Origin of the sequence: Natronocella acetinitrilica (assembly GCF_024170285.1) — a bacterium.
Lineage (GTDB): Bacteria > Pseudomonadota > Gammaproteobacteria > Nitrococcales > Aquisalimonadaceae > Natronocella > Natronocella acetinitrilica.
Map to the genome: position 1 here is coordinate 1 of NZ_JALJXV010000010.1, position 54,939 is coordinate 54,939.

At 63.1% G+C, this 54,939-nt stretch carries 61 protein-coding genes (1 of these 61 only partly in view); 50 read left to right on the forward strand and 11 right to left on the reverse strand.

What is annotated here, in order from left to right; translation table 11 throughout:
• From J2T57_RS18320 to J2T57_RS18475, 32 genes are all read left to right on the forward strand, one after another.
• A partial coding sequence (locus J2T57_RS18320) for an EF-Tu C-terminal domain-related protein (protein WP_366519128.1) occupies positions 1-444 on the forward strand: 444 nt, incomplete at its 5' end.
• Positions 445-449: 5 nt separating this feature from the next.
• Complete coding sequence (gene rpsJ, locus J2T57_RS18325) at positions 450-761, forward strand: 30S ribosomal protein S10 (protein ID WP_253483055.1); 312 nt, start codon at positions 450-452, stop codon at positions 759-761.
• A gap of 78 nt (positions 762-839) precedes the next feature.
• Positions 840-1,496: a 50S ribosomal protein L3 gene (gene rplC, locus J2T57_RS18330; protein ID WP_253483058.1), complete on the forward strand. Its 657-nt coding sequence runs from the start codon at positions 840-842 to the stop codon at positions 1,494-1,496.
• Positions 1,496-2,113 (forward strand): 50S ribosomal protein L4, encoded by a 618-nt coding sequence (rplD, locus tag J2T57_RS18335; protein ID WP_253483069.1) that lies wholly within the window; start codon positions 1,496-1,498, stop codon positions 2,111-2,113. Before rplC ends, rplD begins: the two co-directional genes overlap by 1 nt.
• On the forward strand, positions 2,110-2,406 hold the full coding sequence (gene rplW, locus J2T57_RS18340; protein ID WP_253483072.1) for a 50S ribosomal protein L23: 297 nt from the start codon (positions 2,110-2,112) through the stop codon (positions 2,404-2,406). The genes rplD and rplW overlap by 4 nt, the downstream gene beginning before the upstream one ends.
• A 28-nt stretch (positions 2,407-2,434) precedes the next feature.
• Positions 2,435-3,271 carry a 50S ribosomal protein L2 gene (gene rplB, locus J2T57_RS18345; RefSeq protein WP_253483080.1) on the forward strand — a complete coding sequence of 279 codons (837 nt, stop codon included), beginning with the start codon at positions 2,435-2,437 and terminating at the stop codon, positions 3,269-3,271.
• A 12-nt stretch (positions 3,272-3,283) separates the two neighbouring features.
• Positions 3,284-3,559: a 30S ribosomal protein S19 gene (rpsS, locus tag J2T57_RS18350; protein WP_253483083.1), complete on the forward strand. Its 276-nt coding sequence runs from the start codon at positions 3,284-3,286 to the stop codon at positions 3,557-3,559.
• Positions 3,560-3,567: 8 nt separating this feature from the next.
• Positions 3,568-3,900 carry a 50S ribosomal protein L22 gene (rplV, locus tag J2T57_RS18355; RefSeq protein ID WP_253483086.1) on the forward strand — a complete coding sequence of 111 codons (333 nt, stop codon included), beginning with the start codon at positions 3,568-3,570 and terminating at the stop codon, positions 3,898-3,900.
• Between the two features lie 13 nt (positions 3,901-3,913).
• Complete coding sequence (gene rpsC / locus J2T57_RS18360; RefSeq protein WP_253483089.1) at positions 3,914-4,597, forward strand: 30S ribosomal protein S3; 684 nt, start codon at positions 3,914-3,916, stop codon at positions 4,595-4,597.
• Positions 4,598-4,609: 12 nt separating this feature from the next.
• The gene (gene rplP, locus J2T57_RS18365) at positions 4,610-5,023 is read left to right on the forward strand and encodes a 50S ribosomal protein L16 (RefSeq protein ID WP_253483092.1); all 414 of its coding nucleotides are present in this window, start codon (positions 4,610-4,612) and stop codon (positions 5,021-5,023) included.
• Positions 5,023-5,226 (forward strand): 50S ribosomal protein L29, encoded by a 204-nt coding sequence (rpmC, locus tag J2T57_RS18370; RefSeq protein WP_253483094.1) that lies wholly within the window; start codon positions 5,023-5,025, stop codon positions 5,224-5,226. Before rplP ends, rpmC begins: the two co-directional genes overlap by 1 nt.
• A complete protein-coding gene (rpsQ, locus tag J2T57_RS18375) occupies positions 5,223-5,486 on the forward strand; it encodes a 30S ribosomal protein S17 (protein ID WP_253483096.1) in 264 nt (87 codons plus the stop codon). Before rpmC ends, rpsQ begins: the two co-directional genes overlap by 4 nt.
• Positions 5,487-5,534: 48 nt before the next feature.
• Positions 5,535-5,903: a 50S ribosomal protein L14 gene (gene rplN / locus J2T57_RS18380; RefSeq protein WP_253483098.1), complete on the forward strand. Its 369-nt coding sequence runs from the start codon at positions 5,535-5,537 to the stop codon at positions 5,901-5,903.
• A gap of 14 nt (positions 5,904-5,917) precedes the next feature.
• Positions 5,918-6,235, forward strand: a complete 318-nt coding sequence (gene rplX, locus J2T57_RS18385; RefSeq protein WP_253483100.1) for a 50S ribosomal protein L24 — start codon at positions 5,918-5,920, stop codon at positions 6,233-6,235.
• Between the two features lie 9 nt (positions 6,236-6,244).
• Entirely contained in the window at positions 6,245-6,784 is a 540-nt protein-coding gene (gene rplE, locus J2T57_RS18390) for a 50S ribosomal protein L5 (RefSeq protein ID WP_253483102.1), read from the forward strand.
• A 12-nt stretch (positions 6,785-6,796) separates the two neighbouring features.
• Positions 6,797-7,102 (forward strand): 30S ribosomal protein S14, encoded by a 306-nt coding sequence (gene rpsN / locus J2T57_RS18395; protein ID WP_253483104.1) that lies wholly within the window; start codon positions 6,797-6,799, stop codon positions 7,100-7,102.
• Between the two features lie 23 nt (positions 7,103-7,125).
• Positions 7,126-7,521: a 30S ribosomal protein S8 gene (gene rpsH / locus J2T57_RS18400; RefSeq protein ID WP_253483108.1), complete on the forward strand. Its 396-nt coding sequence runs from the start codon at positions 7,126-7,128 to the stop codon at positions 7,519-7,521.
• A gap of 13 nt (positions 7,522-7,534) precedes the next feature.
• Positions 7,535-8,068 carry a 50S ribosomal protein L6 gene (rplF, locus tag J2T57_RS18405; protein ID WP_253483110.1) on the forward strand — a complete coding sequence of 178 codons (534 nt, stop codon included), beginning with the start codon at positions 7,535-7,537 and terminating at the stop codon, positions 8,066-8,068.
• A gap of 13 nt (positions 8,069-8,081) precedes the next feature.
• A complete protein-coding gene (gene rplR / locus J2T57_RS18410; RefSeq protein WP_253483113.1) occupies positions 8,082-8,435 on the forward strand; it encodes a 50S ribosomal protein L18 in 354 nt (117 codons plus the stop codon).
• A gap of 18 nt (positions 8,436-8,453) precedes the next feature.
• Complete coding sequence (rpsE, locus tag J2T57_RS18415) at positions 8,454-8,954, forward strand: 30S ribosomal protein S5 (protein ID WP_253483123.1); 501 nt, start codon at positions 8,454-8,456, stop codon at positions 8,952-8,954.
• 3 nt (positions 8,955-8,957) lie between these two features.
• The gene (gene rpmD, locus J2T57_RS18420) at positions 8,958-9,146 is read left to right on the forward strand and encodes a 50S ribosomal protein L30 (RefSeq protein WP_253483125.1); all 189 of its coding nucleotides are present in this window, start codon (positions 8,958-8,960) and stop codon (positions 9,144-9,146) included.
• Between the two features lie 4 nt (positions 9,147-9,150).
• Entirely contained in the window at positions 9,151-9,588 is a 438-nt protein-coding gene (gene rplO, locus J2T57_RS18425; RefSeq protein WP_253483127.1) for a 50S ribosomal protein L15, read from the forward strand.
• Between the two features lie 22 nt (positions 9,589-9,610).
• Positions 9,611-10,936 carry a preprotein translocase subunit SecY gene (secY, locus tag J2T57_RS18430; protein ID WP_253483129.1) on the forward strand — a complete coding sequence of 442 codons (1,326 nt, stop codon included), beginning with the start codon at positions 9,611-9,613 and terminating at the stop codon, positions 10,934-10,936.
• A 139-nt stretch (positions 10,937-11,075) separates the two neighbouring features.
• Positions 11,076-11,189, forward strand: a complete 114-nt coding sequence (rpmJ, locus tag J2T57_RS18435) for a 50S ribosomal protein L36 (RefSeq protein WP_253483138.1) — start codon at positions 11,076-11,078, stop codon at positions 11,187-11,189.
• A 93-nt stretch (positions 11,190-11,282) separates the two neighbouring features.
• Positions 11,283-11,639 carry a 30S ribosomal protein S13 gene (gene rpsM / locus J2T57_RS18440; RefSeq protein ID WP_253483140.1) on the forward strand — a complete coding sequence of 119 codons (357 nt, stop codon included), beginning with the start codon at positions 11,283-11,285 and terminating at the stop codon, positions 11,637-11,639.
• Positions 11,640-11,703: 64 nt separating this feature from the next.
• Positions 11,704-12,093 (forward strand): 30S ribosomal protein S11, encoded by a 390-nt coding sequence (rpsK, locus tag J2T57_RS18445; RefSeq protein ID WP_253483142.1) that lies wholly within the window; start codon positions 11,704-11,706, stop codon positions 12,091-12,093.
• 17 nt (positions 12,094-12,110) lie between these two features.
• Positions 12,111-12,731, forward strand: a complete 621-nt coding sequence (gene rpsD, locus J2T57_RS18450) for a 30S ribosomal protein S4 (protein ID WP_253483157.1) — start codon at positions 12,111-12,113, stop codon at positions 12,729-12,731.
• 34 nt (positions 12,732-12,765) lie between these two features.
• On the forward strand, positions 12,766-13,764 hold the full coding sequence (locus tag J2T57_RS18455) for a DNA-directed RNA polymerase subunit alpha (protein ID WP_253483160.1): 999 nt from the start codon (positions 12,766-12,768) through the stop codon (positions 13,762-13,764).
• A gap of 42 nt (positions 13,765-13,806) precedes the next feature.
• Positions 13,807-14,280 carry a 50S ribosomal protein L17 gene (rplQ, locus tag J2T57_RS18460; protein ID WP_253483163.1) on the forward strand — a complete coding sequence of 158 codons (474 nt, stop codon included), beginning with the start codon at positions 13,807-13,809 and terminating at the stop codon, positions 14,278-14,280.
• 442 nt (positions 14,281-14,722) lie between these two features.
• On the forward strand, positions 14,723-15,457 hold the full coding sequence (locus J2T57_RS18465; protein WP_253483167.1) for an SAM hydrolase/SAM-dependent halogenase family protein: 735 nt from the start codon (positions 14,723-14,725) through the stop codon (positions 15,455-15,457).
• 13 nt (positions 15,458-15,470) lie between these two features.
• Entirely contained in the window at positions 15,471-15,746 is a 276-nt protein-coding gene (locus tag J2T57_RS18470) for a DUF6489 family protein (RefSeq protein WP_253483170.1), read from the forward strand.
• A 175-nt stretch (positions 15,747-15,921) separates the two neighbouring features.
• Complete coding sequence (locus J2T57_RS18475; RefSeq protein ID WP_253483173.1) at positions 15,922-16,902, forward strand: malate dehydrogenase; 981 nt, start codon at positions 15,922-15,924, stop codon at positions 16,900-16,902.
• A gap of 178 nt (positions 16,903-17,080) precedes the next feature.
• Here J2T57_RS18475 and upp read toward each other — a convergent pair whose 3' ends face one another.
• Positions 17,081-17,713, reverse strand: coding sequence for a uracil phosphoribosyltransferase (upp, locus tag J2T57_RS18480; RefSeq protein WP_253483176.1), 633 nt, complete (start codon positions 17,711-17,713; stop codon positions 17,081-17,083).
• A gap of 37 nt (positions 17,714-17,750) precedes the next feature.
• Positions 17,751-20,600, reverse strand: coding sequence for an excinuclease ABC subunit UvrA (gene uvrA, locus J2T57_RS18485; RefSeq protein WP_253483179.1), 2,850 nt, complete (start codon positions 20,598-20,600; stop codon positions 17,751-17,753).
• 158 nt (positions 20,601-20,758) lie between these two features.
• Here uvrA and J2T57_RS18490 point away from each other — a divergent pair, with 158 nt between their 5' ends.
• The 9 genes from J2T57_RS18490 to cysQ all read left to right on the forward strand — a co-directional run bounded on the left by J2T57_RS18490 (position 20,759) and on the right by cysQ (position 32,390).
• Complete coding sequence (locus J2T57_RS18490) at positions 20,759-21,958, forward strand: MFS transporter (protein ID WP_253483182.1); 1,200 nt, start codon at positions 20,759-20,761, stop codon at positions 21,956-21,958.
• Between the two features lie 141 nt (positions 21,959-22,099).
• Complete coding sequence (gene ssb / locus J2T57_RS18495) at positions 22,100-22,555, forward strand: single-stranded DNA-binding protein (protein WP_301289548.1); 456 nt, start codon at positions 22,100-22,102, stop codon at positions 22,553-22,555.
• A 177-nt stretch (positions 22,556-22,732) separates the two neighbouring features.
• Positions 22,733-23,740 carry an NAD-dependent epimerase gene (locus J2T57_RS18500; protein WP_253483185.1) on the forward strand — a complete coding sequence of 336 codons (1,008 nt, stop codon included), beginning with the start codon at positions 22,733-22,735 and terminating at the stop codon, positions 23,738-23,740.
• Positions 23,741-23,814: 74 nt separating this feature from the next.
• Positions 23,815-25,164 carry a UDP-glucose dehydrogenase family protein gene (locus J2T57_RS18505; RefSeq protein ID WP_253483188.1) on the forward strand — a complete coding sequence of 450 codons (1,350 nt, stop codon included), beginning with the start codon at positions 23,815-23,817 and terminating at the stop codon, positions 25,162-25,164.
• Positions 25,165-25,242: 78 nt separating this feature from the next.
• A complete protein-coding gene (gene pgi / locus J2T57_RS18510) occupies positions 25,243-26,871 on the forward strand; it encodes a glucose-6-phosphate isomerase (protein WP_253483191.1) in 1,629 nt (542 codons plus the stop codon).
• Positions 26,872-26,955: 84 nt separating this feature from the next.
• A complete protein-coding gene (gene galU / locus J2T57_RS18515) occupies positions 26,956-27,834 on the forward strand; it encodes a UTP--glucose-1-phosphate uridylyltransferase GalU (protein WP_253483194.1) in 879 nt (292 codons plus the stop codon).
• 236 nt (positions 27,835-28,070) lie between these two features.
• The gene (locus J2T57_RS18520; protein ID WP_253483197.1) at positions 28,071-29,840 is read left to right on the forward strand and encodes an SLC13 family permease; all 1,770 of its coding nucleotides are present in this window, start codon (positions 28,071-28,073) and stop codon (positions 29,838-29,840) included.
• A 23-nt stretch (positions 29,841-29,863) separates the two neighbouring features.
• Complete coding sequence (locus tag J2T57_RS18525) at positions 29,864-31,588, forward strand: bifunctional sulfate adenylyltransferase/adenylylsulfate kinase (RefSeq protein ID WP_253483200.1); 1,725 nt, start codon at positions 29,864-29,866, stop codon at positions 31,586-31,588.
• A gap of 34 nt (positions 31,589-31,622) precedes the next feature.
• On the forward strand, positions 31,623-32,390 hold the full coding sequence (gene cysQ, locus J2T57_RS18530; protein ID WP_253483203.1) for a 3'(2'),5'-bisphosphate nucleotidase CysQ: 768 nt from the start codon (positions 31,623-31,625) through the stop codon (positions 32,388-32,390).
• Positions 32,391-32,748: 358 nt separating this feature from the next.
• Here cysQ and J2T57_RS18535 read toward each other — a convergent pair whose 3' ends face one another.
• Positions 32,749-33,537 (reverse strand): gamma-glutamyl-gamma-aminobutyrate hydrolase family protein, encoded by a 789-nt coding sequence (locus J2T57_RS18535; RefSeq protein WP_366519129.1) that lies wholly within the window; start codon positions 33,535-33,537, stop codon positions 32,749-32,751.
• Positions 33,534-34,565 (reverse strand): amidoligase family protein, encoded by a 1,032-nt coding sequence (locus tag J2T57_RS18540; RefSeq protein WP_253483210.1) that lies wholly within the window; start codon positions 34,563-34,565, stop codon positions 33,534-33,536. Before J2T57_RS18540 ends, J2T57_RS18535 begins: the two co-directional genes overlap by 4 nt.
• 76 nt (positions 34,566-34,641) lie before the next feature.
• Between J2T57_RS18540 and J2T57_RS18545 the strand changes: the two genes are divergently transcribed.
• From J2T57_RS18545 to J2T57_RS18560, 4 genes are all read left to right on the forward strand, one after another.
• A complete protein-coding gene (locus tag J2T57_RS18545; protein WP_253483213.1) occupies positions 34,642-35,916 on the forward strand; it encodes an O-acetylhomoserine aminocarboxypropyltransferase/cysteine synthase family protein in 1,275 nt (424 codons plus the stop codon).
• 143 nt (positions 35,917-36,059) lie between these two features.
• A complete protein-coding gene (locus tag J2T57_RS18550; RefSeq protein ID WP_253483216.1) occupies positions 36,060-36,797 on the forward strand; it encodes a proteasome-type protease in 738 nt (245 codons plus the stop codon).
• Between the two features lie 91 nt (positions 36,798-36,888).
• A complete protein-coding gene (locus J2T57_RS18555) occupies positions 36,889-37,437 on the forward strand; it encodes a DUF411 domain-containing protein (protein ID WP_253483219.1) in 549 nt (182 codons plus the stop codon).
• Positions 37,438-37,543: 106 nt separating this feature from the next.
• Entirely contained in the window at positions 37,544-37,906 is a 363-nt protein-coding gene (locus J2T57_RS18560) for a PilZ domain-containing protein (RefSeq protein ID WP_253483222.1), read from the forward strand.
• 26 nt (positions 37,907-37,932) lie between these two features.
• Here the strand turns inward: J2T57_RS18560 and J2T57_RS18565 are convergent, their stop codons facing one another.
• Positions 37,933-39,378 carry a glyceraldehyde-3-phosphate dehydrogenase gene (locus tag J2T57_RS18565; protein WP_253483225.1) on the reverse strand — a complete coding sequence of 482 codons (1,446 nt, stop codon included), beginning with the start codon at positions 39,376-39,378 and terminating at the stop codon, positions 37,933-37,935.
• A 125-nt stretch (positions 39,379-39,503) separates the two neighbouring features.
• Here J2T57_RS18565 and J2T57_RS18570 point away from each other — a divergent pair, with 125 nt between their 5' ends.
• The gene (locus J2T57_RS18570; protein ID WP_253483228.1) at positions 39,504-39,935 is read left to right on the forward strand and encodes an SRPBCC family protein; all 432 of its coding nucleotides are present in this window, start codon (positions 39,504-39,506) and stop codon (positions 39,933-39,935) included.
• A gap of 349 nt (positions 39,936-40,284) precedes the next feature.
• On the opposite strand, the gene ettA is transcribed toward J2T57_RS18570, so the two are convergent.
• From ettA to J2T57_RS18585, 3 genes are all read right to left on the reverse strand, one after another.
• Complete coding sequence (gene ettA / locus J2T57_RS18575) at positions 40,285-41,952, reverse strand: energy-dependent translational throttle protein EttA (protein ID WP_253483231.1); 1,668 nt, start codon at positions 41,950-41,952, stop codon at positions 40,285-40,287.
• 77 nt (positions 41,953-42,029) lie between these two features.
• A complete protein-coding gene (locus J2T57_RS18580; protein ID WP_253483234.1) occupies positions 42,030-43,157 on the reverse strand; it encodes a hypothetical protein in 1,128 nt (375 codons plus the stop codon).
• 53 nt (positions 43,158-43,210) lie between these two features.
• Positions 43,211-47,473 carry a contractile injection system protein, VgrG/Pvc8 family gene (locus tag J2T57_RS18585; protein ID WP_253483237.1) on the reverse strand — a complete coding sequence of 1,421 codons (4,263 nt, stop codon included), beginning with the start codon at positions 47,471-47,473 and terminating at the stop codon, positions 43,211-43,213.
• Positions 47,474-47,693: 220 nt separating this feature from the next.
• Here J2T57_RS18585 and J2T57_RS18590 point away from each other — a divergent pair, with 220 nt between their 5' ends.
• Positions 47,694-48,968, forward strand: a complete 1,275-nt coding sequence (locus tag J2T57_RS18590; RefSeq protein ID WP_253483240.1) for a tetratricopeptide repeat protein — start codon at positions 47,694-47,696, stop codon at positions 48,966-48,968.
• Here J2T57_RS18590 and J2T57_RS18595 read toward each other — a convergent pair.
• Genes J2T57_RS18595 through J2T57_RS18605 form a run of 3 tightly spaced genes read right to left on the reverse strand, consistent with a single transcriptional unit; the run spans position 48,965 to position 51,910 of the window.
• Positions 48,965-50,542, reverse strand: coding sequence for a rhomboid family intramembrane serine protease (locus tag J2T57_RS18595; protein ID WP_253483244.1), 1,578 nt, complete (start codon positions 50,540-50,542; stop codon positions 48,965-48,967). The two genes, J2T57_RS18590 and J2T57_RS18595, sit on opposite strands and share 4 nt — an antisense overlap.
• Positions 50,502-51,419 carry a 30S ribosomal protein S6--L-glutamate ligase gene (rimK, locus tag J2T57_RS18600; RefSeq protein WP_253483247.1) on the reverse strand — a complete coding sequence of 306 codons (918 nt, stop codon included), beginning with the start codon at positions 51,417-51,419 and terminating at the stop codon, positions 50,502-50,504. The genes J2T57_RS18595 and rimK overlap by 41 nt, the downstream gene beginning before the upstream one ends.
• A gap of 41 nt (positions 51,420-51,460) precedes the next feature.
• Entirely contained in the window at positions 51,461-51,910 is a 450-nt protein-coding gene (locus tag J2T57_RS18605) for an ATP-dependent zinc protease family protein (RefSeq protein WP_253483250.1), read from the reverse strand.
• Positions 51,911-52,142: 232 nt separating this feature from the next.
• On the opposite strand from J2T57_RS18605, the gene glyA reads away from it, so the two are divergent.
• The 3 genes in view from glyA to ribD are tightly spaced (at most 16 nt apart) and all read left to right on the forward strand, a layout consistent with a single transcriptional unit that may run on beyond the window.
• A complete protein-coding gene (glyA, locus tag J2T57_RS18610; protein WP_253483253.1) occupies positions 52,143-53,411 on the forward strand; it encodes a serine hydroxymethyltransferase in 1,269 nt (422 codons plus the stop codon).
• A 16-nt stretch (positions 53,412-53,427) separates the two neighbouring features.
• Complete coding sequence (nrdR, locus tag J2T57_RS18615; RefSeq protein WP_253483256.1) at positions 53,428-53,904, forward strand: transcriptional regulator NrdR; 477 nt, start codon at positions 53,428-53,430, stop codon at positions 53,902-53,904.
• Positions 53,897-54,939 carry the 5' portion of a bifunctional diaminohydroxyphosphoribosylaminopyrimidine deaminase/5-amino-6-(5-phosphoribosylamino)uracil reductase RibD gene (ribD, locus tag J2T57_RS18620; RefSeq protein WP_253483259.1) on the forward strand. The gene runs 94 nt beyond the window's last position, so the window shows 1,043 of its 1,137 coding nt (coding positions 1-1,043); its start codon is at positions 53,897-53,899; its stop codon lies off the right edge, out of view. The genes nrdR and ribD overlap by 8 nt, the downstream gene beginning before the upstream one ends.

The following is a 54,939-nucleotide window of genomic DNA, read 5'->3' on the forward strand; positions in this document are numbered from 1 at the left end:
ATCCGCCCGACCACGAAGACGGTGTGCACGGGTGTTGAGATGTTCCGCAAGCTGCTGGATCAGGGCGAGGCGGGGGATAACATCGGTGCGCTGCTGCGTGGCACGAAGCGTGACGACGTTGAGCGTGGTCAGGTGCTGTGCAAGCCGGGTTCGATCACGCCGCACACGAAGTTCGAGTGTGAGGTGTACATCCTGTCGAAGGATGAGGGTGGTCGCCATACGCCGTTCTTCAATGGCTACCGTCCGCAGTTCTATTTCCGGACCACCGACGTGACGGGTAGCTGTGAGCTGCCGAGCGGCACGGAGATGGTGATGCCTGGCGACAACGTGCAGATGACCGTGACCCTGATCGCGCCGATCGCGATGGAAGACGGCCTGCGCTTCGCCATCCGCGAAGGTGGCCGCACCGTCGGCGCCGGCGTGGTCTCGAAGATTATCGAGTAAGCGACATGGCTAATCAGAAGATTCGAATTCGATTGAAGGCGTTCGACCACCGGCTGATTGACCAGTCGGCCGGCGAAATCGTCGAGACGGCCAAGCGGACCGGCGCCCAGGTGAAGGGGCCCATTCCGCTGCCGACGAAAAAAGAGAAGTTCACGATTCTCATCTCGCCGCACGTGAACAAGGATGCTCGTGACCAGTACGAGATCCGTACTCACAAGCGGCTGATGGATATCATCGATCCGACTGACAAGACGGTCGATGCATTGATGAAGCTGGATCTGGCCGCCGGCGTCGACGTACAGATCAAGCTCTACTAAACGCGTTGCGCGAAATAAGTGGGCCCCGCCGCCCAGCACTGGAGTGGCGCGGGCTCTTTGTCTCTGGAAGAGGTAACGATGGCTATCGGAATCGTCGGTCGTAAACGCGGCATGACGCGGGTATTCACCGAAGAGGGCGTGTCCGTCCCGGTGACCGTGATCGAGGCCACGCCGAACCGGATCACCCAGGTGAAATCGGCGGATGTGGACGGTTACCAGGCCGTGCAAGTCACTATTGGCAGCCGCAAGGCATCCCGTGTTGGCAAGCCGCTGGCCGGGCACTTTGCCAAGGCCGGTGTGGACGCCGGGCGTGGCCTGTGGGAGTTCCGCCTGGGTAATGGTGAGGGCGAGGAACTCGAAGTCGGCGGCGAGCTGAAGGTCGATGCCTTCGAAGCCGGCCAGAAGGTGGATGTGCGCGGCACCAGCAAGGGCAAAGGCTTTGCCGGTACCGTCAAGCGGCATAACTTCCACATGCAGGATGCGACGCACGGTAACTCGCTGTCGCACCGTGCGCCGGGCTCCATCGGCATGGCGCAGACGCCGGGCCGGGTGCTCAAGGGCAAGAAAATGGCCGGACAAATGGGTAACAAGCGCACCACCGTCCAGAACCTGGAAGTGGTCCGCGTGGACGCCGAGCGCAACCTGCTGCTGATTCGCGGCGCGGTGCCGGGTGCCGACGGTTCGGATGTCGTGATCAGCCCCTCCGTGAAGGCCGGCAAGAAGGGGGATAGCTGATGGAACTCGCGATTCAGACAACGGCTGGCGGTGACGCCGGGAAGCTCGAAGTCTCCGAAAAGGCCTTCGGCCGAGAGTTCAACGAGGATCTGGTGCACCAGGTTGTGGTCGCCTACATGGCCGGTGGTCGTGCCGGCACCAAGGCGCAGAAGAACCGGGCCGCGGTGCGCGGTGGTGGTTCCAAGCCTTGGCGCCAGAAGGGCACCGGTCGCGCCCGTGCCGGGACGATTCGTAGCCCGCTGTGGCGCACGGGTGGCAAGACGTTTGCTGCCGTGCCGCGCGACTACAGCCAGAAGGTCAACAAGAAAGCGTACCGCGCAGGCGTTGCCTCGATCTTCTCCGAGCTCGCTCGTCAGGAGCGGCTGGTGGTGCTGGACGCTATAGAGTTGGCGGAATCCAAGACCAAGGCGATGGTGCAGCTTCTCAAGGGCATGGGTGCCGAGCGTGCGCTCATCGTGACCGAAGACGTCAGTGAGAACCTGTACCTGGCGAGCCGTAACCTCCGCCATGTGGAGATTACCGACGTTGCCGGTCTCGATCCGGTCTCGCTGGTTGGTGCCGACAAGGTGCTGATCACCGTGGAAGCCATGAAGAAGGTCGAGGAGTGGCTGGCATGAGTCAGGAACGCATTTTCAAGGTGTTGCTTGCGCCCCACGTCTCGGAGAAAACCGAGCGCTCGGCGGATGGCGCCAACCAGGTCGTCTTCCGCGTGGTGAAGGACGCGAGCAAGCAGGAAATCAAGCGGGCCGTCGAAGAGCTTTTCGATGTGAAGGTTCGCAACGTGCAGACGGTGCTGATGAAGGGCAAGTCCAAGGGCTTTGGCCGGATTCGTGGGCGCCGTTCCGATTGGAAGAAGGCCTACGTGGCCCTCGAGGCTGGCCAGGAAATCGATTTCCTGGGCGGCGAATGACGCACAGCTAAGGCGACGGGCAAGAATCATGGCACTGCTCAAGGCAAAACCGACATCACCGGGCCGCCGCTTCGTTGTTCAGGTTCGTGGAGACGACCTGCACAAGGGCGAGCCTTATGGTCCGCTGGTGGAGAAGAAATCCAAGACGGGCGGCCGCAACAATGCGGGCCGCATCACCACGCGGCATCGTGGCGGCGGCCACAAGCAGCGTTACCGGGTTATCGACTTCAAGCGTGACAAGGAAGGCGTGCCCGGGAAGGTTGAGCGTCTGGAATATGATCCGAACCGCAGCGCCCATATTGCATTGGTGCTTTATGCGGACGGCGAGAGAAGGTATATTATCGCGCCCCGCGGGGTGAAGGCCGGATCTCCAATCCAGGCTGGCGATGACGCACCGATCAAGCCGGGCAATGCATTGCCGATTCGGAACATTCCGCTCGGTACCCAGATTCATTGCATCGAGCTGCGCCCCGGAAAGGGTGCGCAGATCGCCCGTGCCGCCGGCGCCAGCGCCCAGCTCGTTGCCCGCGAGGGCCGCTACGCCACCTTGCGTCTGCGCTCCGGCGAGATGCGCAAGGTCGCGGTGGAATGCAAGGCGACCATCGGCGAGGCCAGTAACCAGGAACATAACCTGCGTTCGCTGGGCAAGGCCGGTGCGAGTCGCTGGCGGGGTGTGCGGCCGACGGTTCGTGGCGTGGTCATGAACCCGGTTGATCACCCGCATGGTGGTGGCGAGGGCCGGACTTCCGGTGGTCGTCATCCCGTATCGCCCTGGGGTATGCCCACCAAGGGCTACAAGACCCGGTCGAACAAGCGGACGGACAAGTTCATTGTGCGCTCCCGCCGGAAGAGTAAACGCAGCTAGAGGTCGTGACCTGTGCCACGTTCAGTTAAGAAGGGACCGTTCGTCGATGCCCACCTGGTCAAGAAGGTGGAGGCAGCTGTGGAGGCCAACTCCAAGCGCCCGATCAAGACCTGGTCGCGTCGCTCGATGATTCTGCCCGACATGGTTGGTCTGACGATAGCCGTCCACAACGGTCGGCAGCATGTGCCGGTGCTGATCAACGAGAACATGGTCGGCCACAAGCTCGGTGAGTTCGCGGCGACGCGGACGTACCGCGGGCATGCGGCCGACAAGAAGTCCAAGAGGTAGGGTGACCGATGGAAGTCGCAGCCAAGTTGAAGTTCTCGCGCATCTCGCCGCAGAAGGTCCGGCTCGTCGCTGACCAGATTCGCGGCAAGTCCGTCGCGAGTGCCCTGCAGTTTCTCGAGTTCAGTCCGAAGAAGGGCGCTGCGGTGTTGAAGAAGGTGCTTGAGTCGGCCATCGCCAATGCCGAGCACAATGAAGGGGCCGATATCGACGAATTGACGGTTTCCACCGTGTTCGTTGACGAGGGTCCGGTCTACAAGCGGATCCAGCCGCGGGCCAAGGGCCGTGCAAACCGGATTCTCAAGCGCACCAGCCACATCACTGTGAAAGTGGCCGAGCAGTAAGCGGGAGCTGAAGATGGGACACAAGATTCACCCGACGGGTTTTCGACTCGGCATCACTGAAGAATGGCGTTCCATGTGGTACGCCGGAAGTGGTGACTATGCCGACTACCTGAACACCGATCTGCAGGTGCGCGACTTCATCAAGAAGAAGCTCTCCCACGCATCGGTGAGCAAGATCCGCATCGAGCGGCCCGCCAAGAATGCCCTGGTGACCATTCATACGGCACGTCCGGGGATGGTGATCGGCAAGAAGGGCGAGGATGTGGAAGCGCTGCGCGCCGCCGTCAGCAAGCGGATGGGCGTGCCGGTGGATATCAACATCGAGGAAGTGCGCAAGCCGGAACTGGACGCGCAGCTCGTTGCCGAGAATGTTGCTCAGCAACTGGAGCGCCGCATCATGTTCCGTCGCGCCATGAAGCGCGCTGTCGGCAACGCCATGCGTATTGGTGCCCAGGGCATCAAGATCCACGTCGCCGGCCGCTTGAATGGTGCCGAGATTGCGCGCAGTGAATGGTATCGCGAGGGTCGTGTGCCCCTGCATACCCTGCGGGCAAACATTGATTACGGTTTCGCCGAAGCGCATACGACCTACGGTGTCATCGGTGTGAAAGTCTGGGTCTTCAAGGGCGAAGTCCTTGAGCCCGAAGTCTTTCAGGCCAGCGACTCCAAGGGCGAGCGCGCCGGCGCTGCGAAATAAGGATCAACAGCCATGTTGCAACCGAAGCGGACAAAATTTCGCAAGCAGCAGAAGGGCCGGAACAAGGGTCTGGCCAACCGTGGCGATCGGGTCAGCTTCGGCGAGTTTGGTATCAAGGCCACGACGCGTGGACCGGTTACTGCTCGTCAGATCGAGGCTGCTCGACGTGCGATCACCCGTCATGTGAAGCGTGGCGGCAAGCTGTGGATTCGCATTTTCCCGGATGTGCCGATTACCGGCAAACCGTTGGAAGTGCGCCAGGGTAAGGGTAAAGGCAACGTGGATCATTGGGCGGCGAAGGTGCAGCCGGGTCGCGTGCTGTACGAGATCGAAGGCGTCTCCGAGGAAGTCGCGCGGGAAGCGTTCCGCCTGGCCTCGGCGAAGCTGCCGGTTCAGACCCGCTTTGTTAGCCGGACGGTGGTGTGATGAAAGCGAGCGAATTGCGAGAAAAGGATCTGCCCGCTCTGAAGGAAGAGTTGCTCGAGCGACGCAAAGAGCAGTTCAACCTTCGCATGCAGGCTGCCACCGGGCAGCTGGCGCGGCCGGACCTGGTAAAGAAGGCGCGTCGTGACGTCGCGAGAATCAAGACGATCATGACCGAGAAGCAGAATGCGGGTGAGCAGGCATGAGTGAAGAATCCAAGGTTGCGCGGACGCAGACCGGGCGCGTTGTGAGCGTAAAGATGGACAAGACCATCACCGTGCGTATCGAGCGGATGGTGAAGCATCCGCTGTATGGCAAGTTCATGCGTCGGTCCACCAAGCTGCACGCCCATGATGAGCAGAACACGTGCCAGGAAGGGGATTGGGTCTCCATTGAAGAGTGCCGACCCCTGTCCAAGTCCAAGACCTGGCGTCTGGTCGAAGTGATCGAGCGCGCGCGGCAGTAAAGCGCCCGACGCCGGTTTCGACGCGAATAACAGAGCGGGTAGTACGCAATGATTCAGATGCAAAGCCTGTTGGATGTGGCCGATAACAGTGGTGCACGCCAAGTGATGTGTATCAAGGTGCTCGGTGGGTCCAAGCGCCGGTACGCGCGGATTGGCGACATCATCAAGGTTAGCGTGAAAGACGCTATACCTCGTGGCCGGGTCAAGAAGGGCGAGGTTTACAATGCGGTGGTGGTGCGTACGCGCCACGGCGTGCGGCGCCCGGATGGTTCGCTGATCCGGTTTGACGGCAACGCCGCCGTGCTGCTCAACAACCAGCATGCGCCCATTGGAACCCGTGTGTTTGGTCCGGTGACACGTGAGCTGCGCACGGAGAAGTTCATGCGCATCATCTCGCTGGCACCGGAAGTTCTCTGAGTCGAGAGGCGACCATGCAGAAGATCAAGAAGGGTGACGAGGTTATCGTCATCGCAGGAAAGGACAAGGGCAAGCGCGGTTCCGTCGTGAACGTGCTGCGTGAGAAGAATCGTGTGGTTGTCGAAAACGTCAACGTGGTGAAGAAACACGTTCGTGGCAACCCCCAGCGCGGTGAGCAAGGCGGCATCCAGGAAATGGAAGCGCCGCTGAATCTCTCGAACGTTGCCCTGTACAACCCGCAGACGAAGAAGGCGGATCGTGTTGGCATCAAGGAAGTTGATGGCAAGCGTGTCCGTTACTTCAAGTCGAACAACGAACTCGTTGACGCGTAAGGTGCGCTCATGGCCAGGCTGCTGGAGCTATACAAGCAAGATGTAATCGGACAGCTGACGGAGCGTTTCGGTTACGAAAACGTCATGCAGGTCCCCCGGATCACCAAGGTCACCCTGAACATGGGTCTTGGTGAAGCCGTTAAAGACAAGAAGATTCTCGACCATGCGACGGCTGACATGGCCGCCGTTGCCGGGCAGAAGCCCATCGTGACCTACAGCCGCAAGTCGATTGCCGGCTTCAAGATTCGCGATGGCTGGCCCATCGGCTGCAAGGTCACGCTGCGTCGTGATCGTATGTGGGAGTTTCTCGACCGTCTCATTAACGTGGCGGCGCCTCGGATTCGTGACTTCCGCGGGTTCAGTGCGAAGTCGTTTGATGGGCGTGGCAATTACAACTTCGGTGTCCGGGAGCAGATCATTTTTCCGGAACTCGAATTCGACAAGGTTGACGCGATTCGCGGCATGGACGTGACCATCACGACCACCGCGCGCACTGATGAGGAAGGGCAGGCGCTGCTTGAAGCGTTCAACTTCCCGCTTCGGAAATAAAAGAGGTCGGTAATGGCTAAGATGTCCATGGTTGCCCGTGAGGTCAAGCGCGCCAAGACGGTTAAGAAGTATGCAGCCAAGCGTGAGGCGCTCAAGGCAATCATCCGCAATCCGGAAAGCACCCCGGAAGAGCGGATGGAGGCGACGGAAAAGCTGCAGAAGCAGCCGCGCGATGCCAGTGCGGCGCGGCAGCGCAACCGTTGCCGGATCACCGGACGGCCGCGGGGCTATTACCGCAAGTTCGGTCTGGGCCGAAACAAGCTGCGTGAAGCCGCGATGAAGGGTATGATCCCCGGCCTCACCAAATCCAGCTGGTAAGACAGAGCGTACAGGACAAAGCCATGAGCATGACCGATCCCATAGCGGACCTGCTGACCCGTATACGTAACGCCCAGTCGGCAGGCAAGGCCGAAGTCTCGATTCCTTCTTCCAAGGCGAAGCAGGCGTTGGTTGCCGTGCTCAAGGAAGAAGGCTACGTCGAGGACTTCCGCGTTGAGGGCGAAGAGAAAAAGCCCGTCCTGGTCGTGCGTTTGCGCTACTTCCAGGGTAGGCCGGTCATCGAGCGGCTGAATCGTATCAGCCGCCCGGGCCTGCGTATCTACAAGGACACCGCATCACTGCCGAAGGTCAATGGCGGTCTGGGTGTTGCCATCGTGTCCACCTCGAAGGGTGTGATGACTGATCGCGCTGCACGGGCTGCCGGTATCGGCGGTGAAGTGCTGTGCGAAGTCTTCTAACAGGATTTTCGTCATGTCCCGAGTCGCGAAGAAACCGATCAAGATTCCGTCCGGCATCGAAGTAAAGCTCGATGGACAGGCGGTGACCGTGAAGGGTCCGAAGGGCCAGCTTGGCTTCGATATCCACCCCAACGTACAGGTGGTGGAAGAAGACGGTGAGCTGCGTTGTTCCGCCCGTGGCCCGAAGCAGGGCGACATCGCCCTGGCTGGCACCATGCGGGCGTTGCTCAATAATATGGTGGATGGCGTATCGCAAGGCTTCGAGAAGAAGCTAGAGTTGCGGGGCGTCGGCTACCGTGCACAGGCGCAGGGCAAGGTGCTGAATCTCACCCTTGGGTTCTCGCATCCGGTCGCTCACGCCGTGCCTGACGGGATCACCGTAGAGACCCCGAGCCAGACGGAAGTGCTGGTGAAAGGGATCGATAAACAGTTGGTTGGCGAAGTGGCCGCGCAGATTCGCGCCTATCGTCCGCCTGAGCCCTATAAGGGCAAGGGTGTACGGTACGCGGACGAGCGTGTAGTCATGAAGGAAGCCAAGAAGAAGTAGCGGGTAGAGGCTTATGAACAAGAAGTCAGCACGTATGCGTCGCGCCCGTCGCGCCCGTATGAAGATCCGCGAGCTGGGCAGTGTCCGGCTGACGGTTCACCGGACGCCTCGGCACATTTATGCGCAGATCACGGAAGCGGATGGCAGCCGTACGCTGGCGCAGGCCAGCACCCTCGACAAAGAGCTGCGTAGCAAGCTCCAGGGGACGGGCAATGCCGGTGCCGCTGTGGAAGTCGGCAAACTGATTGCCGCCCGCGCCAAGGAAGCCGGCATTGAGAGCGTCGCGTTTGACCGTGCCGGTTATCAGTACCACGGCCGGATTCAGGCGCTGGCGGATGCCGCGCGAGAAGGCGGACTGCAGTTTTAATCTGAGGCGAGCAGACTCATGGCAATGAATGACAGCAACAGCGATGGCCTCCAGGAAAAGCTGATCACCGTCAATCGTGTGGCGAAGGTGGTCAAGGGTGGTCGTCAGTTTGGCTTTACTGCACTCACCGTCGTCGGCGACGGCCAGGGGCGCGTGGGCTTCGGCTACGGCAAGGCCCGCGAAGTGCCCGCCGCCATCCAGAAGGCGATGGAAAAGGCTCGCAACAGCATGGTCAGCGTCAAGCTGCAGGGCAACACGCTGCAGTACCCGCTGACTGCTGAACACGGCGCCAGCAAGGTGTTCATGCAGCCCGCTTCGGAAGGTACCGGAATCATCGCCGGTGGCGCGATGCGCGCCGTCTTCGAGGTGCTGGGTGTCCACGATGTGCTCGCCAAGAGCATCGGCTCGCGTAACCCCATCAACGTGGTGCGCGCGACGATCCGGGGCCTGAGCGACATGCGCTCGCCGGAAGATGTGGCTGCCAAGCGCGGTAAGCGCGCCGAAGAGATCGTGGGTTAAGCCATGAGTAAACAGAAACAGTTGAAAGTAACACTGACCCGTAGCATGCATGGTCGACTGGCAAGCCATAAGGCTTGCGTGTCAGGCCTTGGGCTGCGGCGGATGCACCAGAGCGTGACCGTGATCGATACCCCGGAGAATCGGGGCATGATCAACAAGGTCTCCTATATGCTCGCGGTAGAGGAAGTTTGAAATCATGCGCCTGAATCTGCTGAAGCCTAGTGAACGCAGTCGGCCCGAGCGTAAGCGCGTTGGCCGCGGGTCCGGTTCCGGTCTCGGCAAGACGGCTGGTCGCGGGCACAAGGGTCAGAAATCCCGTTCCGGCGGTTTCCACAAGGTCGGCTTCGAGGGCGGTCAGATGCCCTTGCAGCGTCGCGTGCCGAAGGTCGGTTTCAAGTCCCGCAAGTCCATCGTCAGCGCTGAAGTTCGTCTCTCGGAGCTTGCCAAGGTCGACGGCGACGTGGTGGACCTCGATTCGCTGAAAGCGGCCGACATCATCCCGAGCCAGGCCCGCTACGCGAAGATCATGCTCTCCGGTACGGTAGAGCGCGCCGTCACCGTGCGTGCTGGTGTTCGCGTGAGCAAGGGTGCACGCGCTGCCATCGAGCAAGCTGGTGGCAAGATTGAGGAATAACACCGCGAGGGTGGTCTAGCTTATGTCGTCGCTCGGGGGTCTCGCGAAACTCACGGAAGTCAGGCAGCGCCTGCTTTTCGTGTTGGTGGCGCTGATCATTTTCCGCATTGGCACACACATCACCATTCCGGGTGTCAATGCCGACGCGATGGCCGACCTGTTCAGTCAGGATCAGGGCATCCTGGACATGTTCAACATGTTCTCTGGTGGTGCGCTTGAGCGGTTGAGCATCTTCGCGATCGGGATCATGCCGTACATTTCGGCGGCGATCATCATGCAGCTCCTGACGGCCGTGGTGCCGACACTTGAGCGGCTGAAGAAGGAAGGCGAAGCCGGACGGCGGAAGATCACGCAGTACACCCGGTACGGCGCTCTTGGCCTCGCTCTTGTGCAGGGTATCGGTGTCAGTGTGGCATTGCAGCGGCAGGGCCTGACGCTGAACCCGGCAGCCGATTTTGACTGGGCATTTACATTTACGGCGACCGTGACACTTGCCACGGGCACCATGTTCCTCATGTGGCTGGGCGAGCAGATCACCGAGCGCGGTATTGGCAACGGTATCTCGATCATTATCTTCGCCGGCATCGTGGCCGGGCTGCCCAGCGCCATTGGCGGCACTCTGGAACTCAACCGTCAGGGTGAGCTCGGTACCCTGCTGGTGATTGCGCTCTTTGCGGGCGTGTTGGCAGTGACTGCATTTGTCGTCTTCGTGGAGCGCGGGCAGCGCCGTATTACGGTGAATTACGCCAAGCGCCAGCAAGGGCGCAAGATGTTTGCTGCGCAGAGCACTCACCTGCCGCTGAAGCTCAACATGGCCGGTGTGATTCCGCCCATCTTCGCTTCGAGCATCATCCTGTTCCCGGCCACCATGGGTACCTGGGTGGGTGATCCGGAGACGGGTGGTTTCATGACGCAGCTGGCGAACACGCTGCGTCCGGGGCAGCCCTTGTATGTGCTCTTTTATGCGCTGGCGATCGTGTTTTTCTGCTTTTTCTACACAGCGCTGGTTTTCAATGCCCGGGACACGGCAGACAACCTGAAGAAGTCTGGCGCCTTTATCCCGGGTATTCGTCCGGGGCAGCAGACGGCCAAGTACATTGATGGCGTCATGACCCGGTTGACGGCTGTTGGTGCGATTTACATCACCGCCGTGTGTTTATTGCCGGAGTTCTTGATTCTGGCCTGGAACGTGCCGTTTTACTTCGGTGGTACGTCTCTGCTGATCATCGTGATCGTGGTGATGGATTTCATGTCCCAGTTGCAGTCGCACCTGGTATCCCATCAGTACGAGCCGTTGATGAAGAAGGCCAACCTCAAGACCTGGGGGCGCAGCGGGGTACCTCGCTAGCCGGTTTGGCGCGATCGCTTATTGGTGGGTGCGTCGGCCGGCAGACTTTGCTACCATACCGCGCCCCTGACAGCGCTTGATATTCGCCGGGGAGGCACATGTGGCTTCCCCGTCGCTGATTTGTTATCGGAGAACGAAGATGAAAGTACGCGCTTCGGTGAAAAAGATCTGCCGAAACTGCAAGATCATTCGGCGTGGCGGCGTGGTGCGTGTGATTTGCACCGACGCACGGCACAAGCAGCGTCAGGGTTGATCTGTAGTTATCCGATTCTGGTCGGATCTTGAACGGTAAATCATTGTTTAGCTAATATTGCGGGTTTTTCCGCTCAGCTTGGGAGATGTATTCATGGCGCGTATTGCAGGCGTCAACGTACCGGACCATAAGCACACAGTCATTGCCCTGACGGCGATCTACGGCATTGGCCGCGCAATCGCGGGGAAGATCTGTGAAGCCACCGGTATCGCCCCGCACCGCAAGGTCTCCGAGCTCGATGAGCAGGAACTTGAGACATTGCGTAACGAGGTGGGCAAGCACCTGGTCGAAGGTGATTTGCGCCGCAAGGTCGCAATGGATATCAAGCGCCTTACGGATCTTGGCAGCTACCGGGGTATCCGCCATCGTCGCGGCTTGCCTGTTCGCGGTCAGCAGACCCGGACCAACGCCCGTACCCGTAAGGGTCCGCGGCGTGCCGTACGCAAGTAAGACTTAGGACGGCAGCGCTGGGCTGCGTTTCGGATCGCGTTTCAACAAGATTGGGAATATCGCTATGGCGAAGAGTCCGACCCGCACGCGGAAGCGTGTGAACAAAACAGTTGTTGATGGAATTGCGCATATCAATGCCACCTTCAACAACACCATGATCATGATCACCGACCGCCAGGGTAATGCGTTGTCCTGGGCGAGTTCCGGTGGCAGTGGTTTCCGTGGCTCCCGGAAGAGCACGCCGTTTGCCGCGCAGGTCGCGTCGGACCGTGCCTGTCAGGCCGCGAAGGAGTACGGGCTCAAGAATCTTGAAGTTCGCGTGAAGGGGCCGGGGCCGGGGCGTGAGTCCGCGGTGCGTGCGCTGAACAATGCGGGCCTGAAGATCACGAACATCTCGGACGTGACGCCGATTCCCCATAACGGGTGTCGTCCGCCCAAAAAGCGCCGCGTCTGACGGATTGGAGTTCTAGCATGGCAAGGTATATCGGACCCAAGTGCAAGCTCGCCCGCCGTGAAGGGACGGATCTGTTCCTCAAGAGCGGTATGCGGCCTCTTGAAAGCAAGTGCAAGCTCGACACGCCGCCGGGGCAGCATGGCCAGCGCCGGACCCGCGTGTCCGACTACGGGCTGCAGTTGCGCGAAAAGCAGAAGTTGCGCCGTATCTACGGCGTGCTTGAGCGGCAGTTCCGCAATTATTACAAGGCCGCCGCCAAGCTCAAGGGCTCGACCGGTGAGAACCTCCTGCAACTGCTCGAAGCACGTCTGGACAACGTCGTGTGGCGCATGGGCCTGGGTACAACCCGCGCCGAGGCGCGGCAGCTTGTTTCCCATCGGGCAGTGCTGGTCAATGGTCAGACGGTGAACATCCCGTCCTACCAGGTACGTCCCGGTGACGTGATCACCGTGCGGGAGAAGGCTCGCAACCAGGCGCGCATCCAGGGTGCCATGGAGCTTGCCCAGCAGAACGGCTTCGTCGATTGGGTCGAAGTTGACACCAAGAAGTTCGAGGGCACCTTCAAGGCACTGCCGGAGCGTTCCGATCTCTCCGCGGAAATTAACGAGCACCTCGTGGTCGAGCTTTACTCGAAGTAAGAGTCCGACGCGATTCACCCCAGAGGACGTTCGAATGCAGGCTCAGTTCAAAGATTTTCTCAAGCCGCGGGTCGTGGATGTCAGCGCGCAGGATGCACGTCGCGCGCGCATCACTGTCGAGCCGCTGGAACGTGGCTTCGGCCATACGCTGGGTAACGCCCTGCGCCGTATCCTTCTGTCCTCCATGCCCGGCTACGCCGTGGTCGAGGCGGAAATCGACAATGTGCTTCACGAGTACACTGCCGTAGAGGGCGTGCAGGAAGATGTGGTCGATATTCTTCTGAACCTCAAGCAGCTTGCGGTGCGTCTGCACGGCAAGGATGAGGTCACCTTGAAGCTGTCCAAGAAGGGGCCCGGTGTGGTCACGGCAGCGGATATCGAGGTTGATCACTCTGTTGAGATCAAGAACCCGGATCTCGTGATTGCCCACCTGACCAAGAGCGGTGAGCTGAGCATGCGGCTGCGCGTGGTCAAGGGGCGTGGTTACGAAGCAGTGACCCAGCGTGATCAGGAAGAGGAGCGGCCAATAGGTCGGCTGCAACTCGATGCCAGCTACAGCCCGGTGCGGCGTGTTGCCTACGCGGTGGAAAGTGCCCGTGTCGAGCAGCGCACCGACCTGGACAAGCTGGTGCTGGATATCGAGACCAACGGTGTCATCGAGCCTGAAGAGGCGCTGCGCTTTGCCGCGGGCCTGCTACAGGATCAGTTCAGCGTTTTTGTCTCGCTTGAGGGTGGAGATGAGTTCTCCGAGCCCGACATGCGTGAGCCTGAAGTGGATCCCGTGCTGCTGCGGCCCATTGACGACCTGGAACTCACCGTGCGTTCGGCGAACTGCCTGAAGGCGGAGAGCATTCACTATGTGGGCGACCTGGTACAGCGTACCGAGGTCGAGCTGCTCAAGACGCCGAATCTGGGTAAGAAATCGCTTACCGAGATCAAGGAAGTGCTTGCGTCCCACGGCCTGTCGCTGGGTATGCGTCTTGATGAGTGGCCGCCCGCCGCGCTGGGCGAGAGAGAACACATCGCCGGCTAGACCACGGGTCTACCCGGCTCATTGATGGAAAGGTAATCGACCATGCGTCACCGTAAATCCGGACGTAAACTCAATCGGAACAGCACGCATCGCGAAGCGATGTTCCGTAACATGGCTGCGTCGTTGTTCACCCATGAGGCGATCAAGACGACCCTGCCCAAGGCGAAGGAACTGCGCCGGGTTGCCGAGCCGATGATCACCATGGCCAAGGAAGACAACGTCGCGCGTCGACGTATTGTCTTCTCCCGGCTGCGGGACAAGTCGGCCCTCGGTAAGCTGTTCAACGAACTCGGGCCGCGCTATCAGGACCGCCCCGGCGGTTACCTGCGGATTCTCAAGTGCGGGTTCCGCGCCGGCGACAATGCCCCCATGGCGTACGTCGAACTGGTGGATCGCCCGGAGGTCGAGCCGGAAGAACTGACGGCGACGCCCGCCGAACAGGCGGAATCCAAGCCGGAAGAGACGCCGGAAGTGGAAACCCCCGAGCAGACCGAGGAAGCCCCCGCCAAGCAGTAACGGTGGGCGGACGTTTCCGCGGAGAACCGGGCCCTTGCGGCCCGGTTTTTTGTTGTGGGGTCTGCGTTGTTGTGGTGCGTTACGCGCTGCGCGCTAACACACCCTCCATGAGTGAGCGGGGAACCGCGGTCCGGTACGCCGCTCATGGACACGCCGTAAACCCGTCCCTGGGGGCTCGACAGCGACATCCCTGTCGCTGACGGTCCATGAGCGGCGCACCGGACCGCGGTTTGTGCCTGTGGCCTTGGGGGCAATACCACCGCGGTTGTGGTGCGTTACGGCCTTCGGCCTAACACACCCTACGTTTGGCCGTGCCCGCTGTAGGGTGTGTTAGCGCGCAGCGCGTAACGCACCATGTCGGCGCTAGGGGCGGCCCCTGTAAAGTCCCCGCCGCCGATAACCCTGTTAGCATGCACCCCATTCCCCGCATTCGGAGCGACGCATGATGATCGCCCTGTTCACGGATTTCGGTTTGCGCGGCCCGTACGTTGGCCAGATGAAGGCACGCCTTTTCTCCTCGGGGTTCGCCGGCCCGGTGGTGGATTTGCTCCACGACGGGCCAGCCATGGATCCCCGTGCGGCGGCTTATCTACTGGAGCCATTCAGCCGTTACCTGCCTGAAGGCGCGGTGGTGTTGGCGGTGGTGGACCCTGGCGTTGGCACGGAAGCCCGGGACGGCTGCGTGATTCGTGCCGATGGGCGATGGTTCGTGGGCCCGGACAACGGTTTGTTCGAGTTCGTGCAGCGCCGGGCCGCCGAGGTCGAGCGCTGGCCGCTGCCCGCGGCTCCTGAGGGCGCCAGCCCCACATTCCATGGCAGGGATGTCTTCGCCGATATTGCCGCCGCTGTTGCGATCGGCACGTGGCGATCGGAGCAGGCTGCGGCTGGCGGTCCGCGCTTCCCCGACTGGGGAGACGACACGCCTTACGTGCTCTACATTGATGACTATGGTAATGCCATGACCGGCATTCGCGGTGAGGCACTGGCTGACACGGCGATTCTGCAGGCGGGGGAGCACCGCCTTGTTCATGCGACAACGTTCGGCCGCATGCCTGCCGGCGCCGGTTTCTGGCACCGCAATTCGTCGGGACTCGTTGAGGTGTCGGTCAATCTCGGACACGCCGCCCACACGTTTGATCTGGCCCCCGGCAGCCTAGTCCGTCTCCTCCGCCCCTGATTCAGGAGTACCCATGAAGATCAGTATCGATGTCGACGCCACACCGGAAGAGCTGCGCCGCTTTATCGGTTTGCCGGATCTCCAACCCCTGCAGGATGAATTGCTCAATTCGATTCGCGAGCGCATGCATGCCGGGCAGGAGGGCTATGATCCCGTGACGCTGATGAAGCCCTTTCTTCCGGGCGCTCACCAGAACATGGAGGCATTTCAGAAGCTGTTCTGGGATGCATTTCGGCAACAGGGTGATGCGATGAAGAGCCCGGGCGGGAAGCAGGGCGGCAAGAAGTAGATCGATCGGGCCTGGCGTCGGCGGGTCTTCCTGTCCGGACAATGCCCGGTTGTCGCCGGTCTGATACAATACGGCCGCCTAATGTCGCTGCACCGCAGCATTCGCGAGATTGCGGTGCGCGCACACGGTTTCACCCGGAGCGCGACTCCGGGACAACCCACAAGGGAGAGTAACGATGAAAGCACCTGTACGCGTAGCAGTCACGGGGGCCGCCGGGCAGATTGGCTACAGCCTGCTGTTCCGCATTGCTTCGGGCGATATGCTGGGCAAGGACCAGCCGGTCATTCTTCAGCTACTGGAGATTACCCCCGCCCTGGAGGCAGTGGGTGGCGTGGTCATGGAACTGGAGGATTGCGCCTTCCCGCTCCTGGCAGGTGTGACCATCAGTGACAAGGCGGAAGAGGCCTTCAAGGACGCGGACTACGCCATGCTGGTTGGCGCGCGGCCACGTGGCCCCGGCATGGAGCGCAAGGATCTGCTGGAAGCCAATGCGGCGATCTTCTCCGCTCAGGGCAAGGCGCTGAATGATGCAGCCAGCAGGGATGTGCGGGTTCTGGTGGTCGGCAACCCTGCCAACACCAATGCCCTGATCGCGCAGAAGAACGCCCCGGATATCAATCCCGGTCAGTTCACCGCCATGACCCGGCTGGATCACAACCGCGCCCTGGCCCAGCTTGCCGGCAAGGTTGGCGTGCACACCACGGACATCACGCGCATGACCATCTGGGGCAACCATTCCGCCACCCAGTACCCGGATATCAGCCACACCCTTATCAAGGGTGAGGCTGCCGCCGGAAAGGTTGATCGCGGCTGGTACGAGAATGAGTTCATCTCCACCGTGCAGCAGCGTGGTGCGGCGATCATCAAGGCTCGTGGTGCCTCCAGCGCGGCATCCGCTGCCAGCTCTGCAATCGACCATATGCGCACCTGGGCGCTGGGCACCGCTGACGGCGACTGGACCAGCATGGGGATTCCCTCGGATGGCAGCTACGGCATCACCGAGGGTCTGATCTATTCATTTCCCGTGACGTGCAAGAACGGTCAGTACGAGATCGTGCAGGGGCTGGAGGTTGATAGCTTCAGCCGCGAGAAGATGCAGGCGACGGAGAACGAGCTGGTCGGAGAACGCGACGCGGTGAAGCACCTGTTGCCTTGAGGGGAATCAGTCTCCATGCGATTCGGCGCCGGCCATGATCCGGCGCCGTTGCGGTGCGTTACGCGCTAAGCGCTAACGCACCCTACAGTCGGCCGTGCCTGACCGAGGCCCCGCGTAGGGTGTGTTAGCGCGAAGCGCGTAACGCACCATAACCAACCCCCGGCATCGCAGAAATCCCTCACTTGGTACCAAACATCCGGTCGCCGGCGTCGCCGAGGCCGGGCACGATGTAGGCCTTTTCGTTCAGGCCATCGTCAATGGCGGCGGTGTAAATCGGCACGTCCGGGTGCGCTTCATGGAAGGACGCAATGCCCTCGGGGGCGGCCAGCAGGCACACAAAGCGAATATGCACCGCACCGGCCTCCTTGAGCCGGGCGACGGCGGCCGCGGCGGAGTGTCCAGTGGCGAGCATGGGATCCACCACGATCACTTCTCGCTCGTCCAGGTGCGAGGGCACCTTGAAGTAGTATTCCACTGCCTCGAGTGTATCCGGGTCGCGATACAGGCCCACATGTCCTACCCGGGCCGATGGCACTAGGTCGAGCATGCCCTCCAGCAGGCCGTTACCCGCCCGCAAGACCGACACGAAGCAGAGCTTTTTGCCGTCCAGCGTGGGTGCGTCCATGGGCTGCAATGGGGTCTCGATGCGGGTGCTGGTCAAACGCAGGTCGCGGGTGACCTCATAGCAGAGCAGCAGGGCGATCTCCCGCAGGATGCCGCGAAACTTGGAGGTCGAGGTGGACTTCTTTCGCAGCACTGTGAGCTTGTGCTGCACCAGCGGGTGGTCGATCACGTGGGTCACGGCGGCCATGCCTTTCTCCAGCAATAGAGGTGTGTACGCTGCTCGCTCAGGAACCGGTCCTTCGGGCGGCGTCGGGCTTCAGCATCGGAGCAAGATAACGCCCGGTGTGGGAGCTTTCCACCGCCGCGACCGCTTCAGGCGTTCCCGTTGCAATGATCTGCCCGCCGCCGGTGCCACCCTCGGGCCCCAGGTCGATAATCCAGTCAGCGGTCTTGATGACGTCCAGATTGTGCTCGATCACCACGATGGTATTGCCGTTGTCCCGCAAACGGTGGAGCACGCCCAGCAATTGCTCGATGTCGTGGAAGTGCAGCCCCGTGGTGGGCTCGTCCAGGATGTAGAGCGTATGCCCTGTATCGCGCTTCGAAAGCTCGCGAGCGAGCTTGACCCGCTGTGCCTCACCGCCAGACAGGGTGGTGGCGCTCTGGCCGAGTTTCACGTATGTCAGCCCCACGTCCATCAGGGTCTGTAGCTTGCGCTTCAGCACCGGCACCGGATCGAATAGCGGCAGGGCATCTTCCACGGTGAGGTCCAGCACCTGATGGATGTTGAGCCCCTTGTACTTCACCTCCAGGGTTTCCCTGTTGTAGCGTCGCCCGTGGCAGACGTCGCAGGGCACGTAGACGTCCGGCAGGAAGTGCATCTCTACCCGGACGACGCCGTCCCCCTGGCAGGCCTCGCAGCGCCCGCCCTTCACATTGAAACTGAATCGGCCCGGCGCGTAACCCCGGGCCCGAGCCTCCTGGGTACCGGCGAACAACTCCCGGATACCGGTAAAGATGCCGGTATAGGTGGCGGGGTTGGAGCGGGGCGTCCTGCCGATGGGGCTCTGGTCGATGTCCACGACCTTATCGAACAGTTCAAGGCCCTCCACCGCGTCGCATTCGGCGGGCTCCACGGCAGCACCGTTCAGCGAGCGCGCCGCCGCCTTGTAGAGCGTTTCATTGATCAGCGTCGACTTGCCCGAGCCGGATACGCCGGTCACGCACACCATGAGTCCGGCCGGTATGGAAGCATCGACTCCCTGCAGGTTGTGGCCGCGGGCGTTGCGGATGGTGAGCCACTGGTCCGGCTGCGGCGGGATGCGGCGCTCCGGCAGGGCGATGCCGCGTCGCCCGGACAAATACTGCCCGGTGAGGGAGTCCGCCGACGCGGCAATCTGGGCCGGCGTGCCCTGCGCTACCAGCAGCCCGCCCCGGGTGCCGGCGCCCGGCCCCATGTCCACCACATGGTCTGCCTGTCGAATGGCGTCCTCGTCGTGCTCCACCACGATCACCGTGTTGCCCATGTCCCGCAGGCGGGTGAGGGTTTCCAGCAGCCGATCATTGTCCCGCTGGTGCAGGCCGATGGAGGGTTCGTCCAGCACGTACATCACGCCGACCAGCCCGGCACCGATCTGGCTTGCCAGGCGAATCCGCTGTGCCTCGCCGCCGGAGAGCGTGCCGGCACCGCGATCCAGGGTCAGGTATTGCAGGCCCACGTTGAGCAGGAAGCGCAGCCGGGCGCGGATCTCCTGGACGATGCGCTCGGCGATCTCGCCCTTGGCGCCGGGGAGTTCCAGCCCCTCGAAGTAGTCCAGGCACTCGCCGACGGCCAGTGCCGCGACCTCTGGCAGTCGCATGTCGCCCACGAACACGTGGCGCGCGCTCTCGTTAAGGCGGGCTCCGTGGCATTCCGGGCACACCCGGCTGCTGATATAGCGGCCAAGTTCCTCGCGCACGATATTGGATTCGGATTCCCGGTAGCGCCGCTCCATGTTGGGAATGACGCCTTCGAAGGCGTGTTCCCGCGTGGCGCGCTTACCGTTCCCCTGCAGGTAGCGGAAACGAATCACCTCTTCACCACTGCCGTGGAGAAGCACCTGGCGAACCTGTTCCGGTAGGTCCTGGTAGGGCGTTCCGGGATCGAAGTCGTAGTGCTCTGCCAGCGACTCGATCATGTGGAAATAGTAGGCGTTGCGCCGATCCCATCCACGTATCGCGCCACCGGCAAGACTCACTGCCGGATTGGTGATCAGGCGATCCGGATCGAAGAACTGGGTGACGCCCAGGCCATCGCAGGTGGGGCAGGCGCCATGGGGGCTGTTGAACGAGAACAGCCGTGGCTCGAGGCTGACTAGGGAGTAGCCGCAATGGGGGCAGGCATACTTTGATGAGAACGCTAGTGGCGGGCGCTCCGGTTCATCCATCCAGGCAACCCGGAGGACGCCGTTGCCAAGGCCAAGCGCGGTCTCGATGGAGTCCGCCAGCCGTCCGGCGATATCCGGCCGCACCTTGAAGCGATCCACCACCGCTTCGATGGTGTGGTGGTGGCGGGGGTCCAGTGCCGGCATGGTGTCCAGGTCCACCACTGTGCCGTCGATTCGTGCCCGGATCAGGCCCTGGGCGCGTAGTTCCTGCAGCACCTGCTGGTGCTCGCCCTTGCGGTCGTCCACCACAGGCGCGAGCAGCATGACTTTCTCTCCCTCCGGCAGTTCCAGGATGTGATCCACCATCTGGCTCACCGTCTGGGCATTCAGGGCGACATCATGCTCCGGGCAGCGCGGAGTGCCCGCCCGGGCGTAGAGCAGCCGCAGGTAATCGTGGATTTCGGTCACCGTGCCCACGGTGGAGCGTGGGTTGTGGGAGGTCGCCTTCTGCTCGATGGAGATCGCCGGTGAAAGCCCCTGGATGTCGTCGACATCCGGCTTGTCCATCATGGACAGAAACTGCCGCGCGTAGGTGGACAGCGACTCCACATAGCGCCGCTGGCCCTCGGCATAGATGGTGTCGAAGGCCAGTGACGATTTGCCGGAACCCGAGACCCCGGTGATGACGATGAGCCGATCCCGCGGCAGATCGACATCGATATTCTGCAGGTTGTGGGTGCGTGCGCCGCGTATGCTGATGAAGTTCATGGACCAACCGTTGGCGAGACAAAGCCGTACAGTTTACAACGTGCGCCACCTTGAATGCAGGTCCGCTGACGAGCATCCGGGTGGAAGCGGTCTGGCAAACCGTTCTGGAAGGTGCGTACCATTGCGGCTTTCGCTGATTCGATAGAGCCGCCGCATCCATGCAGCCCACCCTCACCCGTATCGCCGTCGGCCTTGCCAGCATCGTTGGCTTGCGCATGTTCGGCCTGTTTCTGGTGCTGCCGGTGTTGGCCATTTACGGGCCCGCCCTGGAGGGCGCCACACCCGCTTTGCTGGGCCTGGCTCTGGGTGCTTACGGTGCGACTCAGGCCATTTTCCAGATTCCACTGGGCTGGCTGTCGGATCGGTTCGGCCGCAAACCGGTGATTGTTTTCGGCCTGCTGATCTTTCTCGCTGGCAGCGTGCTTGCGGCAGTCTCGGATGGGGTCTGGGGCGTGATCATCGGCCGGGCGCTGCAGGGGGCCGGGGCCATTGCCGCGGCGGTGCTGGCCCTGGCAGCGGATCTCACACCGCCGGAAAAGCGCTCCCGGGTCATGGCCGCCATCGGCATCACCATTGGCGCGGCGTTCATCATTGCCCTGGTGCTGGGGCCGTTGCTGGCTGGCGCGTTTGGTCTGGCTGGCCTGTTCTGGGTGACGGCGGCGCTGGCCGTCGCGGCCATCGTGGCCCTGCTGGTGCTGGTGCCCGATCCACCGGCCCGCCGGCCACAAGTCTGGAAAGATGCCGCCCGCGGTTTTCGCGAGGCCCTTGCAGATCGCAACCTGCTGCGCCTGAACGTCGGCATCGGCGCGCTCAATTTCTCCCTGACCGCGCTGTTTCTCGTGGTGCCGCTGGCCCTGGTGGACACCGTCGGGCTGGATGTCGGTGGGCACTGGCGGGTGTACCTGCCGGTCCTGCTGTGCACGATCCCCGTGCTGGCCCTGGGGCTGCGACGCACGGAAAGTGCCGAGGGCGGTCGTCGGATCGCCGTGCTTTCCGGCGGGGCGGTGGCCTTGTCCCTGGCACTGCTCGCCTTCGGCAGTGGCTCCACGCTGCTTCTGGTCTGCGGCCTGTGGCTGTTTTTCTCCGGCTTCAACCTGCTTGAGGCCTGTCTCCCGGCTCTGACATCGCGCTATGCCCAGGAGCGCGTGCGGGGCAGTGCGCTGGGCGTCTACGCCACCTACCAGTTCGCGGGCGCATTTCTGGGCGGTGTCTCGGGCGGAATCGTGTTGCAGCTGGTAGGTGTGTGGGCGGTGCTCGCCATGGCTGCGCTGGCCATGACCTGGGCCACATTCGGCGTGCAGCGGCTGGTGAATCGGGAGGCCTCACCGGCGAGTGTGGGTGGCCACCGAGGCGCATGAACCCGTCCATCGGAATGGGGTGCGGCTAACCCCCGAAGTCGGGTAGAGTACCGGGTCATCCGCGGGCGCACGAAGGCTGTGCCGTTCGCCGTCCGGGGCATGGAAGCCGCTGACCGAGCATACTGAATACTGGAGGACATCATGGCGCGTGGTATCAACAAGGTCATTCTCATCGGTAACCTTGGGGTCGATCCGGAAACCCGCTACAGCCCCAACGGGGCCGCGGTGACCAACATCCGGCTGGCGACTACCGAGAGTTGGCGCGACAAGCAGAGCGGGGAGCAGCAGGAAAAGACCGAATGGCATCGCGTCGTGTGCTTCGGCAAGCTCGCCGAGATTGCTGGCGAGTACCTGCGCAAGGGTTCGAAGGTCTACATTGAGGGCCGCCTGCAGACCCGCAAGTGGCAGGGTCAGGACGGGCAGGACCGTTACACTACCGAGATCGTCGCCAACGACATGCAGATGCTTGATGGTCGCGGCGAAGGCATGGGTGGCGGAGGTGGCGGCGGCAACCGCTCGCAGAACGCACCGAAAAAGGATCAGTCGGAAACCGCCCCCATGGACGACGGCGGTTTTGACGACGATATCCCGTTCTAGGGCATCCTGAAACGTCGTTTTTGAAGTCGCTGGACGGTGATTACCGGTCCGGCGGCGTCAACCTTCCGCTCACCTTGATGGTCAGCGTATTCTTTCCTGTCGGCCCCTCGAAGTAGTAGGCTTTGCGCCTCTGTCGCCGCGGTGTACGCCGCGTCCGGAGTCACCCAGGGTGTGGACATGAAGATACTGGTTACTGGTGCAGCGGGTTTCATCGGTTCCGCCGTCAGCCGCGTGTTGCTGGATCGCGGCGATACGGTTGTCGGGCTCGACGATCTCAACAACTATTACGATGTGCGCCTCAAGGAGGCGAGACTGGCGCGTCTGCAGGACGACGCCGGTTTCCACTTCGTGAAGATGGACGTGGCGGATCGCCCCGGCATGACTGCGCTGTTTGCCGAGCAGGGTTTCGATCGCGTCGTCCATCTTGCCGCCCAGGCCGGTGTGCGCTACTCCCTCGAGAACCCCCACGCCTATGTGGACAGCAACCTGGTGGGGTTCATGAATATTCTCGAGGGCTGCCGGCACCACCAGGTGGGGCATCTGGTCTACGCGTCCAGCAGTTCCGTCTACGGTGCCAACAAGGCCATGCCCTTCTCGGTGCACCATAACGTGGACCACCCGCTGTCCATGTATGCGGCCACCAAGAAAGCCAACGAGTTGATGGCCCACACCTACTCGCACCTCTACGGCCTGCCCACTACCGGCCTTCGCTTCTTCACGGTGTACGGCCCCTGGGGCCGACCGGACATGGCGCTGTTCCTGTTCACGCGGAAGATACTCGCGGGCGAACCCATCGACGTGTTCAATTACGGCAATCATCGCCGCGACTTCACCTATGTTGATGACATCGTCGAAGGCGTCGTGCGCACGCTTGATCACGTGGCACCGCCCAACCCCGCCTGGGACGCCATGAAACCCGACCCCGGGACCAGCCTGGCGCCGTATCGCGTGTACAACATCGGCAACAATCAGCCGGTGGAATTGATGCGCTATATCGAGGTGCTGGAAGACGCGTTGGGGCGCAAGGCGGAGAAGAACCTGCTGCCATTGCAGCCCGGCGATGTACCCGACACCTACGCCGACGTGGAAGACCTGGTGCAGGATGTGGATTACCGGCCGGCAACCCCGGTGGAAGAGGGCGTGCGGCGGTTCGTGGCCTGGTACCGGGAGTATTACGGGGTTTGATCAGCGCCGGGGTGCCGGCGCTTGAGCGAACCGCCCCTGTTAAATACAAACGACTGAAATAACGCGGAATAACCATGAAAATTACCATCTTCGGCAGCGGCTATGTCGGCCTTGTCACCGGAACCTGTCTGGCGGATGCAGGCAACGACGTGCTCTGCGTGGACGTGGACCAGGCCAAGGTTGATCGGCTGAACCGCGGTGAGGTGCCGATCCATGAGCCGGGGCTTGATGATCTCATTGCCCGCAACCGCGAAGCCGGTCGGCTGCGCTTCACCACCGATGTCAGTCAGGCGGTGGCCCATGGCCTCATGCAGTTCATCGCCGTGGGTACGCCGCCGGATGAGGATGGCTCAGCGGATCTCCAGTATGTGCTGGCGGTGGCCCGCTCCATCGGCCAGCACATCGATGATTACCGGGTGGTGGTCAACAAGTCCACCGTGCCCGTGGGCACCGCCGACCGGGTGCGCGAGGCACTGGAGAGCACCATGGCCGAGCGCGGTGTCAGCCTGCCCTACAGCGTGGTCTCCAACCCCGAGTTCCTGAAGGAAGGCGCGGCCATCGCCGACTTCATGAAGCCGGATCGTATCGTTGTCGGTAGCGATGACGACAAGGCGACGCGGCTGATGCGGGAGCTCTACCGGCCGTTCAGCCGCAGTCACGAGAAGCTCATCGTCATGGATGTGCGCTCTGCAGAGCTCACCAAGTATGCCGCCAACGCCATGCTCGCCACGAAGATCAGCTTCATGAACGAGCTCTCCGGTCTGGCCGAGCGTCTTGGCGCCGATATCGAAGCCGTGCGCAACGGCATCGGTTCTGACCCCCGGATCGGTTACCACTTCATCTACCCGGGTTGCGGCTACGGTGGCTCGTGCTTCCCCAAGGACGTCAAGGCGCTGGCCCGTACGGCGCGGGGTGTGGACTACGAGCCCTTGGTCCTGGATGCGGTGGAAGCCGTGAACGCCAGGCAGAAGGGTGTGCTGTTCCAGCGAATCAGCGACCATTTCCATGGCGATCTGAGCGGACGGGTGATCGCCCTCTGGGGGCTTGCCTTCAAGCCCAACACCGATGACATGCGCGAGGCACCCAGCCGTGCCCTGATGGAGGCCCTGTGGGAGGCTGGCGCCCGGGTGCAGGCCCATGACCCGGAGTCCATGGATGAAACCCGGCGCATCTACGGCGAGCGGGACGACCTGCGCCTGTGCGAAACGCCGTATGACACGCTGACCGGTGCTGATGTGCTGGCAATCTGCACCGAGTGGCAAGTCTTTCGCAGCCCGGATTTCGGCCGTCTGCGCAAGGATCTGAAAAGCCCTGTCATTTTTGACGGGCGCAACCTGTACGACCCACGCACGCTGGTGGATCACGGCTTTACCTATTACGCCATGGGGCGTGGAGATAGCGTGCGGCAGCGCACTACAAAATAACTACATAATGCGGCAGACTGCGCGAAAGCGAAGCGCGCAGGCGCCTCGTATCGCGATAAAGGGTGGAATAACGTCGACATGGCGCAATGGACGCGGCTTCGTGCAGTGGCGGCATCCCTTGGGGAGACACGCATCAGTACACTGTTCCGGCACGATCCGGAGCGGGTAGGGCGCTACGCCGTCACCCTGGACGACCTCCACCTCGATTATTCCAAGCACCTGCTCGATGACGACGCCCGCCGTGGCCTCCTTCAGCTTGCCGAGGCAGTGGACCTGCGCCAGCGGATCGATGGGCTGTTCAGCGGGGCCGAGGTCAACAACACCGAGCGGCGGCCCGCCCTGCATACCCTGATGCGGGAGTGCGACCCCGGCGCCAAGGTGGAAGTCGACGGCGTCAACCTGGTACCTACGGTATTTGCGCAACGGCAACGCCTGCAGGAGTTCGTCACCGGATTCGAGCGCGGTACCTTGCGGGGCGTGACCGGCAAGCGCCTGGATACGGTGGTCAACCTGGGCGTTGGCGGTTCGGATCTGGGTGCAGTGATGGCGTCGCACGCGCTGGCCGGCTACCACCGCCCCGGAGTCACCACCCATTTCGTTTCCGGCATGGACGGGGTGCAGCTGGCGGATGTGCTGGCCACCGTGGACCCGGCGCGCACGCTGTTCATCATCTCCTCCAAGTCTTTCAGCACCCCCGATACCTTCGGCAATGCCCAAGTGATGCGCCGTTGGCTGGAAGACAGGCTCGGCCCGCGGGCGGTTGCCGTGCATGTGGTGGCGATCTCCAGCAAGCCCGAGGCCATGACTGCCTGGGGCATCGCCGATGACCATCAATTCCTCATGGGCGAGTGGGTCGGTGGGCGTTATTCCGTCTCATCCGCTGTCGGGCTGCCCCTGGCGCTGACCATCGGCTGGTCGCAATTCAGCGAGTTCCTCGCTGGCATGCATCGCATGGATCGCCACTTCCGCGAGGCGCCTTTCGAGCAGAACATGCCGGTGATCATGGGCCTGCTGGCAGTGTGGCACCGCAATTGCCTGGATACCCATGGCCATGTGGTGCTGCCCTATGATCATCGTTTCGGGCGATTCCCGGCCTATCTGCAGCAACTCGATATGGAATCCAACGGCAAATCGGTGCGTCGCGATGGCTCACCGGTGAGCGTGCCTACGGCACCCCTGCTGCTCGGTGAGTTCGGCGGCAATGCCCAGCATTCGTTCCTGCAGCTGATTCATCAGGGGATGGAGCGGGTGACCGTGGATTTTCTGCTCCCCGCCCAGGGTTCTGGTGGCAGCGAGGGGCAGCAGGATCTCACCCTGGCCAACGGGCTCGCCCAGGCCCAGGCGCTGATGGAAGGGCGCGACGAGGCCGCCATGACCGTCGCCATGCAGGCCGCAGGCCTGTCGCCGGAGCGTATCGAAGCCTTGCTGCCGCATCGTACCCAACCCGGCAACGTATCCAGCAGTACACTGGTTTTTCCGCGGGTCGACCCGCATCATCTGGGCATGCTGATGGCCTTGTACGAGCACCGGGTGTTCGTGCAGTCGGTGGTCTGGGACATCAACCCCTTTGATCAATGGGGGGTCGAACTGGGCAAGCTGATGGCGGACGATCTCATCGATGCCGTCGCCGGCCGTGCCGAACCACCCGCCGAGGTGGATGCCTCGACGGCGGCGCTGATCAGGCGCCTGAGGCGTTACCGGGAGTAGGCAGCGCGGTCTTGCCCGTTGATTCCGGGCACACGTATGGTAGCGCGCATCCGGTATTTCACATGACAACGACGGGGGCTTTCCATGACCTACCGCATCCGCAAGGCAGTTTTTCCAGTCGCGGGCCTGGGTACACGCTTTTTGCCCGCCACCAAGGCGAGCCCGAAGGAAATGCTGCCGGTGGTGGACAAGCCGCTGATCCAGTACGCGGTGGAAGAGGCCGTGGCGGCCGGCATCGACACCATGGTCTTCGTCACCGGGCGAACCAAGCGTGCCATCGAGGACCACTTCGATACCGCCTATGAGCTGGAAGTCGAGCTGCGCAACAAGAAGAAGGAGCGCATGCTGGAGATCGTCAAGAGTACGGTGCCGGCGAACGTCAATTGCATTTACATCCGACAGGGCGAGGCGCTGGGTCTCGGCCATGCAGTTGGTTGCGCCCGCCCGGTTGTCGGCAATGAGCCGTTCGCCGTCATTCTGGCCGATGACCTCATCGATGGTCACGGTCAGCAGGTGCTGTCGCAGATGACGAAGGAGTTCGAACACCTGCAGAGTTCTCTGCTCGGCGTCGAGCGGGTTCCCGAGTCGGAGACCGACAAGTACGGTGTGGTCAGTGCAGAAGAGATGCACGATGGCATCGCCCGGGTTCACGGTATCGTGGAGAAGCCCAAGCCGGCGGATGCACCGTCGAACCTCGCCGTGGTGGGGCGCTACATCCTGACGCCACGCATTTTTGACCTGCTGGCAAGCACCGACCCCGACAGCCGTGGCGAGATTCAGCTCACTGACGCCATCGCCACACTGCTGCGCTACGAGGCGGTCTATGCCCATGAGTTCACCGGCACCCGCTATGACTGCGGCAGCAAGCTGGGGTATCTCAAGGCGACGCTGGAATATGGCCTCAAGCATCCGGAACTCGGCGAAGAGTTCCGCGCCTATCTGCACTCCAGGGATTGGGCCTGAGCGGACTCGGCGCATAGATCGTTGCGCCATGAGCACATGGCGATCGCGTCTTTCGGCGTGGCGCGCCGGGCGGTAAGGTAGCGCCTCCCGGAAAGCCATTGGCTCTCTGGGGTTATGCCGGGTCTCCCGGTTCTGTTTCTGGCTCTCTCGCAGCGTGGCAGGTTCCCCCGGCGCTTCCTTAAAGGTGCAGCGGTGACTGCTACGCTGTGTGTCGTTGTTGTCCGGAGTGCTGCATCGTGGCCTGGGAAGCCTGGTTGACCGTCAGTGTGGTGATCGGCGTGCTTGGTGTGCTGAGCGTGACGCGTCTTGCGCCGGACATGGTCTTTCTGGCGGGGCTGACGGTGTTGCTGGTGGCCGGCGTACTGACGCCGTCGGAGGCCTTCGGCGGCCTGGCCAACCAGGGCTTGATCACCGTTGCGGTGCTCTACGTGGTGGTGGCCGGCCTGGAGCAGACCGGCGGCATCCACTGGATCGTGCATCGCATACTGGGCAAGCCCCGGTCACTGGCCCATGCGCAGGTGCGGGTGATGAGCCCGGTGGCTTTTCTCAGCGCCTTCCTCAATAACACCCCGGTAGTGGCGATGCTGATTCCGGCGGTGAGCGCCTGGGCACGCAAGTTCAACCTGCCCGCCTCGCGGTTGATGATCCCGCTCAGCTACGCCGCTATCCTGGGTGGCACCTGCACGCTGATCGGCACCAGCACCAACCTCGTCATCAATGGCCTCATCCTCGAGCGTACCCCGGATGACGGCCTGCGTATGTTCGACCTGGCCTGGGTCGGAGTGCCGGTGGCCATCGTCGGCATGGGCTTCATCCTGCTGACCAGCCGCTGGCTGTTGCCCGATCGCCGGCCGGCGTTGAGTCAGCTGGGTGATCCCAGGGAATACAGCGTCGAGATGCTGGTGGACAAGGATGGCCCGCTGGTGGGGCGCACCATCGAAGAAGGCGGGCTGCGTCACCTCACCGGCATGTTCCTGGCGGAAATCGATCGCGACGGTGACGTGCTGCCCGCGGTCTCGCCCCAGGAGCGGCTGCGATCCGGTGATCGCCTGGTGTTCGTGGGCATCGTCGAGTCCGTCGTCGAACTGCAGAAAATCCGCGGCCTCACCCCGGCCACGGATCAGGTCTTCAAGCTGCACGGTCAGCGCCACAATCGCACCCTGGTCGAGGCCGTGGTGTCCGGCAGTTGCCCGGTGGTGGGCAAGAGCATTAGGGAGGGGCAGTTCCGCAGCCACTACGATGCGGTGGTGATCGCGGTTGCCCGTAACGGCGAGCGGCTGCGACAGAAGGTCGGCGATATCGTGCTGCAGCCAGGTGACACCCTGCTGCTGGAGACCCGCTCGGCTTTCGCCGAGCAGCAGAGCAACAACCGCGATTTTTTCCTGATCAGCCCCATCGCCGACTCCGCACCGCCGCGCCATGACCGCGCGCCCATTGCCATTGGCCTGCTCACAGTCATGGTGGCCACGGTGAGCATGGGCTGGCTGTCCATGCTCGAGGGCGCGCTGCTGGCGGCCGCCGGCATGTTGCTGACCCGCTGCTGTACGGTGGATCGGGCGCGGCGCAGCATCGACTGGTCGGTGCTGCTTGTCATCGCCGCCGCCTTCGGCCTGGGCATGGCGCTGGACAAGACCGGTGTTGCCACAGGTGTCGCGAAGACAGTGGTCGGGCTGACTGGAGACGGCGCATGGGTTAACCTTGCCACCATTTATTTGCTGACGGCGATATTCACGGCGGTCATAACGAATAATGCCGCCGCCGTGCTGATGTTCCCGATTGCCTACGCGGTATCCGGGGACCTGGGGCTCAACTTCCTGCCCTTCGCCATTGCCGTGATGCTGGCGGCGTCCGCCAGTTTCGCCACCCCCATCGGCTATCAGACCAACCTGATGGTCTACGGCCCCGGCGGCTACCGGTTCGCGGATTTTCTGCGCATCGGCCTGCCGCTGAACCTCATTACCGGGCTGGTGGCGGTGCTGGTGATACCGCTGGTGTGGAATTTCTGAATCGTTAGACCGGGAGACTCGTCATGACCGCATCCGACATCACGCCGCCCCATGGCGGCACCCTGAAAGAGCTCATCGTCTCGCCGGAGCGGTTGGACGCGCTCAAGGCCGAGGCGGTGGATCTCCCCTCCTGGGATCTCACAGCCCGTCAGGTCTGCGATGCCGAACTGTTGCTGAACGGCGGTTTCTCGCCGCTCGAGGGCTTCCTGACCGAGGCCGATTACACTGCCGTCTGCGAACGCATGCGCCTTGCTGATGACAGCCTCTGGCCCATCCCCATCAACCTGGACGTCACCGAGGCGTTTGCCGAGACGCTGGAGCCCGGTAGCCGGATTGCCCTGCGGCACCCCGAGGGAATGGTACTTGCCATCATGACGGTGGAAGACCTCTACCGCCCCGACTTCAAGAAGGAGGCGGAGCAGGTCTACGGTGCCGCCGATCCGGCGCATCCGGAAGTCTTCCGGCTCATGCACCAGACCAACCCTGTCTACGTCGGTGGGCGCCTGGAAGGTCTGGAACTGCCGCCGCACCACACTTTCAAGCAATTGCGGCACACTCCCAGGGAGCTGCGCGACTGGTTCACCAAGATGGGTTGGAACAGCGTTGTCGCCTTCCAGACCCGCAACCCCATGCATCGCGCCCACGTGGAGCTGGCCAAGCGGGCCTCGCAGAAGGGTGAAGCCAACCTGCTGATCCACCCGGTGGTGGGCATGACCAAGCCCGGCGATGTGGACTACTTCGTGCGGGTGCGCTGTTATCAGGAGGTGGTGCGCCACTTTCCGGAGCAGACCACGGCGCTGTCGCTGCTGCCCCTGGCCATGCGCATGGGTGGCCCGCGTGAAGCCGTGTGGCACGCCATCATTCGCAAGAACTATGGCTGCGCGCGGTTTATCGTCGGGCGCGATCACGCCGGTCCGGGCAAGAACAGCCATGGCGAGGATTTCTACGGCCCCTACGAGGCCCAGGACCTGGTGGAACGCCATCAGGAGGAACTCGGCATCGCCATGCAGCCTTTCGAGGAAATGGTCTACGTCGAGGACATGGCGCAGTACGTGCCCCGCTCCGAGGTGCCTGAAGAAGCCCGTGTGCTGAATATTTCCGGTACCGAACTGCGCCGTCGCCTGCGCGAGGGGCTGGAGATTCCCGAGTGGTTCTCCTATCCGGAGGTGATCACCCGCCTGCGTCAGGCCTTCCCACCCAAGCGGGAACAGGGTTTCACGGTGTTCTTTACAGGACTCTCCGGCAGCGGCAAGTCCACCATCGCCAACGTGCTGGTGGCCAAGCTCATGGAGCTTGGCACCCGGCCGGTGACCCTGCTTGACGGCGATCTGGTGCGCAAGCACCTGTCCAGCGAGCTCGGCTTCTCCAAGGAACACCGGGAGATCAACATCAAGCGCATCGGTTATGTGGCCAGTGAGATCACCAAGAACCGGGGTGTGGCCATTTGTGCACCCATCGCCCCCTACACGTCGACCCGCCGCGAGGTGCGGGAGATGATCAGCCAGTATGGTGGTTTCGTCGAGGTGCATGTGGCGACGCCACTGGAGGTGTGCGAAGAGCGGGATCGCAAGGGTCTTTATGCCAAGGCCCGGGCCGGTTTGATCAAGCAGTTCACCGGGATCGACGATCCCTACCAGGCGCCGGAGAATCCGGAGGTGGTGGTGGATACCTCCCAGTTCACTGCCGACGAACTGGCGCAGCAGATCATCCTGCATCTGGAGAAGCAGGGGTTTATCGATCTCCAGTAGCCTGATTGCTGCGCTGGAGACAACAGGAGGCATCATGGCCGACCTTGATACCGACGCATTGCGTGCGCTGGCCCGACGGGCCGGCGCTGCCATCCTTGAGGTCTACAATCGGCCGGATTTCGGCGTCGAGACCAAGGAAGACAACTCGCCGCTCACCGAGGCCGACCGCCGCTCCCACGAGGTGATCGATGCCGGCCTGCGGGCCCTGACCCCCGACATTCCCATTCTCTCGGAAGAGGGGCGCGATATCCCCTACGCCGAGCGGCAGCAGTGGCAGCGTTTCTGGCTGGTGGACCCGCTGGATGGCACCAAGGAGTTCATCAAGCGTAATGGTGAATTCACCGTGAATATCGCCCTCATCGACAGGGGGCGGCCGGTGCTCGGGGTGATCTACGCGCCGGCGCTGGACGTGCTGTATTTCGGTGAGCTTGGCGGCGAGGCCTGGAAGCAGGATGCCGCCGGCACGGTGACACCGCTGCGGGTGCGGCAGCCGGCGCAGGGGGAGGGGCACGCGGTGGTCAAGAGCCGCTCCCATCCTTCGGGTGAGCTGGCCGCCTTCCTTGAGACCATCGAGGTGGCCGATTCCGTGCCGGTGGGCAGTTCGCTGAAGTTCTGCGTGGTGGCGGAAGGCAGGGCGACGCTTTACCCGCGGTTTGGGCCCACCATGGAATGGGATACCGGTGCCGGCCAGGCCATCGTCGAGGCCGCCGGTGGTCGCGTGGTTACCGTGGAAGACCGCAACCAGCCCCTGCCGTACAACAAGGAAAACCTGCTGAACGGGTTTTTCATTGTGTCGGCGTAGGGGTGGGTGCGGCCGGATCGGGGAACGTCGGTCCATGAGCGGCGCACCGGACCGACGTTTGTGCCTGTGGCCGGGGCGGGCGGGATGCCCTGGCGTCGACGCGGTGCGTTACGCGCAAGCGCTAACGCACCCTACAGCGGGCATGGCCCAACGCCGATGCACGGCCAAACGTTGGGTCGGTGCATGGCCCAACGCCGATGGACGACCAAACGTCGGGTCGGTGCATGGCCCAACGCCGATGGACGACCAAACGTCGGGTTGGTGCATGGCCCAACGCCGATGGACGACCGAACGCGGGGCACGGCCACACGTAGGGTGCGTTAGCGCTTGCGCGTAACGCACCGCCTGCGGCGTCCGGCTACGCCGCTGCGCTGCCCCGCGCCTCGGCCACCAGGCGCTTGAACAAGGCTCGCTGCTCCCGGCGTTGCGGCAGGTATTCCGGGTGCCACTGCACGCCGATCACGTAGGGATGATCGGTGTGCTCGATGGCCTGGACGACGCCGTTGTCCTCCCAGGCGACGACGCGCAGGTGGTCGCCGGTCTCCCGAATGGCCTGGCGGTGCAGGGAGTTCACCCGGCAGCGAATGCGTTCCATGGTGGCGGACAGGCGACTCTCGTCGTCGATGACCACTTCCTTCTGTGGCCAGATGGTCCACAGGTTCGGTGCTTCGTTGTAGAAGTCCGACAGGTCCTGATGCAGGCAGCCGCCACATGCGACGTTAAGCAACTGCGCGCCGCGGCAGATGCCAAGGATCGGCATGTCCCGGGCCAGCGCCTGCTTCAGCAGGTCCAACTCCAGTTCGTCGCGCGCCGTGTCGCCCTTGCGTAGCTGCTTGGTGCTAAGCATGCGGCGCAGCAGCCAGATCAGCGGGAACAACAACAGGGTTGCGAGAAAACGGCCCAGGCTCCGGCTCCGACGGCGCAGATCGCCCAGCGCCGGGCTGACCACGGCCTCGCCGTACAGCGATGGGTCGACATCGGCGCCGCCACCCACCACCAGCGCGTCCAGTTGCTCGATGGCCGCAGGGCGTGCGGGGGTGATCCGCAACGGGCGGCCACCAGCCAGCCGTACCGCCCAGGAGGCACAGAACCATGCGGCGAGACCGCCGCGATCCGGGCCGGTGATGCCGATGACCGGTCGACTCAAGGCAGGACCTCGGCGCAGATGTCCGCCCATCGCTCATCGATGCCGCGTACCCAGGGGCGAGGATGATGCAGCAGCCTGTCGGCCAGCTCTTTCATGACCTGGGGCCGCGCCGCCAACCACTCCACCGTCACCCAACCGCGATACTCTCCGGCCAGTGTCCAGCCGGGCTCGTCGATGCGGCAGTTGGGCAGGCGATAATGAAAGGCCGGTCGCGATTTCACCAGATGGGCGCTTTCTCCCAGCCCGGCGACGGCCCGGTCACCCACCAGTTCCCGGAAGATGGGCAGCATGTCCAGCGCCCGGTTGCGCGTCGTGTTGTATTGCAGATAGTCGTCCACCAGCTGGTCGCAGTCCGGTGCGTAGTCCGGGTCGATGACCATGAGCCGGTAGGGGACGGGGAAAGGGTCGATATATGGCGTCAGGCGCCGGGTCCAGTCGATCTCACCCTTGACGTGCAGCCAATCGTAAAGCAACAGAAAGGCGCGCAAATGAGCAAGGGCGTTGTCGGCGGTGCACTCGCTCATCTCCGGGTTCAGATGCAGGCCGAAGGCATACACCCACGACGCCCGCGTCCCCCGGGCCTGCATCCGCTGCAGGGCCGCGCGCAGGTCTTCCAGGCGATGCAGATCGGTGAGCGGAATGGGTGGTGTGACGATTTCCATGGGTACAACCGTAGCGGCGGCCTTGGCGAGAAAATCCTCGACCCTGCCGCGGGTCAGGTCGCTGTCCAGCCGAATCCCGATGCGGTTGAGGTACTCGGCGTAGCCCCGATCCTTCAGCACGCTGGCGTCGATTTCGATGATGAATGGACCCCAGGGGGTTTCTTCGACGCGGTGGACGAAGGGATCGTCATCGTGGATCGTCCCGCCGTAACATTCCTGAACGAGGCCGCTGATCTGGGCGAGTTCCAGGCCGGCGAACTCCAATTCGACGCCCAGGCGACGGGGACGACCGTCCCGGGTGTGCAGGGTCTCCGGCAGGGGAAAGCTCATGAGGCCAAGCGCCTTGCGCTGCTTCAGATCGGGCATAGTGTAAAGGAGACACTGAACATTTGCCGCGTGTCGACTACTCTCAGCTCATTCATCAACACGAGGAGAGACCCGGATGAAGCTCGAAACCATGGCCATCCACGCCGGTTACAGCCCGGAGCCGACGACCAAGGCGGTGGCGGTGCCGATTTACCAGACCACGTCCTACGCCTTCGATGACACGCAGCACGGTGCGGATCTGTTCGATCTCAAGGTCCAGGGCAACATCTACACCCGCATCATGAACCCCACCAATGCGGTGCTGGAACAGCGGGTGGCGGAGATGGAGGGTGGCATCGCCGGGCTGGCCGTGAGTTCAGGCATGGCGGCCATTACCTATGCGCTGGAGACCATCATGGAGGTGGGCGATAACCTGGTGACCACCAGCCAGCTCTATGGCGGCACCTACAATTTTTTCGCCCATGGTCTGCCGCGACGGGGTATCGAGGTACGCTTTGTCTCCCATGACGACTTCGAGGCCATGGCGGCGGCCATTGATGACCGCACCCGTGCCGTGTTCTGCGAAACCGTGGGCAACCCATCCGGCAGTGTGGTTGATATTGCCCGCATGGCCGAGATTGCCCATGCCCGGGGTGTGCCGCTGATCGTCGACAATACGGTGCCCACGCCCTATCTCTGGCGGCCCATCGAGCATGGTGCCGACATTGTCATCCACTCGCTGACCAAGTTTATGGGTGGCCATGGCACCACCGTCGCCGGTGTGGTGGTGGATTCCGGCCGCTTCCCCTGGGCCGACCATGCGGACAAGTACCGCATGCTGACCGAACCGGACCCCTCCTATCACGGTGTGGTCTATACCGATGCCCTGGGGCCGGCGGCCTACATTGGACGCTGTCGGGTGGGGCCGCTGCGCAATACCGGTTCGGCGCTGTCACCGTTTAATGCCTTCCAGATCCTCCAGGGCATCGAGACCCTGCCATTGCGCATGGATCGGCACTGCGAGAATGCCCAGGCTGTCGCGGAGCACCTGCAGGGCCATGATCAGGTGACCTGGGTGAAGTACGCCGGCTTGCCCGACAGCCCGGATTATCGTCTCGCGCAGCATTACATGGGGGGCAAGGCATCGGGCATCCTCAGTTTCGGCATTCGCGGCGGTGCCGAGGCGGGAGCACGGTTTATCGATGCGCTGCAGCTCATCACCCGTCTGGTGAATATCGGCGACGCCAAGAGCCTCGCCTGCCACCCTGCGACCACCACCCACCGCCAGTTGAATGACGAGGAGTTGGAAAAGGCGGGTGTGAGTCGCGACATGGTGCGGATCGCCGTGGGCATCGAGCATATCGATGACATTCTGGAGGATATCGATCAGGCGTTGGCTGCGGCACGGTAATCGGGCCGCAGACCGGGTGCATCAGGGAGACCCTGCTCGAATCGCGTGTTCGCGTCGGTAGGGTCTCCCCAGGTAAATGACGAAAAGCCCCGGCGAATCCGCTACACTCGCGGCGTGTTTCGCCACCTTGGGCCCACCCACAGATGACCTATTGCCTTGCTGCATCCCTGAATGCCGGCCTCGTGTTCGCGTCGGATTCCCGCACCAATGCGGGCCTCGATCACGTGAACAGCTACCGCAAGATGCACACCTTTTTCTGGCCTGGCGATCGCATTCTGGTCCTGCTTAGCGCCGGTAACCTCGCCACCACCCAGGCCGTTGTCGCGCAGCTTGATCGGGATGCCGCAGATGGTGAGGGGCTGCGCAAGGCGCGTCATCTGAGTGAGGCGGCGGCCTATATCGGCCAGGTTAGCCTGGACATGCAGCGGCGTTATCACGCGCCGGACGCGCCCAATCCCGTGTCCATGGAAGCCACCTTCATCATCGGTGGTCAGATCGGCGATGCACCTCATGGCCTGTACCTGGTCTATCCGCAGGGCAACTACATCACCTGTTCCGACGAACAGCCGTTCCTGCAGATCGGCGAGACCAAGTACGGCAAGCCGATCCTCGATCGCATCATCGAACCCGGGGTCTCGCTGGACGATGCTGCACGCTGTGCGCTGGTCTCTATCGATTCCACCATGCGCTCGAACCTGTCCGTTGGACCGCCGGTGGATATGGCCCTGTACCAGGCTAACAGCCTTGAGCAGCCCCGTATCGTCCGCTACAAGCTCAACTCGCCTTATTTCGCCTCGATTCGCAAGCAGTGGGGAGAGGGGCTGCGCCGGCTGTTCGAGGACCTGCCCCGCTTCGATTGGGAAAAGGACAAGGATGGCTGATCGCCCGGGAACCGCGGCGGGTGACGCAGGTCAAAATTCGGCAGGTGTACTCTTCCATAATCCTGACTCAAGTCCTGGCTGAGAGTGTCCAATGAACAAGACCCGTGCCCTGGTTTCGCCCAGATTGCTCGTGGCGGCTGCTGCCGTCTTCCTGGCCATGGCGGCTGCGGCCTGGTGGCTGATGCAATCCAGTGTGACCGCAGCGCCCGTGGCCGGTATCCACAATGAGCAGTTGCAGCAGCTTGCCGCCACCGACCGGGATATCAAGGTTTTCAAGACGCCGTCCTGCGGTTGCTGTGGGGCCTGGGTGGAGCACCTGGAGGCGTCCGGATTCGATGTGGAGGCGGTGAACGTGAGTCAGTCGGAACTCAACGCCATCAAGCAGGCTGCGGGGCTGGATCCCGATCTTGCGTCCTGTCATACCGCCTTCATCGAGGGTTATCTGGTGGAAGGGCATGTGCCGGCGTCGGACATCCGCAGGCTGGTGGACGAGCGGCCAACGGTGGCCGGGATCAGCGTGCCGGGAATGCCCATCGGTTCCCCTGGCATGGAAATGGGCGATCGTTTCGATCCCTATGACGTGGTGGCCTTTGGCGCCGATGGCGAGACCTCGGTGTTCAATCGCCACAATCAGGACTAGTCGCGCGCCCCGCAACAGCCTATGCTGATCAAGGCATGAAAATCATGGGTTTTCACGCGGATACGCCATAAACCCTAAAAACAGGCGTCAAACGGGAGAGCGGAGCATGAGTGAAGCACGCCGCCAGGGTCGAGAAGTCATCGATTATTTCGTTCAGGTGCTGGAACACGACACCGGACATCTGCTCGGTTATCTGGTGGATGTCACCGAGCACGGCTTCATGCTGCAGAGCCACGAGCCTCTTGAAGGGGACCAGGAGCAGACATTCCGCCTGGTGCTGCGTGAGCCGCTGGATGGGGCCGACCACATTGAAGTAACCGCCCGACGCGTCTGGACCCGAGAGAAAGACACCGCTGTTTTCGTCCACAACGGGCTGCAGTTCACCCGGCTGGACGATGAAACCCGCCAGCGCATCCGTTCACTGATGGAACGCCACGCACTGGAGCAGGCCGGCGCCCCCGCCCGCTGATTGCGACGGCCGGCTGCCGTCGCTGCCTACGGCAGCTGCGGGAAGTGCAGCCCGGCCATCTCCTGCATGACGCGAATCACCTGGCAGCTGTAGCCGAACTCGTTGTCATACCAGACATAAAGCACGCACTTGTTGCCGCTGACGATGGTGGAGGCAGAATCCACCACGCCGGCATGCCGCGAGCCCACCAGATCGGTAGAGACAATTTCGGTTGAGGCCGTAAAGTCGATCTGCTCCTGCAGGTCGGAATTCAACGCCATCTCCCGCAGGTGATCGTTCATCGCTTCCTTGCTGGTCTCCCGCCCGAGGGTGAGATTGAGCACCGCCAGCGATACATTGGGTGTAGGAACGCGGATGGCATTGCCTGTGAGCTTGCCCTTGAGTTCGGGCAGGGCCTTGGCCACGGCCTTGGCGGCGCCCGTCTCCGTGAGCACCATGTTCAGTGCGGCACTGCGGCCGCGCCGGGCTCCGGGGTGGTAGTTGTCGATCAGGTTCTGGTCGTTGGTGTAGGAGTGCACGGTTTCCACATGGCCGTGCTCGATGCCGAATTCGTCATTCAGCACCTTCAGAACCGGGACGATGGCGTTGGTGGTGCAACTCGCCGCGGAGACGATCTTGGTGTCTGACGCGATGGCGTCGTGATTCACGCCATAGACGATGTTGGGCAGTTCACCCTTGCCTGGTGCGGTCAGCAAGACCTTGGATACACCCTTGGACTTGAGGTGGAGTCCCAGGCCTTCTTCATCCCGCCATTTGCCGGTGTTGTCCACGATCAGGGCGTTGTCGATGCCGTACTCGGTGTAGTCGATGGTGTCAGGCGCATCGGCATAGATGATCTGTATGAAATTACCGTTGACGATCAGAGCGTTGGCATCTTCCAGTACATGAATGGTGCCGTTGAATGGCCCATGTACCGAATCCCGCCGCAACAGGCTTGCCCGCTTCTCGATGTCATGGCCCTTGCCCTTGCGCACCACGATGGCGCGCAGGCGCATCTTGTTGCCGCTGCCGGTGCGCTCGATCAGCAGGCGCGCCAGCAGTCGACCGATGCGGCCGAAGCCGTATAGCACCACATCCGTGCCCTGCTGCAGCTTGAGGGTGCCTTTGCCGTCCACCACCGATTCAAGCTTGCGGTTCACGTAATCGGCGATGCTCTCGTCCTTCTGGGCGTCGCGCAGGTAGCCGCTGGCGAGCTTGCCCAGATCGAGCCGCATGGGCGATAGATTCATGCCCGAGATGTGCTGCAGAATCGGGTAGGTGTTGTGGATTGACAGGCCTTCGGGCTCGTACTGTTTGACGAACCGATGGGCCTTGAGCAGGTCGATGGTCGAGCAGTTGATCAGCGAGCGGCCATAGATTTTCAGGACCACGCCCTTGTCCCGGTAGAGCTTGCCGATCATCGGCAACATCTGTTCGGCGAGTTCCTGGCGTTTGGTCCAGTCGTTGAGATAGGTATCGTGCTGCTGACTCATGAGTTCGACCCTGCGCTGCGAGCGGTTGGCGGGCCGGATGATACGCGAAAGCGCCGTCGCCGTCATCTACGCCCGGCTCCGGTCATGTAATATGTAACTGGTTGAGAAATATCGAAAGGTTTGTCATGCGACGGGAGTTGTTTGCGGATGTGACGATTGCTGCGCGGCCGGATGAGGTCTGGCATGTGCTGGTGGATCTGTCCAGCTGGCCGCGTTGGAATCCAGTGGTCCGGGAAGTGGACGGACAGTTGGAAACCGGCCACATGTTGTCGCTGACGGTGGAAGAGGGTGGCCGCTCCCGACGCCTGCAGGCGGAGTGCATGCGGGTGTTGCCGGCGCAGGAGCTCAGCTGGTTACGGCGTTGGCATGTGCCGGGCCTGCTGGACAGCGAAGAGCGTCTGGTGCTGGAAGAGGTCGAGGAAGGCGCTACCCGCCTGCTGGTGCGGCAGCGGTTGAGTGGCATCCTGCTGCCGTTCCTGTGGCGCAGACTGCGACCGCGACTCGGCCGCGCTGGCTGGCAGGTGGCGAAGGCGGTGAAGGCCGCTGCCGAGCAGTGACGCAGATACCAGGGCTGATCTGGGTTGCGCGGTGCGTTACGCGCTGCGCGCTAACACACCCTACAGCGGGCATCGGCACCCGTAGGGTGCGTTAGGCCAAAGGCCGTAACGCACCATGACGGCGGTGGTTTCGCCCGCCCCACACCAAGGCACAAACGTTGGGCCGGTACGCCGCTCATGGACCGTCAGCGACAGGGATGTCGCTGTCGAGCCCCCATGGATGGGTTTACGGCGTGTCCATGAGTGGCGTACCGGCCCAACGTTTCCCCGATATCAGCCGTAGGGTGTGTTAGCGCGCAGCGCGTAACGCACCGCAACCCACGTCTGGACGGCCGTTTCCCCGCTTGCCTTACGAGGCCAGGCGCTTGTACTTGATGCGATGCGGGTTCAGGGCCTCGTCACCGAGGCGTTTCTTGCGATCCGCCTCGTAGTCGCTGTAGTTGCCGGTGAAGAAGGTCACCTGGCTGTCGCCCTCGAAGGCGAGGATGTGGGTTGCGATGCGGTCCAGGAACCAGCGATCGTGGGAGATCACCACCGCACAGCCGGGGAAGGTCAGCAGCGCCTCCTCCAGCGCCCGCAGGGTTTCCACATCCAGATCGTTGGTGGGCTCATCGAGCAGCAGGGTGTTGCCGCCGGATTTCAGTAGTTTGGCCAGATGTACCCGATTCCGCTCCCCGCCGGACAGATCACCGATGTACTTCTGCTGATCCGATCCCTTGAAGTTGAAGCGCCCCACGTAGGCCCGGGAGTTCACCTCGTAACTACCCACCTGGATGTTGTCCAGGCCGTCGGAGATTTCCTGCCAGACGGTGTTTTCGCCATTCAGGCTGTCGCGGCTCTGGTCCACGTAGGCCAGTTCTACCGTGTCGCCGATTACAACCTCGCCGGCATCGGGCTTCTCCTCGCCGGTCATCAGGCGGAATAGAGTGGTCTTCCCGGCGCCGTTGGGGCCGATGACACCGACGATGCCGCCGGGCGGCAGGGCAAAATCCAGGTTCTCGTAGAGCAGCACGTCGCCGAACGCCTTGCTCACGCCGTGGAACTCCGCCACCTTGTCGCCGAGTCGCGGACCCGGCGGGATATAGAGTTCCTGGGTCTCGTTGCGTTTCTGGAATTCCCTGGACTGCAGTTCGTCGAATCGCGCCAGTCGTGCCTTGCTCTTGGCCTGACGCCCCTTGGGGTTCTGCCGCACCCATTCCAGCTCTGCCTTAATGGCGCGGTTGTGAGATGCCTGCTGCTTCTTCTCCTGCTCGAGCCGGGCTTCCTTCTGCTCAAGCCAGGAGGAGTAGTTGCCCTGCCAGGGGATACCGTGACCGCGGTCCAGTTCGAGAATCCAGCCGGCGACGTTGTCGAGGAAGTAGCGATCGTGAGTCACCGCCACGACGGTGCCGGGGAACTCCGCCAGGAAACGCTCCAGCCAGGCCACGCTCTCGGCATCGAGATGGTTGGTGGGTTCGTCCAGCAGCAGCATGTCCGGGCTGGACAACAACAGACGGCATAGCGCCACCCGGCGGCGCTCACCGCCGGAGAGCTTGGTCACGTCCGCCTCCCACGGGGGTAGACGCAGGGCATCGGCGGCCTGCTCCAGCTTGCGCTCCAGGTCCCAGGCGCCGGCGGCTTCGATCTTGTCCTGCAACTCGGCCTGTTTGGCCATGAGTTTGTCGAAGTCGGCGTCCGGGTCGGCCATCTGGTTGGAGACGTCGTTGAATTCATCGAGCAGCGCCTTGATTGACGCCACACCTTCCTCGACGTTACCGCGCACGTCCTTTTCCGGGTCGAGCTGCGGTTCCTGGGGCAGGTAGCCGATGTTGGTGCCCGGTTGCGGTCGGGCCTCGCCCTCGATCTCCGTGTCCAGCCCCGCCATGATGCGCAACAGGGTGGATTTGCCCGAGCCGTTGAGGCCGAGTACGCCGATCTTCGCGCCGGGGAAAAAGGACAGGGAGATGTCCTTGAGGATCTCGCGCTTGGGCGGCACGATCTTGCTCACCCGGTTCATGGTGTAGATGTACTGCGCCATTGCGATTTACGCCTGTGCCTGCCTGAAAGGGGCCCTCATTATCCAGATGGCCCGGGCATTATCCAAGGACTGTGGTTTCAGGGCCGCCACCAGCGGCTTGGTTTCTCCCACGCCCAGTCCAGCTCCAGGGTTCGGGTGTCCGGGTCGTAGCGGTAGACGTTGATGCCGCCGCCATCGCGCTGCCCGGTGACCAGCAGGTTCGCCTCCGGCGCCGTGGCGATACTGGCGTTGCGGGCGTAGCTGCTCACCGAGGGGAAGGGATCGTCTCCGAGGGGCAGGATGGCATGGGCAAACGGGTCACCCAACTCGTAGAGGACCGCGAAAGGTTGCCGCGTGTGAAAGACCAGGTATTCCGTCTCGCTGATGAACTGCACGGCCACCATGCTGTGGCCGTAGAACCCTTCCGGGAAGTCGTCGGGGTAGTGGAGGCGCATGCCGGAGGTGTCTCGGTTCTTCGGCGAACCCATTTCATGTCCACCGACAAAGACGCCGGTCCCGATCCGGGACACCCGATAGGCCAACTCTCCGCTGTCAGTTCTCCACACGAAGCTTAGGCCGTTTTCGTCGACACTGACGACGTGGGTGCCGTCGGGGCTCAAGGTGGCGTAGGTCTTGGCCGCGTTGCCGGGTAGTTTGTACTTCGGTTCGTTTTCGCAGAAATTCCAGAGCACCACGCCCGCATAGTTCGAAAATACAGGTGGCGGGTTCTTGACTGGTGTCGACATCTCCTCCCGGTCCGTGCCGTCTCCCGCGGTCAACAAGAGGCAAGTTTCCTCGTGAATCGCCAAATTCAGGAGTTTGCCAATCCCCCTGAAACCTGGGCTATTGCCATCTCGCTTGACGGCCTCAACCTTATCGTGTTCACGACGAAAAACGTTCCAGTTCTCATCGACTGCGAGATAGATATCCCGCCCTTTGGTAATCACATGCCCGTAGGCGTGAAAGCCCTTGAACTGTTCTAGGAGTTCCCCATCGAAATTCTGTATGAATACCTCGCCATGGAAATCCTGCCACATGAAGAAGGCGTCATCGTCGGAGACAAATGCGGAGTAGATATTGGCATTATCTGCTTGGGTTTTTGAGTCTCCGGTCTGGAGATCCCAAATCGTCAGGGTACCATCGCGATGCGTGCTTACAGCGTAATCACCCGATGAGGTGACGCCAACTGTCACCACGGGGGATCCGGGATTCACCGTCCCCATCATCGCGATCGCGATGATGGGTAGAAGTATCAGTGGAAATGCGAAACACAGCTTTCTCATCGGTAGCCCCCGAAGCCGGAATAATCCAGCAGCGCCCGCATAATGCGATCCCGATAAATCTCCTCGAACAGTCGTCTACTTGGGTAGCGCATGCCTGAATGGCTGAACAGGACGTCGGTTTGGTCGACTTCCTCGAGAGAGCCCTGATCAAGCATGTCGCCGAGTGGCGCATGGCGACGCATCGCAGCCTCGTCCCACTGCCAGCCAAGTGCTGGTTCCACGGGCAGGCCCACAAGCCAGTTCTGCCGGATGCCCTCGTGGAGGTTGGCGCGAATATGGGCGAGCAACTCGTCATCGAAACGACCATGCATGGCCCAGGGGAGCAGAAGATCCGGCAGCCGAGCTTGCCCGGTCAGCAGGGACTCGGCTGGAATGCGGTTGAGCGCTTTGGCCTCCTGCTCTATCTGAGGCCAGACCAGGCGCTCGAAGAGCCGCAAATCGGCCTCGCTGCCGCCCGGGTTGTTGGGGTTGACCTGCGGATGGCGGCTCATCAGCCATCGGCGCAGGGAACCGTTCAGCCAGTATTTCCGCTCGTAAAGCCCGTGGGCCAATCCAAGGACGTTGTCCTTGGGATCGACCACGGCGTCGCTGGGACGCGTGCGCTGCGACTCGTCGGTGACATCGTCTTGGGCTACCGGGAATGTTGACGCCTGCCCGGTCTCTTGACCCCTTGGGCTTGCTCCCAAAACGCCATCCCGGCGGCTGTGCAGCACCAGGATGCGTTCGACTCCTCGATGGGCGGCGGGGAAGTGCTCATGACCGAGACTCGGGGCGTCCGCAGGGGCGGGTGCGAGTGAGCTTTGTGACACGGCTGGCTGCCAGAGGATGAGTTGCCGGATCGGTGGCGCGCCGAGTTCGGCACGCAGGTTGAGCGCTGTGAGCGCTACCCGCGCACCGAGACTGTGCGAGATGAGATTGACCTGAATACCAGCCTCGCTCAGCTGCTGAAGTACCGGCAGCAAACGTCGGCCGGCCAGGTTGGCGGACAGTTCACCTTCCCAGAAACGTGTGGCGCCGAGATCACCGCTCCACGTCACGCCCACGATTCTCGTGTATTTCGAATGGTCGATGCCGTCGAAACCGGCAGCGCGATTGAGCTGATATTCCATTGTCAGAAGCCAGCCGTGGGCTTCGCTCCCGTTGAGCTGGTTATCTTCGGGGAGCCGTGCCTCGGCGCTGCCCGGTTCCGGCCTGTCGAGCCCAGGGCAGGCGTCGGGGTAGGCCCGTTGCAGCGCAGCCGCATCGCGGTAGACCGGCATGGGCACGGGAACCGTTTCGCCGACGCCAAGGCAGGCTGCCGCTGAATCCGTGCCTGCGGACTGGGCGCTCACGCCGAGCACCCCAGGGCCATAGGCCCCCAGGGGCACGTTGTAGCCATGGATGAACAGCGTGGCGTTATTGCCGTTGCGCTGCATGGCCGCGATGGTGTGCTCAGGGAGTAGGGCGGGCTTACCGTTGGCTGCTTCGTCGCGGAGACTGAGTAGTATTGCCGGTGGCAGCACGGTGATGGAGAGTTCGGTCGCGATGCTGCCGAGATCGGACTCCCTCAGCCACGGCGCGGTACCCGGGGGGCAGTCGCAACCGTTGATGCGGGTGATGGCGAGCCCTTCGCCGGTGCTTTCCCAGGTGCCGTGCACTTGAAACCGACCGATGGGGACGGATTGGAACTGCGCTTCTCCGTTGCTGACGACGGCGCTGTGGCTCCTGCCGCCCGCATCTATCAGCGTCAGGTCGACATCGGCTTCAAGCGGGTGTCCGTCGTTGGTAAGCAGCGCGATATCCAGATCGCGGGTCAACGCGAGATCATGGGATGGCGCGCTTTCTTGCCCTCGTGCGGTTACGGTGAAGCGCAGATGTTCGGTGGGTCGGCCGGCAGCAATGACCAGCTCTGCTGCTCCCGGGCGCGAGAGTGTGGAGAGCGGGCAATAGGCCGTCTCCACGCCGTTTCCGCAGTCGAGACTGTGAGTGACTTCCCCGAGGGTCGCGGAGTCCTGACCGAGTACGCGTAGGACGCGGACGTCGACCGGCTCCCCGGTCTCAAGTTGTTGAACGGTGAAGACGGTGGGAAGTTGCGTGTCAGCGACGTCAGATTCTAGTGCCAGTTGACGGTCGCCCCAGCGCAACGCCGTAACCCCCGGTTCATCCGGTGCGGTGATCCGCGCGACGGCGGCTGGCGCCTTCGGAGCCGCCGGTACGGGCTCGTCGGGGCGGTGTGCTCCGGGGACGTTGAACAGCAGCTTGCCGTTGAAGGTGACACCCTGCTGGCTGCGGAAGGTGACATTGTGGCCAAAGAGCCGCACGCTGCCGTCGCGCTTGATGGTCCAGCCGCCGCCGTTCTGGTGCACGGTCATGTCACCGCCGCCGTTACCGCGGATCGCGAGCGGCCCATGGGCCTGGAGGATGAGGTTGCCGTTCTCGATGCGGCTGGTGAAGTCGCCGGTCACCCGCATGCGGCAGTCGCCGTTGGCGGTGAGCCGCATCTCCTGGCCGCTGTTCAGTTGGATGTCACCCTGGGCCTTGGCGTTTATCCCCTTGGCAGCCCGCAGGCTATGGCCGGTAGCGGCCTGGCGGTGGAGGCGACCGGTTTTCGTTTCGGTGGTGTGTTGGCCCTGCACGGTCTCGGTTTCACTGGCGCCAACGCGGCGCTGATGGGTGGCGCCTGCCGCCCAGCGCGCATTGCCGCCCGCCTGCAACTGCAAGCCGCCGAGCGAGGCGGCGACCCGCACCATGGGGTTGTCGGGGTGGGCCTGCATGGTGAGGATGGTCTCGCCGTTGAGCGTATTCAGCGTAATGCGCTCGGCACGGCGGCGGTCATCCAGGGTGAGGGCGTTGCCGGCGGGGGTAAGAATGCGGTGTTCGCTGGGGTTTTTGCTGGTGACCGGGCCGGGGGCCTGTGCATTGGGGGCGTAGCCGACCACATAGGGCTGGTCGGCGTCGTTGTTCATGCAGGAGAGCAGCACCTCGGCACCGTCGGTGAGCGGGAAGTGCCAGCCTGCCGGGGGCTGGCCGCGTCGGGACGGGCTGGCGTGGGGGGTCAACCGGGGCAGCGGTGGCGAGGCATCGGCCTGTGCCCGGCGGGCACGGTCAAAGCCCGCCCGCAGGCGGTAGCGCCCGGCGGCATCCAGCTCGGCGTAGCGGCCATGGGCCTCTACCCGGGCGGGGATCAGCATGGCGCGCTCGGGCTGGGGTGCGGCCTCGCTGCGGATGCTGGACGAGAGTGGCGCCCCCTGGGCGGTGACCCAGAGGCCACTGGGGGGCTCGCCGGCGTGGGGGTGGGGGAGCACCACGCGCAGCGCGCTCTGCACGATGCAGTAGCCGTGGGTCTCGCCTTCGATTTCAAGCCGCCGCCCGGGGGCGAGGTCGGCGAGCGCGCCATCGAGAATACGTTGACTGCCGCTGGAGCGCAGGTGATCAGCGGGGACCAGGGGCCCTTTGGGCCTGTATTCAAAGGGGTCTGCCTCCGGTGAACCGAACACCGCCGGCTGTCCCGCCGGTGCCCATGCCGGGTCGTTCCGGCGGTTACGCCCCTTCGGGTCGGGACGCACTGCGCGCTGGGGGATGGGGTAGGCGCCGTCCTCGGCATCGGTAAAGAACCGGCAGCTTTGCAGCGCGCCATGCACCAGAGCCGCATCGCTCTGGCCGCTGTCCGGTCGCACCGGCACGGTGCCGCGATCAAGCACATCAGCGGCGGCCGGGTCATCGAAGCAGTGCAGCCACTCGCCATGCTCGTCCACCCCGCAGCACCACTGGATGCCGGCACGGGCGAGCAGGCGGGTGACAAAGGCGAGATCGCTCTCCTCGGCCTGCACCGTCCAGGGCCTGACGGGGTAGTCGCCCCGGAGGCTCCAGCGCACGCGTACATCCAGCCCGCCGTGCTCGGCGATCACCAGGCCCACCAGGTCGGGGACGCTCAGATCCCGCAGGATGCGGGTGCGCTGTCGCAGGCCAAGCAGGGTGAGGCCGGGTTCCACCCAGAGCACGATGCGCTGGCGCCCGGTGCCCACGGGCTCGCGGTCGAGCATCTCCACCACCCGGCCACCGAGTACACGGCTGATGCCGTCCGGTCCGGTGAGGGTGATGGTGGCGATCTCCCCCAGCCAGGGGGAGGCATCGAAGGCGCGGGCCATGGTGCCGTCGATGCGGTAGAGCGGCAGGCCGCTCAGCACCTCGGCGGTGGCAAGCGCGTAGATGTCGGTCACCGGCACATCGCCCACCCGGGCGACGATGGTGGTTGTGCCGCGTGCGTCAATGGCAGGCATGGGCATCGTCCCTGATTGCTGACCCGCCCATCCTGGGCCGGCTGATTAATTCAGAAATGAGTCTGGCAGGAGTGCGGGTGTTTGCCAAGGTTGCGCAACTGATCCTTCGAAAGCCGATTCGACGTTCGCAGCGTTAGGCAGCTTTGTGACGGCCTCCGCACCGCCGGTGACTGGCCATGCGGCAAACTAGTGCCTTCGTCCAAAGGAATCGGGGAGTCTCATGTCCGCAAGTATTGCGCCCGCCATTACCCCTTACTGGCATCGGATGCCGTCGTTCTTCGCCTGGCCGCTGCGTCGTCCGGCGCTGGATCTGCTGTTGATTACCGTGGCCCTGGGTGTCGTGCCCGCACTCACGGGGTCGGGCCTGATCGCCTTCGGCTGCGCCCTGGCCATGCTGTTCCTGCTCTGCAAGTATGGCTACGAGAGCCTGCAGACCACCGCCGCGGGTGACGACGAGCCGCCGGCGTTGTCGGATGCGCTAAGTGGTGAGGGTTACGTGCTGCCGTTGAAGCAGTTCGGGGTGCTGATCGCACTCATGTTCATGGTGATCGTGGCCTGGCAGCTCGGCGGGGCCTGGCTGGGGGTGCCGGCCATCTTCGCCATCACCCTGCTGTTTCCGGCCACCGTGATCCTGCTAGCTATGGAGCGTAGCTTTCTGACCGCCGTGAACCCGATGCGGCTGATGGCGTTGGCCACCGCCATTGGTTGGCCCTACCTTGGCCTGTTCGGCCTGTTGCTCTGCATCCAGATCGCCACCGGTACCAGCCTCGCCCTAGTGGAGATGCTCATGCCGGGCGAGTCCGGCCTTGCCGTCAACATCGCCACCGGCACGTTTCTTGGCAATTACTTCTGGCTGATGGCCTTCCACATGATGGGTTACGTGGTTTACCAGTACCACGATCGGCTGGGTTACAGCGCTATCGATCCCCAGGAGGAAGGCTTCGAGAGCGAGCTGGGTCTGTTCCACGAGCTGATGGAGCAGCAGAATCACGCCGCCGCCCTGGCGGAGCTGAGGCGGGTGATCGATCTGTATCCGGATGAGCCCTCGCTGCGGCGACGGCTCTTGCAACTGGCCCGCCTGAGTGGTGATTCCGCAACGCTCATTCGTGAAGGGAAGCCGGCTATCGGCGCCAGCATCCGGGCGGGCCGGCTCGGCGAAGCCACCGAGATCTACCTGGATTGCATTGCCGCGAAGGCGGATTTCCAGCCTGCCGATGTGGATCAGCACGAGCCGCTGGCCCGGGAGTTGCGCAGCCGTGGGCTTACCCGGGACGCGATGGCCCTGCTCAACGGCTTGCATCAGCGCTATCCCGACAGCCCGCACATACCGAGAGCCTATCTGCTTGCCGCCCGCATTTTCCTGGACGATCTGGGCAAGCCCGACCAGGCCGGGAAAATCCTGCATTTCATTGGCAAGCGTTTTCCGGACAACGACTACCAGCCCGAAATAGAGTCCCTGCTACGGAGCGTGGCGCGCGCGAAGAATCAGGGCTAGCCACCGACCTGTGCGCCGGAGGGAGCAACCGGGCTGCGGCCGACATGCATGCGGCGCAGCAGCCCACGGCCGTACTCCGCTTCCTGGGAGGTCGGGTACTCCTCAAGCAAGGCCTGCAGCTGTGGTTGGGCGCGCTCCGGGTGGCCAGCGCGCAGGTGCATCTCCGCCAGGGCGACGCGCACCGTGGCGGCCTGGGGAAGCCGTTTGTCGGTCACCAGCCGACCCAGTTCCTCGGCCTCGGCACGGGCGTCAAGCCGCGCGAAGCGCAGGGCCAGCACCTGAATCTGGCGTCCGGTGAGGCGAGGCTTCGGTTTCGCCCGGCGCCGATAATCCTGGTAGACCTCCAGCACCACCTGCTCGTCGTCACGATGCCTTGCCGTCCAGTCCAGCAGCTGCTGGCTGACCTGGTGATAGCGAGCACTGTCGGGTTGAAGCCTGAGGCAGCGGTGGATGCGGTGGAGCACCGCGAGATTATCGGGCTCTCGGGCGTACTGGTTCTCGAGCAATGGCAGGGCGCCTGCGTAATCGAGCTCCCGTAGGCGCTGTTCGATAAGGGCCGTGTCGCGCTCACGCTCTGCCACTGCATCGGCTTCCCGCAGGAAGTCCTGGTTGATGGCGGTTGGCCAGGCCAGTCGCAGACCCGCACCGAACAATGCGCCCACGACGAGCCCCACCGCGTGTGCCCCGTAGTGCGTGCTGCTGTCCGTGGACAACCATAGCCAGTTGAGCAGTTCCCATCCCAGCCACAGGGGTAGCAGCAGCAGCGCCGGCGCGCGGGTGTAGTTGAAATAGACACCGACGAAATAGAAGAAGCGCACTTTCTGCAGCCCGAACAGCACCGCATAGAGGCCCATGAGAACTGCAATTGCGCCTGAAGCCCCCACGCCGGGAATGAGCCTGTCCGGTGTGAACAGCAAATCCGCTGCGCCAACCAGAACGCCGCCCAGCAGGTAGGCGGCAAGCATCCGATGCCAGCCGATGGTGAGTTCCACCAGCATCCCCAGGGCGATCAGGAAGACCAGGTTGCCGAGCAGGTGAAACACGTCGCCATGCAGGAAGACGTGGGTGAGCAGCGTTTCAGCCTGGAAGTCGCCGGGCTTCAGCCCGAAACGCCAGAAGGTGATGCCGTCCATGTGGCTGCGCAGGGTATGGCGATCGGCCCGCCAGTCAATGAATGCCGGGTCATCTGCGGTGATGACCTGCCCTGCGAGCAGCCTGTGGGCGAAGTCCTCATCGCGAACGATGCTCCAGTGAACCGCCGTTGGCCCGACATCATCCGCCCTCGCGTCTACCAGCCAGTGTTCGGGGTCGCGATGCCGGAGATCCTGCTGGTAACGATCCAGTTCCAGGGCCATCAGCCCCGACTGCTCGTAGAAATCCATGGCAATGCGATGCCGCTGGTCCTCGCCGGTCTGGAACAGCAGGAAGACCAGCACCGTAACCAGCCCGAGCCCGAGGGTCGCCGCCGGGGGGCGACGCCAGTCGAGCTTGCGGTCCAGCGGTATCAGCAGCACGCCATGTTGGTTCCTGTCGTCAGCCCTTGCCGCGGGTACGCGTTGCGCCGCGGCGGCCATGTTTCTCCACGAACTGCACGATATGGCCGGCGATGTCCTTTCCCGTGGCCGTCTCGATACCTTCGAGGCCGGGTGAGGAATTCACTTCCAGAACCACCGGCCCATGGTTCGAGCGCATGATGTCCACCCCGGACACATTGAGCCCCATGATCTTCGCCGCCCGCACCGCCGTGGATCGCTCCTCCGGCGTGATGCGAATGGGCCGGACGCTACCGCCCCGGTGCACATTGGAGCGGAATTCGCCGTCTTTCGCCTGGCGCATCATGGAGCCAACGACCTTGTCGCCTACCACGAAGCAGCGGATATCTGAGCCGCCGGCTTCACTGATGAACTCCTGGGTGAGAAAGTAGGCGCGGAGGCCGCGAAAAGCGTCGATAACACTCTCTGCCGCCTTGTTGGTTTCCGCCAGTACCACGCCCTTGCCCTGGGTGCCCTCCAGCAGTTTGATGACCAAGGGGGCGCCGCCAACCATGTTAATGAGATCCAGGTTGTCATCCGGCGAGTAGCCAAAGCCGGTCACCGGCAAGCCGATGCCCTTCCGCGACAGCAGTTGCAGCGAGCGCAGTTTGTCCCGCGCGCGACTGATGGCTACCGATTCATTCACGCAGAATGTCCCCATCATCTCGAACTGTCGCACGACCGCGGTACCGTAAAACGTGATCGATGCCCCAATTCTCGGGATGACCGCGTCCGCCGGCTCGATGGCCATGCCGTTGTAGTGGATTTCCGGCCGATGGGAAGTGATGTTCATGTAGCAGCGCAGCGGATCAATGACCCGGGCAACATGGCCGCGGCTCTCTATGGCCTCCACCAGGCGCCGTGTGGAGTAGAGCTTGCGGTTACGGGACAGAATCACGATGTTGAGCGCGTCGGACATGCGTTGGGTTCCCTGATTGTCGCTCGGCTGGACGCCGCTGCTCACTGGCGCTGTGGTTGGGCGCAAAGAAAGGCGTGGCTCGGGTCAACGATGATACGGCGACGCATGGCCCGCCGTCCAAGCAGCATGCGAAAGCCCATGCTGTCGCGGTTGGTCAGCGTTATGTCGATGATCCATTGTCGGCCGCCAATCAGGATCGGCGTGCGAATCACCGGCCGTTCCTCGTGATGTCCGCTGGAACTGCGGACCAGGCGCTCGCCGACCAGATCGGCCTCGCAACGCACGGTGACGTCGCTGCGCCTCTGCAGCGGATGCACGTCAAAGCGCACGCGCTCCCGGCCATTCTCCGTGAAGCGGTGTACATGGATGGCGTGCAGCGCGGATGTCAGTGCGCCGGTGTCGACCTTCACCTTGATTGCCTGGATGCCCAGTACCGGAAGGCTGCCCCACTCCCGCCAACCAACAAGCAGCGGCTCGCGCTCGCCTTGCATGCTTCGCCCTCCCGTCGAATGGCGGCACTTTCGCGCATCCGCGTGACGCTGACAAGCCGGCGGCTGCGGGGCTGTGTCCCTGGTAGTGAACTGGCTGTCGTAATTGTCGGGGTTTCCGAGAGTTGCGCGGGTGCAAGGTGCCCGAGACTGGCGTATCATATGCGCCTTCCAAAAGGGCGGGCCCTCGTGGGCCGGCAGCCCTGATTACCGCGTCGCAACGTCGAGGATCCCCATGTTCACCACCGATCAGAACATCGCCAGCTTCGATCCCGAGCTGTGGTCCGCCATCGAGCAGGAAACCCGCAGGCAGGAAGAGCACATCGAGCTGATCGCTTCCGAGAACTATGCCAGTCCCCGCGTCCTGCAGGCCCAGGGCACGGTGCTGACGAACAAGTATGCGGAAGGCTACCCTGGCAAGCGCTACTACGGCGGCTGTGAATATGTGGACATCGCCGAGGAACTGGCCATCGAGCGCGCCAAGCAGCTGTTCGGTGCAGCCTATGCCAACGTGCAGCCGCACTCCGGCTCCCAGGCCAACGCGGCCGTCTACATGGCGCTCTGCAAGCCCGGTGACACCATACTCGGCATGAGCCTTGATCACGGCGGGCACCTGACCCACGGCGCCAAGGTGAATTTCTCCGGGAAGATCTTCAACGCCGTGCAGTACGGCCTGAACGCCGAGACTGGCGAGATCGACTACGAGCAGGTGGATCAGCTGGCCCAGGAGCATCGGCCGCGCATGATCGTGGCGGGCTTCTCCGCCTATTCCCGTGTGGTCGACTGGCAGCGTTTCCGGGATATCGCCGACAAGGTCGGTGCGTATCTGGTGGTGGACATGGCCCACGTCTCCGGGCTGGTGGCCGGTGGCCAGTATCCCAATCCGGTGCCCATTGCCGACGTCTGCACCACCACCACACACAAGGGCCTGCGTGGCCCCCGCGGCGGGTTGATCCTGGCGCGGGAAAACCCCGAGCTGACCAGGAAGTTCAACTCGCTGATCTTCCCGGGCACCCAGGGCGGGCCGCTGATGCACGTGATCGCCGCCAAGGCGGTGGCCTTCAAGGAGGCCCTGGATCCGTCGTTCAAGGACTACCAGCGGCGGGTTGTCGAGAATGCCCGCGCCATGGTCGAGGTGGTCATGGAGCGCGGCGTGGACGTGGTCTCCGACGGCACCGACAACCACCTGTTCCTCATCAGCCTGGTGCGCCGGGGTATCACCGGCAAGGATGCGGACGCAGCTCTTGGCCGCGCCAACATCACGGTGAACAAGAACGCCGTTCCCAATGATCCACAGTCGCCCTTCGTGACGTCAGGATTGCGGATCGGTACCTGCGCCATCACCACGCGTGGCTTCGACGCCGACGACTCGCGCAAGCTTGCACACTGGATCTGCGACGTGCTCGAAGACATCAATGACGAGACCGTCATCCAGCGGGTCAAGGGTGAGGTACTCGAGATCTGCAAGCGGCTGCCGGTTTACGAAGTGAATCGGATCCGCTGAGCCGAGAGCCCCTTGCATGCGTTGCCCTTTCTGTCAGGCGCAGGACACCCGAGTAATCGATTCCCGGCTTGGTCGGGACGGGGATCAGGTGCGCCGGCGCCGGGAGTGCAGCGCCTGTGGTGAGCGCTTTACCACCTTCGAGACTGCCGAGCTGAACATGCCCAGGCTGGTCAAGCAGGATGGCAGCCGCGAGCCTTATCGCGAGGCCAAATTGCGCACTGGCATGCTGCGAGCACTCGAGAAGCGCCCGGTGGACACCGAACTGATCGAGGCCGCCATCCACCGGATCGAGCAGCGGCTGCGTGGCAGTGCCGAGCGCGAGGTGCCGGCACGGCAGGTCGGCGAATGGGTCATGGAAGAACTGCGCGAACTCGATCAGGTGGCCTATGTGCGCTTTGCATCGGTCTACCGCAGCTTTCAGGATGTCAGCGCCTTCCGCGAAGTGATTGACGGGTTGGAGCGGGATCGGCCTGGCAAACGCGACGATGACTGAACCGACCCGCTTTGCCCGCGACCGCTTCGACGAGGCCGACGATCACTACATGGGCCTGGCGTTGGAGCTTGCCGATGCCGGCCTCTATACCGCGAGGCCCAATCCGCGGGTGGGCTGCGTGCTGGTTCGGGATGGCGCGATCGTCGGGCGTGGATGCCATTTGCGTGCCGGCGAAGCACATGCCGAGGTCAACGCGCTGCGCCAGGCCGGCGACCTGGCCACGGGGGCAACGGCCTACATCAGCCTGGAGCCCTGTTCCCACCATGGGCGCACGCCGCCCTGCGCGGATGCGCTGATCACGGCCGGTGTGAGCCGTGTTGTTGTGGCCATGGCCGACCCCAACCCCAGAGTGGCGGGCGGCGGGCTTGCCAGGCTTGCGCAGAACGGCATAGCGGTAGCCGTTGGTCTGCGCGAGGCTCAGGCCCGGGCCCTGAACGCGGGGTTCATCAGCCGCATGGAGCGGCGGCGGCCCTGGCTGCGACTGAAGCTCGCCGCGAGCCTGGACGGACGCACTGCCATGGCCTCCGGTGAGAGCAAGTGGATCACCGGTGCCGCCGCGCGTGCCGATGTCCATGACTGGCGCGCGCGCAGTTGTGCGGTGATGACCGGTATCGGCACGGCGCTGGCGGATGATCCCGCGCTTACCGTGCGTGACCACCCACAGGCGGATAACCTGCCGTCGCAACCGGCTCGGGTCCTGCTCGATACGAGGCTGCGTCTGTCGCCGACGGCGCGGCTTTTGGCGCAACCCGGTCGAGCGGTGGTCTATACCATCAGTGATGATGGGCCGCGAGTGGCGACATTGCGCGATGCGGGCGCGGAAGTTCGCGTGGTGGCGTCTGCCGGGGGGCGGGTCGATCCGCTTGCCGTGCTCGAGGACCTCGCCGCGCAGGAAATCAACGAGGTGCTGGTTGAGTGTGGCCCGGTGCTTGCGGGCTACCTGTTGCAACACGGGCTGGTGGATGAACTGCTGCTCTATCAGGCCATGCATCTGCTCGGTGATGATGCCCGCCCGCTGGCGCATCTGCCCGGGCT

Bases quoted from the DNA above. Each gene is read 5' to 3' on its own strand.
- J2T57_RS18580 (WP_253483234.1), bottom strand. From the start codon at position 43,157: ATGATGGGGACGGTGAATCCCGGATCCCCCGTGGTGACAGTTGGCGTC.
- J2T57_RS18545 (WP_253483213.1), top strand. From the start codon at position 34,642: ATGAAGCTCGAAACCATGGCCATCCACGCCGGTTACAGCCCGGAGCCG.
- rplP (WP_253483092.1), top strand. From the start codon at position 4,610: ATGTTGCAACCGAAGCGGACAAAATTTCGCAAGCAGCAGAAGGGCCGG.
- J2T57_RS18470 (WP_253483170.1), top strand. From the start codon at position 15,471: ATGAAGATCAGTATCGATGTCGACGCCACACCGGAAGAGCTGCGCCGC.
- rpsH (WP_253483108.1), top strand. From the start codon at position 7,126: ATGAGCATGACCGATCCCATAGCGGACCTGCTGACCCGTATACGTAAC.
- secY (WP_253483129.1), top strand. From the start codon at position 9,611: ATGTCGTCGCTCGGGGGTCTCGCGAAACTCACGGAAGTCAGGCAGCGC.
- rimK (WP_253483247.1), bottom strand. From the start codon at position 51,419: ATGTCCGACGCGCTCAACATCGTGATTCTGTCCCGTAACCGCAAGCTC.
- cysQ (WP_253483203.1), top strand. From the start codon at position 31,623: ATGGCCGACCTTGATACCGACGCATTGCGTGCGCTGGCCCGACGGGCC.
- rpsE (WP_253483123.1), top strand. From the start codon at position 8,454: ATGGCAATGAATGACAGCAACAGCGATGGCCTCCAGGAAAAGCTGATC.
- rpsM (WP_253483140.1), top strand. From the start codon at position 11,283: ATGGCGCGTATTGCAGGCGTCAACGTACCGGACCATAAGCACACAGTC.
- J2T57_RS18560 (WP_253483222.1), top strand. From the start codon at position 37,544: ATGAGTGAAGCACGCCGCCAGGGTCGAGAAGTCATCGATTATTTCGTT.
- J2T57_RS18455 (WP_253483160.1), top strand. From the start codon at position 12,766: ATGCAGGCTCAGTTCAAAGATTTTCTCAAGCCGCGGGTCGTGGATGTC.
- ettA (WP_253483231.1), bottom strand. From the start codon at position 41,952: ATGGCGCAGTACATCTACACCATGAACCGGGTGAGCAAGATCGTGCCG.
- J2T57_RS18525 (WP_253483200.1), top strand. From the start codon at position 29,864: ATGACCGCATCCGACATCACGCCGCCCCATGGCGGCACCCTGAAAGAG.
- rpsD (WP_253483157.1), top strand. From the start codon at position 12,111: ATGGCAAGGTATATCGGACCCAAGTGCAAGCTCGCCCGCCGTGAAGGG.
- rpsC (WP_253483089.1), top strand. From the start codon at position 3,914: ATGGGACACAAGATTCACCCGACGGGTTTTCGACTCGGCATCACTGAA.
- J2T57_RS18585 (WP_253483237.1), bottom strand. From the start codon at position 47,473: ATGCCTGCCATTGACGCACGCGGCACAACCACCATCGTCGCCCGGGTG.
- rpmD (WP_253483125.1), top strand. From the start codon at position 8,958: ATGAGTAAACAGAAACAGTTGAAAGTAACACTGACCCGTAGCATGCAT.
- rplO (WP_253483127.1), top strand. From the start codon at position 9,151: ATGCGCCTGAATCTGCTGAAGCCTAGTGAACGCAGTCGGCCCGAGCGT.
- rplV (WP_253483086.1), top strand. From the start codon at position 3,568: ATGGAAGTCGCAGCCAAGTTGAAGTTCTCGCGCATCTCGCCGCAGAAG.
- J2T57_RS18570 (WP_253483228.1), top strand. From the start codon at position 39,504: ATGCGACGGGAGTTGTTTGCGGATGTGACGATTGCTGCGCGGCCGGAT.
- rpsQ (WP_253483096.1), top strand. From the start codon at position 5,223: ATGAGTGAAGAATCCAAGGTTGCGCGGACGCAGACCGGGCGCGTTGTG.
- rplE (WP_253483102.1), top strand. From the start codon at position 6,245: ATGGCCAGGCTGCTGGAGCTATACAAGCAAGATGTAATCGGACAGCTG.
- J2T57_RS18550 (WP_253483216.1), top strand. From the start codon at position 36,060: ATGACCTATTGCCTTGCTGCATCCCTGAATGCCGGCCTCGTGTTCGCG.
- rpsJ (WP_253483055.1), top strand. From the start codon at position 450: ATGGCTAATCAGAAGATTCGAATTCGATTGAAGGCGTTCGACCACCGG.
- upp (WP_253483176.1), bottom strand. From the start codon at position 17,713: ATGGCCGCCGTGACCCACGTGATCGACCACCCGCTGGTGCAGCACAAG.
- rplX (WP_253483100.1), top strand. From the start codon at position 5,918: ATGCAGAAGATCAAGAAGGGTGACGAGGTTATCGTCATCGCAGGAAAG.
- rpmC (WP_253483094.1), top strand. From the start codon at position 5,023: ATGAAAGCGAGCGAATTGCGAGAAAAGGATCTGCCCGCTCTGAAGGAA.
- rplW (WP_253483072.1), top strand. From the start codon at position 2,110: ATGAGTCAGGAACGCATTTTCAAGGTGTTGCTTGCGCCCCACGTCTCG.
- J2T57_RS18565 (WP_253483225.1), bottom strand. From the start codon at position 39,378: ATGAGTCAGCAGCACGATACCTATCTCAACGACTGGACCAAACGCCAG.
- rplF (WP_253483110.1), top strand. From the start codon at position 7,535: ATGTCCCGAGTCGCGAAGAAACCGATCAAGATTCCGTCCGGCATCGAA.
- J2T57_RS18555 (WP_253483219.1), top strand. From the start codon at position 36,889: ATGAACAAGACCCGTGCCCTGGTTTCGCCCAGATTGCTCGTGGCGGCT.
- rplC (WP_253483058.1), top strand. From the start codon at position 840: ATGGCTATCGGAATCGTCGGTCGTAAACGCGGCATGACGCGGGTATTC.
- rplQ (WP_253483163.1), top strand. From the start codon at position 13,807: ATGCGTCACCGTAAATCCGGACGTAAACTCAATCGGAACAGCACGCAT.
- J2T57_RS18475 (WP_253483173.1), top strand. From the start codon at position 15,922: ATGAAAGCACCTGTACGCGTAGCAGTCACGGGGGCCGCCGGGCAGATT.
- J2T57_RS18490 (WP_253483182.1), top strand. From the start codon at position 20,759: ATGCAGCCCACCCTCACCCGTATCGCCGTCGGCCTTGCCAGCATCGTT.
- J2T57_RS18540 (WP_253483210.1), bottom strand. From the start codon at position 34,565: ATGCCCGATCTGAAGCAGCGCAAGGCGCTTGGCCTCATGAGCTTTCCC.
- J2T57_RS18500 (WP_253483185.1), top strand. From the start codon at position 22,733: ATGAAGATACTGGTTACTGGTGCAGCGGGTTTCATCGGTTCCGCCGTC.
- pgi (WP_253483191.1), top strand. From the start codon at position 25,243: ATGGCGCAATGGACGCGGCTTCGTGCAGTGGCGGCATCCCTTGGGGAG.
- J2T57_RS18605 (WP_253483250.1), bottom strand. From the start codon at position 51,910: ATGCAAGGCGAGCGCGAGCCGCTGCTTGTTGGTTGGCGGGAGTGGGGC.
- rplR (WP_253483113.1), top strand. From the start codon at position 8,082: ATGAACAAGAAGTCAGCACGTATGCGTCGCGCCCGTCGCGCCCGTATG.
- J2T57_RS18590 (WP_253483240.1), top strand. From the start codon at position 47,694: ATGTCCGCAAGTATTGCGCCCGCCATTACCCCTTACTGGCATCGGATG.
- rpmJ (WP_253483138.1), top strand. From the start codon at position 11,076: ATGAAAGTACGCGCTTCGGTGAAAAAGATCTGCCGAAACTGCAAGATC.
- rplD (WP_253483069.1), top strand. From the start codon at position 1,496: ATGGAACTCGCGATTCAGACAACGGCTGGCGGTGACGCCGGGAAGCTC.
- rplB (WP_253483080.1), top strand. From the start codon at position 2,435: ATGGCACTGCTCAAGGCAAAACCGACATCACCGGGCCGCCGCTTCGTT.
- nrdR (WP_253483256.1), top strand. From the start codon at position 53,428: ATGCGTTGCCCTTTCTGTCAGGCGCAGGACACCCGAGTAATCGATTCC.
- galU (WP_253483194.1), top strand. From the start codon at position 26,956: ATGACCTACCGCATCCGCAAGGCAGTTTTTCCAGTCGCGGGCCTGGGT.
- J2T57_RS18465 (WP_253483167.1), top strand. From the start codon at position 14,723: ATGATGATCGCCCTGTTCACGGATTTCGGTTTGCGCGGCCCGTACGTT.
- rplN (WP_253483098.1), top strand. From the start codon at position 5,535: ATGATTCAGATGCAAAGCCTGTTGGATGTGGCCGATAACAGTGGTGCA.
- J2T57_RS18595 (WP_253483244.1), bottom strand. From the start codon at position 50,542: ATGGCCGCCGCGGCGCAACGCGTACCCGCGGCAAGGGCTGACGACAGG.
- J2T57_RS18505 (WP_253483188.1), top strand. From the start codon at position 23,815: ATGAAAATTACCATCTTCGGCAGCGGCTATGTCGGCCTTGTCACCGGA.
- ssb (WP_301289548.1), top strand. From the start codon at position 22,100: ATGGCGCGTGGTATCAACAAGGTCATTCTCATCGGTAACCTTGGGGTC.
- rpsN (WP_253483104.1), top strand. From the start codon at position 6,797: ATGGCTAAGATGTCCATGGTTGCCCGTGAGGTCAAGCGCGCCAAGACG.
- rpsK (WP_253483142.1), top strand. From the start codon at position 11,704: ATGGCGAAGAGTCCGACCCGCACGCGGAAGCGTGTGAACAAAACAGTT.
- glyA (WP_253483253.1), top strand. From the start codon at position 52,143: ATGTTCACCACCGATCAGAACATCGCCAGCTTCGATCCCGAGCTGTGG.
- uvrA (WP_253483179.1), bottom strand. From the start codon at position 20,600: ATGAACTTCATCAGCATACGCGGCGCACGCACCCACAACCTGCAGAAT.